At 37.4% G+C, this 57,671-nt stretch carries 57 protein-coding genes, 1 tRNA gene and 1 riboswitch (2 of these 59 only partly in view); of the genes, 33 read left to right on the top strand and 25 right to left on the bottom strand.

The features are described 5' to 3' along the window. The 4 genes from V8G61_RS04390 to V8G61_RS04375 all read left to right on the top strand — a co-directional run. A protein-coding gene (locus tag V8G61_RS04390) for a DUF6691 family protein (RefSeq protein WP_394874231.1) crosses the window boundary here: on the top strand, positions 1 to 376 show its 3' portion. The gene continues 38 nt to the left of window position 1, outside the view; the window shows 376 of its 414 coding nt (coding positions 39-414); the start codon falls outside the window, past its left edge; it ends in the stop codon at positions 374 to 376. Beyond that, positions 377 to 1,168 (top strand): sulfite exporter TauE/SafE family protein, encoded by a 792-nt coding sequence (locus V8G61_RS04385; protein WP_394874230.1) that lies wholly within the window; start codon positions 377 to 379, stop codon positions 1,166 to 1,168. A gap of 67 nt (positions 1,169 to 1,235) precedes the next feature. Continuing rightward, entirely contained in the window at positions 1,236 to 2,648 is a 1,413-nt protein-coding gene (locus V8G61_RS04380; RefSeq protein ID WP_394874229.1) for a rhodanese-like domain-containing protein, read from the top strand. A 22-nt stretch (positions 2,649 to 2,670) separates the two neighbouring features. Beyond that, the gene (locus V8G61_RS04375) at positions 2,671 to 2,880 is read left to right on the top strand and encodes a DUF2892 domain-containing protein (RefSeq protein WP_394874228.1); all 210 of its coding nucleotides are present in this window, start codon (positions 2,671 to 2,673) and stop codon (positions 2,878 to 2,880) included. A gap of 49 nt (positions 2,881 to 2,929) precedes the next feature. Here the strand turns inward: V8G61_RS04375 and V8G61_RS04370 are convergent, their stop codons facing one another. From V8G61_RS04370 to V8G61_RS04340, 7 genes are all read right to left on the bottom strand, one after another. Further along, positions 2,930 to 3,205 (bottom strand): ATP-dependent Clp protease adaptor ClpS, encoded by a 276-nt coding sequence (locus V8G61_RS04370; protein WP_394874227.1) that lies wholly within the window; start codon positions 3,203 to 3,205, stop codon positions 2,930 to 2,932. Between the two features lie 35 nt (positions 3,206 to 3,240). Then, positions 3,241 to 4,077 (bottom strand): 50S ribosomal protein L11 methyltransferase, encoded by an 837-nt coding sequence (gene prmA, locus V8G61_RS04365; protein WP_394874226.1) that lies wholly within the window; start codon positions 4,075 to 4,077, stop codon positions 3,241 to 3,243. 122 nt (positions 4,078 to 4,199) lie between these two features. Then, a complete protein-coding gene (gene tpiA / locus V8G61_RS04360) occupies positions 4,200 to 4,949 on the bottom strand; it encodes a triose-phosphate isomerase (protein ID WP_394874225.1) in 750 nt (249 codons plus the stop codon). Positions 4,950 to 4,982: 33 nt separating this feature from the next. Next, on the bottom strand, positions 4,983 to 5,471 hold the full coding sequence (locus V8G61_RS04355; RefSeq protein ID WP_394874223.1) for a TlpA family protein disulfide reductase: 489 nt from the start codon (positions 5,469 to 5,471) through the stop codon (positions 4,983 to 4,985). 8 nt (positions 5,472 to 5,479) lie between these two features. Then, the gene (locus V8G61_RS04350; RefSeq protein WP_394874482.1) at positions 5,480 to 6,556 is read right to left on the bottom strand and encodes an ABC transporter permease; all 1,077 of its coding nucleotides are present in this window, start codon (positions 6,554 to 6,556) and stop codon (positions 5,480 to 5,482) included. A gap of 30 nt (positions 6,557 to 6,586) precedes the next feature. After that, positions 6,587 to 7,681 (bottom strand): BT_3928 family protein, encoded by a 1,095-nt coding sequence (locus V8G61_RS04345; protein WP_394874222.1) that lies wholly within the window; start codon positions 7,679 to 7,681, stop codon positions 6,587 to 6,589. A gap of 32 nt (positions 7,682 to 7,713) precedes the next feature. Next, positions 7,714 to 8,256 carry a DUF1599 domain-containing protein gene (locus V8G61_RS04340; RefSeq protein ID WP_394874221.1) on the bottom strand — a complete coding sequence of 181 codons (543 nt, stop codon included), beginning with the start codon at positions 8,254 to 8,256 and terminating at the stop codon, positions 7,714 to 7,716. A 104-nt stretch (positions 8,257 to 8,360) separates the two neighbouring features. Here V8G61_RS04340 and folP point away from each other — a divergent pair, with 104 nt between their 5' ends. Genes folP through V8G61_RS04325 form a run of 3 tightly spaced genes read left to right on the top strand, consistent with a single transcriptional unit; the run spans position 8,361 to position 10,676 of the window. Continuing rightward, entirely contained in the window at positions 8,361 to 9,185 is an 825-nt protein-coding gene (gene folP, locus V8G61_RS04335) for a dihydropteroate synthase (protein WP_394874220.1), read from the top strand. 1 nt (position 9,186) lies between these two features. Next, on the top strand, positions 9,187 to 9,855 hold the full coding sequence (locus tag V8G61_RS04330) for a hypothetical protein (RefSeq protein WP_394874219.1): 669 nt from the start codon (positions 9,187 to 9,189) through the stop codon (positions 9,853 to 9,855). Positions 9,856 to 9,890: 35 nt separating this feature from the next. After that, the gene (locus tag V8G61_RS04325) at positions 9,891 to 10,676 is read left to right on the top strand and encodes a diadenylate cyclase (RefSeq protein ID WP_394874218.1); all 786 of its coding nucleotides are present in this window, start codon (positions 9,891 to 9,893) and stop codon (positions 10,674 to 10,676) included. Here the strand turns inward: V8G61_RS04325 and V8G61_RS04320 are convergent. Then, entirely contained in the window at positions 10,673 to 12,439 is a 1,767-nt protein-coding gene (locus tag V8G61_RS04320) for an ABC transporter ATP-binding protein (RefSeq protein ID WP_394874217.1), read from the bottom strand. The two genes, V8G61_RS04325 and V8G61_RS04320, sit on opposite strands and share 4 nt — an antisense overlap. Further along, positions 12,440 to 13,183: a tRNA pseudouridine(38-40) synthase TruA gene (gene truA, locus V8G61_RS04315; RefSeq protein ID WP_394874216.1), complete on the bottom strand. Its 744-nt coding sequence runs from the start codon at positions 13,181 to 13,183 to the stop codon at positions 12,440 to 12,442. Positions 13,184 to 13,283: 100 nt separating this feature from the next. On the opposite strand from truA, the gene V8G61_RS04310 reads away from it, so the two are divergent. Beyond that, positions 13,284 to 13,778, top strand: coding sequence for a metallophosphoesterase family protein (locus V8G61_RS04310; protein WP_394874215.1), 495 nt, complete (start codon positions 13,284 to 13,286; stop codon positions 13,776 to 13,778). A 174-nt stretch (positions 13,779 to 13,952) separates the two neighbouring features. Here V8G61_RS04310 and V8G61_RS04305 read toward each other — a convergent pair whose 3' ends face one another. Next, complete coding sequence (locus V8G61_RS04305) at positions 13,953 to 14,363, bottom strand: DUF4293 domain-containing protein (protein WP_394874214.1); 411 nt, start codon at positions 14,361 to 14,363, stop codon at positions 13,953 to 13,955. 196 nt (positions 14,364 to 14,559) lie between these two features. Between V8G61_RS04305 and rho the strand changes: the two genes are divergently transcribed. After that, on the top strand, positions 14,560 to 16,233 hold the full coding sequence (gene rho, locus V8G61_RS04300) for a transcription termination factor Rho (RefSeq protein ID WP_394874213.1): 1,674 nt from the start codon (positions 14,560 to 14,562) through the stop codon (positions 16,231 to 16,233). Between the two features lie 185 nt (positions 16,234 to 16,418). Here the strand turns inward: rho and rpsT are convergent, their stop codons facing one another. From rpsT to proS, 3 genes are all read right to left on the bottom strand, one after another. Beyond that, positions 16,419 to 16,670 carry a 30S ribosomal protein S20 gene (rpsT, locus tag V8G61_RS04295; protein ID WP_394874212.1) on the bottom strand — a complete coding sequence of 84 codons (252 nt, stop codon included), beginning with the start codon at positions 16,668 to 16,670 and terminating at the stop codon, positions 16,419 to 16,421. 22 nt (positions 16,671 to 16,692) lie between these two features. Then, positions 16,693 to 16,764, bottom strand: a tRNA-Glu gene (locus V8G61_RS04290). A 167-nt stretch (positions 16,765 to 16,931) separates the two neighbouring features. Then, complete coding sequence (gene proS, locus V8G61_RS04285; RefSeq protein WP_394874211.1) at positions 16,932 to 18,410, bottom strand: proline--tRNA ligase; 1,479 nt, start codon at positions 18,408 to 18,410, stop codon at positions 16,932 to 16,934. A 99-nt stretch (positions 18,411 to 18,509) separates the two neighbouring features. Between proS and V8G61_RS04280 the strand changes: the two genes are divergently transcribed. From V8G61_RS04280 to yidD, 5 genes are all read left to right on the top strand, one after another. Then, complete coding sequence (locus tag V8G61_RS04280) at positions 18,510 to 19,721, top strand: hypothetical protein (RefSeq protein WP_394874209.1); 1,212 nt, start codon at positions 18,510 to 18,512, stop codon at positions 19,719 to 19,721. Positions 19,722 to 19,786: 65 nt separating this feature from the next. After that, positions 19,787 to 21,313: an outer membrane protein transport protein gene (locus V8G61_RS04275; protein WP_394874207.1), complete on the top strand. Its 1,527-nt coding sequence runs from the start codon at positions 19,787 to 19,789 to the stop codon at positions 21,311 to 21,313. A gap of 264 nt (positions 21,314 to 21,577) precedes the next feature. Continuing rightward, complete coding sequence (gene folE / locus V8G61_RS04270) at positions 21,578 to 22,255, top strand: GTP cyclohydrolase I FolE (RefSeq protein WP_394874205.1); 678 nt, start codon at positions 21,578 to 21,580, stop codon at positions 22,253 to 22,255. A gap of 69 nt (positions 22,256 to 22,324) precedes the next feature. Beyond that, positions 22,325 to 23,809, top strand: coding sequence for a cysteine--tRNA ligase (gene cysS / locus V8G61_RS04265; RefSeq protein ID WP_394874204.1), 1,485 nt, complete (start codon positions 22,325 to 22,327; stop codon positions 23,807 to 23,809). 44 nt (positions 23,810 to 23,853) lie between these two features. Next, positions 23,854 to 24,078: a membrane protein insertion efficiency factor YidD gene (gene yidD / locus V8G61_RS04260; protein ID WP_394874203.1), complete on the top strand. Its 225-nt coding sequence runs from the start codon at positions 23,854 to 23,856 to the stop codon at positions 24,076 to 24,078. A gap of 7 nt (positions 24,079 to 24,085) precedes the next feature. On the opposite strand, the gene V8G61_RS04255 is transcribed toward yidD, so the two are convergent. Beyond that, positions 24,086 to 25,546 carry an aminoacyl-histidine dipeptidase gene (locus tag V8G61_RS04255; protein WP_394874201.1) on the bottom strand — a complete coding sequence of 487 codons (1,461 nt, stop codon included), beginning with the start codon at positions 25,544 to 25,546 and terminating at the stop codon, positions 24,086 to 24,088. Between the two features lie 72 nt (positions 25,547 to 25,618). Here V8G61_RS04255 and V8G61_RS04250 point away from each other — a divergent pair, with 72 nt between their 5' ends. The 7 genes from V8G61_RS04250 to V8G61_RS04220 all read left to right on the top strand — a co-directional run bounded on the left by V8G61_RS04250 (position 25,619) and on the right by V8G61_RS04220 (position 36,087). Beyond that, positions 25,619 to 26,704 (top strand): DUF3810 domain-containing protein, encoded by a 1,086-nt coding sequence (locus tag V8G61_RS04250; protein ID WP_394874200.1) that lies wholly within the window; start codon positions 25,619 to 25,621, stop codon positions 26,702 to 26,704. Between the two features lie 57 nt (positions 26,705 to 26,761). Further along, the gene (locus V8G61_RS04245) at positions 26,762 to 29,740 is read left to right on the top strand and encodes an amidohydrolase family protein (protein WP_394874199.1); all 2,979 of its coding nucleotides are present in this window, start codon (positions 26,762 to 26,764) and stop codon (positions 29,738 to 29,740) included. A 12-nt stretch (positions 29,741 to 29,752) separates the two neighbouring features. Beyond that, positions 29,753 to 31,045 (top strand): amidohydrolase family protein, encoded by a 1,293-nt coding sequence (locus tag V8G61_RS04240; protein ID WP_394874197.1) that lies wholly within the window; start codon positions 29,753 to 29,755, stop codon positions 31,043 to 31,045. 75 nt (positions 31,046 to 31,120) lie between these two features. Continuing rightward, positions 31,121 to 31,915 carry a TrmH family RNA methyltransferase gene (locus V8G61_RS04235; protein ID WP_394874195.1) on the top strand — a complete coding sequence of 265 codons (795 nt, stop codon included), beginning with the start codon at positions 31,121 to 31,123 and terminating at the stop codon, positions 31,913 to 31,915. Between the two features lie 32 nt (positions 31,916 to 31,947). Continuing rightward, positions 31,948 to 33,180, top strand: coding sequence for a M48 family metallopeptidase (locus tag V8G61_RS04230; RefSeq protein WP_394874194.1), 1,233 nt, complete (start codon positions 31,948 to 31,950; stop codon positions 33,178 to 33,180). A gap of 253 nt (positions 33,181 to 33,433) precedes the next feature. Continuing rightward, complete coding sequence (locus V8G61_RS04225; RefSeq protein ID WP_394874193.1) at positions 33,434 to 35,212, top strand: DEAD/DEAH box helicase; 1,779 nt, start codon at positions 33,434 to 33,436, stop codon at positions 35,210 to 35,212. A 98-nt stretch (positions 35,213 to 35,310) separates the two neighbouring features. After that, complete coding sequence (locus V8G61_RS04220) at positions 35,311 to 36,087, top strand: carboxypeptidase-like regulatory domain-containing protein (RefSeq protein ID WP_394874191.1); 777 nt, start codon at positions 35,311 to 35,313, stop codon at positions 36,085 to 36,087. A gap of 1 nt (position 36,088) precedes the next feature. Here V8G61_RS04220 and V8G61_RS04215 read toward each other — a convergent pair whose 3' ends face one another. Beyond that, complete coding sequence (locus V8G61_RS04215; RefSeq protein WP_394874190.1) at positions 36,089 to 36,754, bottom strand: TrmH family RNA methyltransferase; 666 nt, start codon at positions 36,752 to 36,754, stop codon at positions 36,089 to 36,091. A gap of 286 nt (positions 36,755 to 37,040) precedes the next feature. Then, positions 37,041 to 37,532: a hypothetical protein gene (locus V8G61_RS04210; protein WP_394874189.1), complete on the bottom strand. Its 492-nt coding sequence runs from the start codon at positions 37,530 to 37,532 to the stop codon at positions 37,041 to 37,043. Positions 37,533 to 37,870: 338 nt separating this feature from the next. Between V8G61_RS04210 and V8G61_RS04205 the strand changes: the two genes are divergently transcribed. Next, positions 37,871 to 38,164, top strand: coding sequence for a Sir2 family NAD-dependent protein deacetylase (locus tag V8G61_RS04205; protein ID WP_394874188.1), 294 nt, complete (start codon positions 37,871 to 37,873; stop codon positions 38,162 to 38,164). 4 nt (positions 38,165 to 38,168) lie between these two features. Here the strand turns inward: V8G61_RS04205 and V8G61_RS04200 are convergent, their stop codons facing one another. The 3 genes from V8G61_RS04200 to V8G61_RS04190 all read right to left on the bottom strand — a co-directional run bounded on the left by V8G61_RS04200 (position 38,169) and on the right by V8G61_RS04190 (position 41,685). Continuing rightward, positions 38,169 to 39,779 (bottom strand): hypothetical protein, encoded by a 1,611-nt coding sequence (locus V8G61_RS04200; RefSeq protein ID WP_394874187.1) that lies wholly within the window; start codon positions 39,777 to 39,779, stop codon positions 38,169 to 38,171. Positions 39,780 to 39,925: 146 nt separating this feature from the next. Further along, the gene (locus V8G61_RS04195) at positions 39,926 to 41,164 is read right to left on the bottom strand and encodes a glycosyltransferase (protein WP_394874186.1); all 1,239 of its coding nucleotides are present in this window, start codon (positions 41,162 to 41,164) and stop codon (positions 39,926 to 39,928) included. Between the two features lie 47 nt (positions 41,165 to 41,211). Next, the gene (locus V8G61_RS04190) at positions 41,212 to 41,685 is read right to left on the bottom strand and encodes a heme-binding domain-containing protein (RefSeq protein ID WP_394874185.1); all 474 of its coding nucleotides are present in this window, start codon (positions 41,683 to 41,685) and stop codon (positions 41,212 to 41,214) included. Positions 41,686 to 41,831: 146 nt separating this feature from the next. On the opposite strand from V8G61_RS04190, the gene purB reads away from it, so the two are divergent. Next, on the top strand, positions 41,832 to 43,175 hold the full coding sequence (gene purB / locus V8G61_RS04185) for an adenylosuccinate lyase (protein WP_394874184.1): 1,344 nt from the start codon (positions 41,832 to 41,834) through the stop codon (positions 43,173 to 43,175). A 241-nt stretch (positions 43,176 to 43,416) separates the two neighbouring features. Here the strand turns inward: purB and V8G61_RS04180 are convergent, their stop codons facing one another. From V8G61_RS04180 to V8G61_RS04165, 4 genes are all read right to left on the bottom strand, one after another. Beyond that, a complete protein-coding gene (locus V8G61_RS04180) occupies positions 43,417 to 43,959 on the bottom strand; it encodes a DUF4252 domain-containing protein (protein ID WP_394874183.1) in 543 nt (180 codons plus the stop codon). Positions 43,960 to 44,081: 122 nt separating this feature from the next. Continuing rightward, complete coding sequence (locus V8G61_RS04175; RefSeq protein ID WP_394874182.1) at positions 44,082 to 44,642, bottom strand: DUF4252 domain-containing protein; 561 nt, start codon at positions 44,640 to 44,642, stop codon at positions 44,082 to 44,084. A gap of 49 nt (positions 44,643 to 44,691) precedes the next feature. After that, positions 44,692 to 45,165 carry a hypothetical protein gene (locus V8G61_RS04170; RefSeq protein WP_394874181.1) on the bottom strand — a complete coding sequence of 158 codons (474 nt, stop codon included), beginning with the start codon at positions 45,163 to 45,165 and terminating at the stop codon, positions 44,692 to 44,694. Further along, on the bottom strand, positions 45,152 to 45,661 hold the full coding sequence (locus V8G61_RS04165; RefSeq protein WP_394874180.1) for an RNA polymerase sigma factor: 510 nt from the start codon (positions 45,659 to 45,661) through the stop codon (positions 45,152 to 45,154). The genes V8G61_RS04170 and V8G61_RS04165 overlap by 14 nt, the downstream gene beginning before the upstream one ends. Before the next feature lie 141 nt (positions 45,662 to 45,802). Between V8G61_RS04165 and V8G61_RS04160 the strand changes: the two genes are divergently transcribed. Further along, positions 45,803 to 47,269, top strand: a complete 1,467-nt coding sequence (locus V8G61_RS04160; protein ID WP_394874179.1) for a S41 family peptidase — start codon at positions 45,803 to 45,805, stop codon at positions 47,267 to 47,269. Between the two features lie 52 nt (positions 47,270 to 47,321). Here the strand turns inward: V8G61_RS04160 and V8G61_RS04155 are convergent, their stop codons facing one another. Beyond that, the gene (locus V8G61_RS04155; protein WP_394874178.1) at positions 47,322 to 49,190 is read right to left on the bottom strand and encodes a TonB-dependent receptor plug domain-containing protein; all 1,869 of its coding nucleotides are present in this window, start codon (positions 49,188 to 49,190) and stop codon (positions 47,322 to 47,324) included. A 65-nt stretch (positions 49,191 to 49,255) separates the two neighbouring features. Next, a riboswitch (cobalamin riboswitch) is annotated at positions 49,256 to 49,451 on the bottom strand. 45 nt (positions 49,452 to 49,496) lie between these two features. Here V8G61_RS04155 and V8G61_RS04150 point away from each other — a divergent pair. From V8G61_RS04150 to V8G61_RS04110, 9 genes are all read left to right on the top strand, one after another. Next, positions 49,497 to 50,012: a DUF6580 family putative transport protein gene (locus tag V8G61_RS04150; protein WP_394874177.1), complete on the top strand. Its 516-nt coding sequence runs from the start codon at positions 49,497 to 49,499 to the stop codon at positions 50,010 to 50,012. A 112-nt stretch (positions 50,013 to 50,124) separates the two neighbouring features. After that, the gene (gene rmuC, locus V8G61_RS04145; protein ID WP_394874175.1) at positions 50,125 to 51,444 is read left to right on the top strand and encodes a DNA recombination protein RmuC; all 1,320 of its coding nucleotides are present in this window, start codon (positions 50,125 to 50,127) and stop codon (positions 51,442 to 51,444) included. Positions 51,445 to 51,458: 14 nt separating this feature from the next. After that, on the top strand, positions 51,459 to 52,004 hold the full coding sequence (locus V8G61_RS04140) for an acyl-CoA thioesterase (RefSeq protein WP_394874173.1): 546 nt from the start codon (positions 51,459 to 51,461) through the stop codon (positions 52,002 to 52,004). Positions 52,005 to 52,196: 192 nt separating this feature from the next. After that, entirely contained in the window at positions 52,197 to 53,015 is an 819-nt protein-coding gene (locus V8G61_RS04135) for a DUF4382 domain-containing protein (RefSeq protein ID WP_394874172.1), read from the top strand. Positions 53,016 to 53,137: 122 nt separating this feature from the next. Further along, complete coding sequence (locus V8G61_RS04130) at positions 53,138 to 53,527, top strand: hypothetical protein (RefSeq protein ID WP_394874171.1); 390 nt, start codon at positions 53,138 to 53,140, stop codon at positions 53,525 to 53,527. An 82-nt stretch (positions 53,528 to 53,609) separates the two neighbouring features. Next, positions 53,610 to 54,458 carry a DUF5777 family beta-barrel protein gene (locus tag V8G61_RS04125; protein ID WP_394874170.1) on the top strand — a complete coding sequence of 283 codons (849 nt, stop codon included), beginning with the start codon at positions 53,610 to 53,612 and terminating at the stop codon, positions 54,456 to 54,458. A gap of 12 nt (positions 54,459 to 54,470) precedes the next feature. Next, positions 54,471 to 54,827 carry a hypothetical protein gene (locus V8G61_RS04120; protein WP_394874169.1) on the top strand — a complete coding sequence of 119 codons (357 nt, stop codon included), beginning with the start codon at positions 54,471 to 54,473 and terminating at the stop codon, positions 54,825 to 54,827. A gap of 47 nt (positions 54,828 to 54,874) precedes the next feature. Then, positions 54,875 to 55,219, top strand: a complete 345-nt coding sequence (locus V8G61_RS04115) for a hypothetical protein (RefSeq protein ID WP_394874168.1) — start codon at positions 54,875 to 54,877, stop codon at positions 55,217 to 55,219. Between the two features lie 56 nt (positions 55,220 to 55,275). After that, on the top strand, positions 55,276 to 55,824 hold the full coding sequence (locus V8G61_RS04110; RefSeq protein WP_394874167.1) for a YceI family protein: 549 nt from the start codon (positions 55,276 to 55,278) through the stop codon (positions 55,822 to 55,824). 23 nt (positions 55,825 to 55,847) lie between these two features. On the opposite strand, the gene V8G61_RS04105 is transcribed toward V8G61_RS04110, so the two are convergent. After that, positions 55,848 to 57,671 carry the 3' portion of a T9SS type A sorting domain-containing protein gene (locus V8G61_RS04105; RefSeq protein WP_394874166.1) on the bottom strand. It continues 363 nt past the right edge of the window, so the window shows 1,824 of its 2,187 coding nt (coding positions 364-2,187); its start codon lies beyond the right edge, outside the window — the gene reads right to left on this strand; it ends in the stop codon at positions 55,848 to 55,850.

Here is a 57,671-nt window from a genome sequence, read left to right as displayed (position 1 = left end):
CGGAATTGTCCTTGTAAAATCTGAAGCGGTTTCATGGTACCGTATCTATGAAATGTTCCGCTTTCAGTCTTTTCATATGTATGGTATAATCGGATCGGCCGTTTTTCTTGGAATCCTCTTTATACAACTTTCGAAACGATCGTTTTTTAAAAGTATAGATGGTGCCAGTATTTTCGTGCCGCTAAAAGAACGTGGCTTTACCCGCTACATCGTTGGTGGTAGTCTGTTTGGCTTGGGTTGGGCAATGATTGGAGCTTGCCCGGGGCCATTGTACGTCCTTTTAGGAACCGGCCTATATACTATTATAATTGTTATTGTGGCGGCGATAATAGGCACTTTTATTTATGGACTTATAAAAGATAAACTACCTCATTAAATGGATACAACGGAACTATTAGGTTATGGCGGTGCGCTTCTGGTTGGTCTGGTATTAGGCCTTATTGGTGGTGGCGGCTCCATACTTACAGTTCCATTACTTGTATATTTATTAGGATACAACCCTGTGGTGGCAACAGCTTATTCTTTATTTGTTGTTGGTTCCACTTCCGTAGTGGGCACCTTTCAAAAATTCAAAAAAGGCATGGTGGATTTTAAAACGGGATTCATGTTTTCCTTTCCTTCGTTTATATCCGTTTACCTCACAAGGCGTTATTTGATATCCCATTTGCCGCAAAATCTTTTTAGCATCGGAAGCTTTGAAATTACTAAGGACATGCTGATCATGGTTCTTTTCGCCATTATTATGCTGCTCGCCGCTTTCTTTATGATAAAAAAAGGCCCTCCAATAGATGAAAACTCCAAGAAACAGGCCTATTATAAAACATTTTTTCAAGGTATTGTTATCGGGGGTCTAACCGGAATTATTGGAGCCGGTGGCGGATTTTTATATGTGCCTGCTTTAGTACTCTGGGCGAAATTACCTATGAAAAAAGCGGTGGGAACCTCACTGATTATCGTAGCAATCAATTCGCTTATTGGTTTTTTTGGTGATGTACAAAACCTAGCCATCAACTGGACTTTTCTACTCATATTTACGAGTATTTCTATCATTGGTATCTTGATTGGCGTATCGCTTACAAAATTTGTAAGCGGTGAAAGATTGAAAAAAAGTTTTGGTTATTTTATTCTTGTTATGGCGGTTTATATTATGTACATGGAATTTAGCTAAATCCTTATGTGACAAAAGTCACAAACCAAACCATTAAGATTTTGTAATTTTGTTCCAAATTGAAGTTATGAATATTGAACAATTATATACAGGATGTTTAGCGCAGGGTGCCTATTACATAGAATCTGATGGCGAAATTGCCATCGTAGACCCATTACGCGAAACCCAGCAATATATAGACAAAGCCGAAAAAGAAAACGGCACTATAAAATATATTTTTGAAACTCACTTCCATGCGGATTTTGTTTCCGGTCATGTGGATCTTGCAAAAAAAACCGGAGCCACGATAGTGTATGGTCCAGGTGCAAAAACGGATTACGACATTCACGAAGCGAAAGATGGAGAGGTTTTCAAATTAGGTAAAATCACCATTACGGTACTACATACACCGGGTCACACCCTAGAATCATCAACTTATTTAGTGAAAGATGAGCAAGGGAAACCACATGCTATTTTCTCCGGAGACACTCTATTTCTGGGTGATGTTGGTCGTCCTGATTTAGCCATCAAGAACAATTTGACAAAAGAAGATCTGGCAGGTATGTTATTCGATTCTTTACGAGAAAAGATCATGACATTGCCTGATGATGTTATTGTTTACCCTGCACATGGTGCCGGATCAGCTTGTGGTAAAAATTTAAGTAAAGAAACTATCGGTGTTTTAGGTGATCAGAAAAAAAATAATTATGCGCTTCGCGAGGATATGTCTAAAGAAGAGTTCGTTAAAGAAGTCTTGGAAGGCATGCCTCCGCCACCTCAGTATTTTGAAAAGAATGCCATGATGAACAAAATGGGTTATACGGATTTTGACACTGTTTTAAAGCACGGTGATAATCCACTAAGCCCTGAAGAATTTGAAGCCCTTGCGAATCAGGAAGGGGCTTTGGTTTTGGATGTTCGTACTGAAAGTGATTTTGTAAAAGCGCATATACCAAATTCTATTTTTATTGGCTTGAACGGTAGCTTTGCACCTTGGGTTGGTGCCTTAATCACCGATTTAAAGCAGCCTATATTATTAATTACTCCTGAAGGAAAAGAGAAAGAAGCCGTGACACGTTTATCACGTGTTGGTTACGATAACACACTTGGCTATTTAAAAGGCGGTTTAGAAGCCTGGAAAGCGGCAGGAAAAGACGTTGAACATGTTGATTCCATTGATGCCAAAACATTTAAAGAACGTTTCAATGAAGACGATCTACATGTCTTGGATGTTCGTAAAGATGGTGAATATGACTCTGAACATTTAAAAGGAGATCATGTACAACATTTTGCCTTAGATTACATAAATGACCAAATGAATACCATCGATAAGGATGAAAATTACTATATTCATTGTGCTGGAGGTTATCGCTCAGTCATAGCGGCCTCTATTTTAAAAGCCCGTGGATTTGATAATTTAACGAATATTGAAGGTGGTTTCGGCGCCATGAAAAACAGTGGCCTACCAGTTACGGATTACGTATGCCCTACCACTTTATAATAATTAACTAAAATCCTTTATTATGAAAAAAAACATGGGAGTAGCAGATAAAGCCATTCGGGTTCTTATCGCTATCGTAATTGCAGCACTTTATTATTTTAATGTGATCGAAGGAACATTAGCCTATGTTCTCATGGCCTTGGCGCTTATTTTCTTAATTACCAGTTTTATAAGTTTTTGCCCATTATACAAGCCTTTTGGGATAAGCACCAATAAGTCTGAAGAGAAATAAGGCTGCACTGTTCTGCTTATCAGCTTATTGTGAAGCTGTAAGTTTCTACTTAAATAATTTCGGCGCTTAATCCAGCCTCTAATAGCTTAGAGCAACGTGGTTTTAGGTCGTCGTACTCACCTGTTTTTACCGTACATTTTCCTTTGTAATGCACAATCAGAGAACATTGTTCGGCTTGCTGAGACGTATGATCACAGGCGTAAATAAGGGTTTCGATCACATGATCGAAGGTGTTCACATCATCATTGTATAGTACAATTTCATTTTGAGTGGAAACTGTTTCTTCTACCAATAATTCCTCTGATGTTTTTTCTTTTGCACTCATAAAATTTTCTTTTAAAATCATCAGTTCGAGCTGTACTAATTTAAAAATTTTAGTGAAACCCATTGGTTTCTTTCCAACTTTTCTTGAAATTTTAACAAATGTGCTTCACATGCGGCCTGAATTTTAGGAATATCATCATTATAGAAGCCACTTAATATCAAAATGCCATTTTTTGACAGAGACTTTACATAGGTCTCAATATCCTGAAGTAGAATATTTCGGTTGATATTCGCCAAAATAATGTTGTAACTTCTACCTTTCAAGAGTGACGCATCGCCCTCGTAAACAGAAATGTTTTTGCAATTATTCCGCTCTACATTTTCCAGACTATTCTCATAACACCAATTATCAATATCAATAGCATCTAAAGCTTTAGCGCCTTTAATCTCAGCCAGAATCGCCAGAACGGCTGTACCGCAGCCCATATCTAACACGGTTTTGTCTGTAAAATCATTTTTTAGGATATGCTGGATCATCATATGGGTGGTTTCGTGATGCCCTGTACCAAAACTCATTTTGGGTTCGATTACGATATCGTATTTAGTATTGAACTTCTCATGAAAGGGCGCCCGAACCGCGCAAATATCATCTACAACAATAGGTTTGAAATTCTTTTCCCAGGTTTCATTCCAATTCACCTGTTCGATGTCTTCGAAGGTATAACGAATATCAAAAGTTCCTGCTTTGAGGATTTGAATATCTCTTAGAATATCTTCCTGCCAATCGGATTTTTGAATGTATGCTGAGAGGCCGTCTTCCTCCTCAACAAAACTTTCAAAGCCAACCTCAGCGAGTTCGGCAATTAGAATATCTACAGCCGGTTGCAATGGACTGACCTTAAAGTGATACCCTATGTATTTTTGATCTGCCATAGTTGTTTTGTATTACTGAATTTGCGTTAGCGATTGCAGCGATATCCTTTTTGAAAAAAAGATTTAGCGGAAAGCGCGCCGTTCACGCCTTAAAGCGTGAACGGAACGCCCAAAAAAATATTTTAAAACGCGTTTACGATAGCGAAAAAGTCCTCAGCATTAAGCGAAGCACCGCCAATAAGCCCACCATCAACATCAGGTTTTGAGAAGATTTCCACGGCATTCGCTGGTTTTACACTACCACCATATAGAATGGAAACACTGTTGGCAATTTCGTAACCATAATGATCGGCTAACGTTTTCCGGATAAAGGCATGCATATCCTGGGCCTGCTCGGGTGAAGCGGTTTCGCCAGTACCAATAGCCCAAACGGGTTCGTAGGCTAAAACGATATTTTTATAGTCCCAGGCTTGAAGTTGGAACAGGGCGTTTTTGATCTGGCTACCCACAACCTCTTCTTCTTTCCCTGCTTTTCTATCGGCAAGTTCTTCTCCGAAACAAAAAATAACACGCATTTTGTGAGCTAAGGCGGCCTTAACCTTTTTTGCTAATAAGTCATCGGTTTCGTTAAAATACTCACGACGTTCACTATGCCCAAGAATAACGGTATTTACGCCGACACTTTTAAGCATAGCGGCACTAATTTCACCAGTGTAAGCTCCGTTTTCGGCGAAGTGCATATTCTGAGCAACCACCTCTATATTGGATTCACGAAGCGTTTCGTAAGCACGATGCAGATTGGTAAAGGTTGGTGCTATCATAACCTCGGCGTTGGAGGTTTTTTTCTGCGCCTTTAAATCGGTTATCAAGGCCTCGGTTTGGGCGAGGTCATTATTCATTTTCCAGTTTCCGGCTACGATATTTTTTCTCATGATTTTATACCCGTTTATGGGATTTTTATTGAATTATAAATTTTGTTTAATGCGTTCATCGGTGGCTTTTTCAGCGTTGTACAGTTTTATATGACCTGTTTTATCCACCACAAGATATCGTGGAATCCAGTCTAGGTCAAGAAAGTTTCCAAAAGGCCCCTTCCAGCCCGACTGCATAAAATAATGCTCGCCATTAACCTGATGTTTTTTTATTCCCTTCTTCCAAGCGTCCTGACCACGATCGAGCGATAAAAAAACGTAAGTGACATCGGGATATTCCTCTTGAATTTCTTTCACAGCTGGCATTCCTTTTAAACAATCCCCACACCAGGAGGCCCAAACCTCAATAAATAAAGTTTCACCCTCATGTTTCGCCAGAATGTCCTCAAAAGAAACTGAAGCTCCTTCTAAAGTAATAAAGGTATCATTTAATGCTGCTTCTGAAAATTCCGTAGGATCCGGAGCGGATTTACAGCTTAAAAGACTTATTAAAGAAAGTAATAAGAAGGTGTATGTTTTCATTTTTTATTTTATTCAAGTTTTACTTTAGGATCCAGCCACACATAAATTACATCTACAAAAATATTGATAATTATAAACATGAGGGCAATAATTAAGACCGATCCCATAATAACTGGTAAATCTAAGGTATTTAAAGCATAAACGATTTCTTTTCCTAAACCATTCCAACCAAAAATATACTCCACAAAAACAGCACCCGCCAACATGGAAGCAAACCAACCAGATACCGCTGTAACTACCGGATTCAAAGCATTCTTGATGGCATGCCTTTTTATGATTTGCCAGGGTGCCAGACCTTTGGCCTGTGCCGTTCGAATGTAATCCTGATTAAATACCTCTAGCAACGAATTTCTCATTAATTGAATAACCACTGCCAATGGGCGAATTCCGAGCACGATAGCAGGGAGAATCAGGTTCTTCCATTGGATATGCATACCTTCTCCAAAATCATCAAGCTCATAAAGGCTACCCGTCATTTCCAAGTGGGTGTATTTATGTAATATAAAACCAAAGAACCAGGCAAATAGAATAGCACTAAAAAAAGAAGGAACACTCATACCCAGAGTACTTAAAACCTGTATGCCCTTATCGAGCCAGCGGTCTTTATAAAGGGCTGAAATAATGCCTAAGGCCACACCTAATAGGATAGCGATAATAATCGCTGAAACTGCTAACACAAAAGTATTAGGAAGTGTTTCCTTTAATACGGCGCTTACATTTTTACCCGATTTTGTAAACGAGGTTCTCAGATAAGGCCATTTTAAAACCATGGTGGTGTTACTGATGCTCAACAATTTAGTTGCGCTGTATTTACCCCTACTTAAATAAGTGTAATCTTTTGGGTCGTTCGAGTGAAATGAAAGTGACGATAGATCGTTTAGATAATACAAATATTGCGTAGTAACCGGTTTGTCAAAGCCATACTTCTTCTTGATAAGTGCTAATTGTTCACTATCTTCTTTTTGCCCCATCATCATTTGAGCGGGATCGCCGGGAAGAACATTAAATAAAAAAAAAATAACAGTAACTACTCCAAACAAGGTTAGAACAGCATACATCAGTTTATTTAGGAAATAGCTTATCAGCGGTTACAGTATTTTAAATGGATTGTTTCGTTATAATTTTAAATCATCAAGATCGTGCCAATTCAGTTTTTGCTTCACCACACCTTTACTGAGTTCCAATATTCCGGGATTCGCACGGATGACGGTTTTGAGTGCTTTTTCATCACAGAGGTACCAATCAAAATCCAGATCGTATTTTAAATTGAATTGTTTTTTCTTGGCTTCGCCGGAAGAGGTTAAACCTATTATGGTGTAGCCTTCTGACCTCACGCTCTCTTGAAGTGCTTTTAACTTAGCAGCGCCACCCGACTCTATTTTTTCCAAACTGTAAGATACCACAACAATGAGCTTATCCTGACTTAAAAAATGATCCGTAAGGTCTTCGCCATCGGCTTCTATTGAAAAATCATAAATAGGTGGTTCGTAGCCTGCATCGATAACTTTAGTTTCTGCTCCAACAAACTTACCGTCAACGTCGGGGTATTCTCCAAAATTAGTGATCTCTTTTTCTTCACCGTTAACATCAAATTTCCAAGTGTATTCCACGACCGGCTTGGGAGCATCGTCAGGAACAGACATACCCTCTTTAATATCCGCCCCTATTTTATAGGCTCTGAAATCAACTACCGGCAAATGTATGAGCACATGGTAACCTAACCAAAAACAGAATACAAAACTTAGTAAGGCTAAGATCGTGGTTGGTAGCGGCCGGAATACAGGCGTGATATATTGTTTTCCTAAGAAGATAACTACGATCAAAACCAATAAGATCAAATCTTTCGTGAAACTTTCCCAGGGTGTTAGCTTAAGAGCATCACCAAAACATCCACAATCTCTTACCATATCAAAATAAGCCGAGTAAAAAGTTAAGAATGTAAAGAATATAATAAGACCTAATAAACTCCATATCGTAAATTTAGGTTTATAACCTATCAATAGAAAAACACCCAGAATAACCTCTAAGGTTACAACCAGAACGGAGATCATTAAGGCGTAAGGAATAAGTCCCGGTATATTTAATACCTCGGGGCTAAAATACTCCTGAAGTTTATATGAAAATCCAAGGGGATCATTGAGTTTTATTAATCCGGAGATAATGAATAAAACACCAACAAAGATCCGACTAAGCGCTACTAAATATTTCATAATTATGATATCAATTGTAAAAATAAAAACCGTTAATTCAAGGCGTCAAGGTGAATTAAAGCGAATACCGCATAATTGATCATATCCTGATAATTAGCATCTATCCCTTCGCTTACCAGGGTTTTACCTTTATTATTCTCTATGGTTTTTACACGTAATAATTTTTGCAAGATCAAATCGGTAAGACTACTTACCCGCATATCCCGCCAGGCTTCACCGTAATCATGGTTTTTGTCTTCCATTAATTTCTTGGTGATCGCGACTTGCTCCTCATATAAGCTTATGGCTTCCTCCGTTAAGAGGTCAGGTTGATCAGCGATCCCTTTTTTAATTTGGATCAAAGCCATGATACAATAATTGATGATGCCAATAAACTCGCTCACCTCATCCTCATCTACCTTTCTCGTAGCATTTTCCTGTAAACCACGAATGCGCTGTGCTTTTATAAAAATCTGATCTGTTAAAGATGGCAATCGCAATATTCTCCAGGCACTACCATAATCATTCATTTTTTTTATGAACAAACTTTTGCAGGTATCAATTATGGCATCGTATTGTTTTGAAGTATCTTGCATCTATCAATTGAATTTTGCGTAAATTTCGCATAAATTATTAAAACCTTCAAAGTTTCTGGTTTAAAACTTTAAGCCAAAATATCCAACTTAAGCTATTTGCGCATATGACTATAAATTGCAAAGGCAAACTTGTCGATCTGTCCACCCCAAAAGTCATGGGGATTTTAAACCTTACCCCTGATTCTTTTTATGATGGCGGAAAATATCGGGATCATACCGATTGTTTAAAACAGGTTGAACAAATGTTGAACCATGGCGCCACCTTTATCGATGTGGGTGCTTACAGTTCACGACCAAACGCCGAACATGTTAGTGAAGAAGAAGAATTACAACGCTTGCTTCCCGTATTAAGTCTTATTTTAAAAGAATTTCCTGAAGTTTTGATCTCAGTAGATACCTTTCGTTCACAAGTAGCCAAAGCGGTCATTGAAGCCGGGGCTGCTCTTATTAATGATATTTCAGCAGGTCAATTGGATGCTAAAATGATGGCTACTGTAGGTGATTTCAAAGTTCCATACATCATGATGCATATGCGCGGCACGCCACAAACCATGCAAAAACAAACTCGTTATGATGATCTTTTAAAAGAGGTGTTATTTTATTTTTCGGAACGATTGGTCGAAGCCAGGTCAAACGGAATCACAAATATTATTGTGGATCCTGGTTTTGGTTTTGCAAAAACACGGGAACAAAACTTCAAATTACTGAATCAACTTGAATTATTTCAAAGTATTGAACACCCATTGCTTGTTGGTATTTCACGAAAATCCATGATCTATAAAACCTTGGGGATTTCGGTTGAAAACGCTTTAAATGGCACCAGTATTCTTAATACCATCGCTCTTGAAAAAGGCGCTGCTATCCTGCGGGTTCATGATGTGAAAGAAGCCATGGAGTGTGTACAACTCATGAATGCCCTAAAAGCCTAAAATGAAAGGATTCCATTACTTAATAGTTATTTTATTCGTTGTTTCCTGTAGCTCCAAAAAAACGGTAGAATTACCGGAGGTTGATCGTTCTGAAATTTCTAAAGTATCGGACCTGTCTCAGGCCTATTTATTTTACAATACTTCCAAAACGGACAGTATGGAACTTAACAGAAGAAACCTGATAAGTACAACGAACTGGATTCTTCATGTTGATAAAAGATTAACTTTAGCGCAAGCGATCCCAAAGATCATGTTCTTACAGGATAAAAAGCGAAAGGCGGCTCATAAGAATGTCGAGGCTAAAAATTATTATACTTGTAATGACAGGCATCATAAGACATTAGGGTTTATTGATTTCACGGAGGTCACCTACCATTTCAAAGATTTTAAACCTACTTTGGATAGTTCTTATGTATTTTTTCGTTTTGAAAAACCTGATCATTTTAATTTCAAAACAGCAAAAGGAAATACCTTAACCACATTAAATTCCAATATTTCCCGATGGCCTGAAATTTTGGACAGCTTGATTACAAAGCGCCCTGAAGCAAAAATTATGCTTGGTTTTAAAAGTACGTTACGCTTTCAGGATTATATTTGGTTGAAGTCGAAACTTTCTGAGTTGGATTCTAGAAATAAAATGATCTCAACGGATGAATTTATTTTTAATTGACCATATTTTATTAATTTTACCGAAACCCGCTGCCATTGGAAATTTTTAATGATGTTTTAAAACTCTCTGTCGTAGACATTATCGATGTGATACTTGTCGCCTTGCTGCTGTATTACATATACAAACTCATCAAGGGTACGGTAGCCATAAATATTTTCATTGGAATTATTATTATTTATCTGGTTTGGAAGCTTACTGATTTTCTGGACATGGAACTGCTTTCAAGTATTTTCGGTGGTTTTATGAAAGTGGGGATCATCGCTTTGATTGTTGTCTTTCAGCCTGAAATAAGAAAGTTCTTGTTAATGGTAGGATCTACCAATTTTAATCGCAGGCGTAAGTTTTTAAGACCATTTAGTTTCCTGAAAACGGATGCTGTAGTTTCCACTGATGTGGAAGCCATAATTTCAGCTTGTAATAAAATGTCGATGTCGAAAACAGGTGCTCTTATTGTTTTTGAAAATAATAACAATCTTGATTTTTTAACCTCTTCGGGTGATGAAATGAATATTAAGGTCACACAACCTATTATCGAAAGTATTTTCTTTAAGAATAGCCCATTGCATGATGGGGCCATCATAATTAGTAATAATATCGTTAAAGCCACGCGGGTTATTCTACCGGTAAATAACGACAAGAATATCCCAAATCGTTTTGGTTTACGTCACCGTGCTGCCATAGGTATTACAGAGAAAACAGATGCTTTAGCTCTCGTGGTAAGTGAAGAAACCGGGCACATATCGTACTTTAAGGATGGGGAATTTGTTGTTTTTGACGATACTACCGAACTAACAAATATGATTAAAGAGGATCTTGCCTAAGCTACTTCTTCTTTTTGAAACTGTACTTCGTACAAATTTCTGTAGAATCCATTTTCGTTTTTAAGCAATTCTTGGTGAGTTCCCTGTTCCACAATTTCGCCGGCATCCATGACGATGATCTTATCTGCTTTTTTAATGGTGGCTAAACGGTGGGCGATCACAATAGAGGTTCTCCCCTTGGTAATTTTATCAGTGGCATTTTGGATGAGCTGCTCAGAATATGAATCTACTGAAGACGTGGCTTCATCCAGTATTAAAATACTCGGATTGGTCACATATGCCCTTAAAAATGATATGAGTTGCCGCTGCCCAGATGACAACATAACGCCACGTTCTTTAACATTGTAATGATACCCCTTAGGTAAGGTTTCAATAAAGTCGTTCACGCCAATAGCTTCCGCAGCTTTGCGAACTTCATCTTCCGTGATATTAGGATTTCCCAGGGTAATATTGTTCAAAATTGTATCGGCAAACAAAAAGACATCCTGAAGAACAACCGCAATTTGGGTTCGTAAAGAATTTAAGGTAACCTCCCGAATGTCAATATCATCAACAGCGATCATACCGGATTTTATTTCATAAAAACGATTCAACAGGTTTATGATCGTAGATTTTCCGGCACCTGTAGCACCAACAATGGCTACAGTTTCACCTGCTTTCACTTCAAAAGAAACCCCTTTTAGCACATCTTCATCCTCCACATAATTAAAATACACATCTTTAAACTTGATATTTCCTTTGAAATGGGTTGTAACAATAGTACCTGTGTCATCAATTTGCGACGTGGTATCCAGAATTTTAAAGACACGGTTGGCTGCCACCATACCCATTTGCAGGGTATTAAATTTATCAGCTATTTGGCGCAATGGGCGAAACAGCATAGGAACGAACATAATGAAAGATACCAATGTACCTTGTGTTACCGTCCCCTGAAGCACCACATTCAAGCCGCCATACCAGGCTACCAATCCAATGGTAATTGAGGAAGCCAGATCAGCGATAGGAAAAAATATGGAGTTGTACCATACCGTTTTCAACCAGGCTTTTTTATGGCGTTCATTGATGGTTTTGAACTTGCTTAATTCCGTATTCTCACGAGTAAATAACTGCAGTATTTTCATGCCGGTGATACGCTCCTGAACGAACGAGTTCAGGTTTGAAACTTCGGTACGTACTTCTTCAAAGGCACGTTTCATATACTTTTGAAAGAGTCTTGTAGCGTAAAGCAAAATTGGCAACATGATAAATACGATCAGTGTTAACTTTACATTGGTATACAACATAACGCCGAAAACGACCAGCATGGTGAGTAAATCTCTCACGATCATAAATAATCCCTGTCCAAAAATATCGGCAATACGTTCCATATCGGTTACTGAACGGGTGATAAGGACACCAACAGAGGAGGTATCGTAATATTTCATTTTAAAACGCAGGATATGTTTAAAGAGCTTCACCCGGATATCCATGACTAAATTCTGACCTAGCCAGGCGGCATAATAAATAAAGGTAAGTTGCGAACCAGTTTGAAGTATCAAAACCACCAGCATTAATACGATATACATTAAAAAGTCCTCAGGATTTTTAACAGCAACACTGTTATCTATAGCATATTTCGTAATGTAAGGTGTCGCTGCACTTAATAGTGCTAAAATCACCACCAAAACGGTTAAGCCTATAAATACGTGCTTATAAGGTTTCAGATACTGAAAAAGTCGTATGAACAACTTTAGATCAAAGGGTTTTTCTTTTTGCTTTGCCATTTATATTTTTATCGATTCCGGATAATCTATCTGTGTTAAATATAAGCCTTGAGCCGGCACAGAATAGCCTGCCTCTCCCCTGTCTTTCGAAGCAATTATGCGATGCACATCTTCCGCTTCTATTTTATGTAATCCAACATTAACAAGGGTGCCTACAATAGCTCGTACCATATTACGTAAAAACCGATCTGCCTGAATTACAAAATGCAATTCATGACCAACTCGTGTCCATTCGGCTTTCATAATGTCACAAATATACGTCTTCACATCGGTATGTGTTTTCGAGAAACATTGAAAATCTTTATACTCAAATAAAATTTTTGTAGCCTTATTCATTTCATCAACATCCAAGTCCTGCTTTATCAAATAAGCTGCATCAAAATTAAAAACATCTTTTTTGAGGGCAATCCTATACAAATAGGTTCTACTCAACGCATCAAAACGGGCATGTGCCTCAGGCTTCACTTCAAAAATATTATGAACAGCGATATCTTTTGGTAAAAAACTATTGAGCTTATACACCAAATCCTGATTATCAATGGCGTGATCCACATCAAAATGCGCATACATTTGTTGCGCATGAACCCCGGTATCTGTGCGCCCGGCACCCACTAGGGCAATTTTTGTTTTTAACAAGGTTGACATGGCATTTTCTAACACTTCCTGGACTGAAATGGCATCGGGTTGTATTTGCCACCCGTGATAGTCTTTTCCATTATATGAAAGTTCTAAGAAATACCTCAAACTGTTTTAATACTTTTGTTGGAAGGCAAAGATAGGCAGTTTTAAAATGATTTTTGAAGTTGAAACTATTAATTAAATATTAAAATCGATACCCCAAAGCATGACAAAAATACTTTTACTTTCTGACACTCACGGCTATATGGATGATGCCATTTTAAAACATGTTGAAAAAGTGGATGAAGTATGGCATGCCGGCGATATTGGTGATCTGAAGGTAACCGATGCCATTAAAAATTTAAAGCCTTTACGGGCCGTTTATGGTAATATTGACGACGCTCAAATACGTACTGAATTCCCGGAGCATCAGCGCTTTTTGTGTGAAGACGTTGCCGTATGGATGACCCATATTGGTGGTTATCCTCCAAAATATAGTTCGAGGATTTTACCGGAACTGAATCAAAATCCACCACGGCTATTTATTTGCGGACACTCTCATATTTTAAAGGTTATTCCGGATAAGAAGCGTCATCTTATTCATATGAATCCTGGAGCTGTGGGAAGACATGGTTTTCATAAAATAAGAACCATGCTGCGCTTTACGATTGATGGTAATAAAATAGATAACCTGGAAGTTATAGAGTTTGATAGCCGTTGAGAGGCCCACGTTAGGGATAGCAGTGGAAAGCCCACAGCGAGGCACGAGCGCGGACTTGTAACGGATAGCCCGACCCGTAGCTTTGCGGAGGGTAACGCCCAAAAAGTTTAAAACTAAAAAACCCAAAGCAAAAGCCCTGGGTTTTAACGCACTAATACTACTAAGATGATAGGTTTATCGCAATCGATCTACAGATTTTACAAGGTCTTCATCCTTTTTAATGGCTTTATTGGCCAGGGCCAAGAAAACGATAGAAATGATGGGAAGAAAAACCCCAACACCTTTCTCAGAAATTTGACTTTCTCCAGGTGCCATTAGTATCCGATACACAAAAAATCCTAGTAAAATAAAGTTTAATATGATGTTAAGTCGCCCCAACATAAATTGAGACTTCCTATTTTTGTATCTAAAAATTGATATCAAAGATAATAATGCTGAGGCTAAAAATAAACCTAAAAACAAAAAATTATCTTGAGCAAATACAACGCTTTCATTTTCAACCGTCCATAAAGGAAAAACAAAAATGAGCCCTGCAGATATTCCTGCTGCGATTAAAAGATAAATGGTTTGAATACGTTGTATCATGATGATTTTAAAAATCTGAGAGCAAAAATAACAGTTTCTTTTCGAAAATTAACGTTAAAAATTAAAATAAAGTTGTATTATTGCATAAGATATTCTCATCGACTGCAGTTGTTGTGGTCTTTTCTTCAGAATAACAAATCAAAACATTTTCAAAGTAATTATACTCTTAAAAATTATTTTTTTCAAATAAACTTCAATGCTTGAAATTTCAGAATTAAAAGAAAAGAAATTAGCAGATTTACAAGAAATTGCTAAACAGCTAAGTATTCCTAAATACAGATCTTTAAAAAAATTAGATCTTGTTTATCAGATTTTAGATAAGCAGGCGGCCAATCCGAAGGTGGTTTCAACTGTAGTTGAATCTGCCATTGACACTAAGTCTAAGCAAGATCAGGATAAAAAACCTAGAAAACGCGTTGAGCGATCAAATAATAAAGGACCTCAAAATCAGCCTAAGAAATCTGATGAGAATTCTAAAAAACCCGATGATCATTCTAACAAAAAGGATTCCTCTAAAAAGGACACTCCTGTGAAGGATAATTCAAAGCAGAATACCCAACAGAAACCTGATACGCGCTCAAAGGCGGATTCGAATTCTAGCAAAAACGATAAAAACACTCCTGATAACAAACAAAAAACTCATCAGAAGAAAGATCATAACCAAAATAAAAATCAACATAAAGGTCCGAAGAGCCCTAATGTTGATAAAGGCAACAAAGATAACCGCAATCGTTACCGCGAGCCGGATTTTGAATTTGATGCTATTATTGAAAGTGAAGGCGTCTTAGATGTCATGCAGGATGGCTACGGCTTTTTACGTTCATCTGATTACAACTATTTATCGTCGCCTGATGATATTTATGTGTCGCAGTCTCAAATTCGTTTATTTGGTTTAAAGAAAGGTGATACTGTTTTAGGAAACGTTCGCCCTCCCAAAGAAGGTGAAAAATACTTTCCTTTAATTAAAGTTACCAGAATTAATGGTCAGAAACCGGAAGTGGTGCGAGACCGAGTATCTTTTGAACACCTTACACCACTATTCCCAAAAGAAAAATTCAATATTGCCGAAAAACAAAGCACCATATCGACTCGTATTATGGACCTGTTCTCGCCTATTGGAAAAGGACAGCGTGGTATGATCGTATCGCAGCCAAAAACCGGTAAAACCATGTTATTAAAAGACGTGGCTAATGCTATTGCTGCAAATCATCCTGAGGTTTATTTAATGATTTTGTTGATCGATGAACGCCCTGAGGAAGTAACTGATATGCAGCGTAACGTGCGTGGTGAAGTAATCTCTTCAACCTTTGATAAAGAAGCTCACGAACATGTGAAAATTGCAGATATTGTTTTGGAAAAAGCAAAACGTTTGGTAGAATGTGGACATGATGTCGTTATTCTTTTAGACTCCATTACCCGTTTGGCCAGAGCTTACAACACCGTACAACCGGCTTCTGGTAAAATATTAAGTGGTGGTGTGGATGCCAACGCGCTTCATAAACCAAAACGTTTCTTTGGTGCTGCAAGAAATATTGAAAATGGTGGATCCTTAACCATTATAGCGACTGCACTTACTGAAACAGGTTCAAAAATGGACGAGGTTATCTTTGAAGAATTTAAAGGAACCGGTAACATGGAGCTACAATTGGATAGAAAAATATCGAATCGTCGTATTTTCCCTGCTATCGATCTTACGTCCTCAAGTACGCGTCGTGATGATCTGTTATTAGATGAAAATACGATTCAACGTATGTGGGTAATGCGCAAATATTTAGCGGATATGAACCCGGTTGAGGCTATGGAATTCATTAACGAGCGTTTTAAGCAAACGCGAAACAACGAAGAATTTTTAATATCCATGAACGGATAATTACACGAGTTTAACTAGACTAACTCAAATATAAAAAGCCTTAGCAATACCAAATATTGTTAGGGCTTTTTTGTATTTAAACGAAACGCTATTTGTGCGCAATAAATAAGGATGATTGGAAAAAACAGGCACAAAAAAAAAGCTTCTCCAGAAAGAGAAGCTTTTTAATATTGTAATGTTTTTACTTATAGCGTTTCGATATGCTTTGCTAAACCTGACTTTAAATTAGCGGCCTTATTGTCGTGAATGATATTTTTCTTTGACAATTTATCGATCATCGACACAACTGTTGGAAACATTTTCTCAGCTTCTTTCTTATCAGTTAGCTCACGTAACTTCTTAATAGCATTACGCGTTGTTTTGTGCTGGTATTTGTTTACCACACGCTTTGCTTCGTTACTTCTAATTCTTTTTAATGCTGACTTATGATTTGCCATGTTTTGTTTTTTATTAAAATTGTAGCCCGTAGGGGAATCGAACCCCTCTTACCAGGATGAAAACCTGGCGTCCTAGCCGATAGACGAACGGGCCATTTATTCTTGTGACACCGTTAATCAATATTGATTAACTTCAAACTGTTTCAATTAACTACACAACGTTTCCATTGCGGATGCAAAAATACAACTATTTTTAAATGTTGCAAGACCAATATAATTTTTTTTCTAAAAATTTTTAAAAGCCTTTTTTAAGTCTAAATTTTAGTATGCTTTTGCGAACAAAACCCGACCTTTTGAGGGTTTTCCGGAATAGATACACACCCCATCCTCAGCGGGCTGATCCAATGGAATACAACGAATCGTCGCTTTAGTTAGTTCCTTGATTTTATCTTCTGTCTCATTCGTGCCATCCCAATGTGCGGATATAAATCCTGTTTTGGTTTCTAAAACCGATTTAAATTCCTCAAAAGTTTCTACCTCTGTGATGTGCGAATCCCTAAATTCAAGTGCTTTTTTGAAAATCGATTCTTGGATCTCCTTTAATAAATCCTGAATATGATCTTCTATACCTTCAAGTGCTATAATATTCTTGGTTAAGGTATCCCGACGTGCTAATTCCACCGTTTTATTTTCCAGATCTTTAGGTCCAATAGCAATACGTAATGGTACACCTTGTAATTCATGTTGTGCAAATTTAGCTCCGGGTCTCTGGGTGTCTCTATTATCATACTTAACAGAAATACCTTTAGCTCTTAACCTTGAAACGATATTATTAGCAACTTCCGAAACAGCTTCAAATTGCTCTTCATTTTTATAAATGGGCACAATAACCACCTGATTAGGCGCTAAATTTGGAGGTAAAACTAGGCCCTGATCATCGCTATGCGTCATAATTAAAGCCCCCATTAAACGCGTTGACACCCCCCATGAGGTAGCCCAAACATAATCTTGTTGGCCTTCTTTATTGGCAAACTTAACATCAAAGGCTTTGGCAAAATTTTGGCCCAAAAAGTGAGATGTTCCTGCTTGAAGTGCTTTCCCGTCCTGCATCAAGGCTTCAATACAATAAGTCTCTTCGGCGCCGGCAAAACGTTCACTTTCCGTTTTAACACCTTGTATTACCGGAATAGCCATAAAGTTTTCAGCAAAGGTGGCGTACACATTATTCATGAGTTTAGTTTCTTCCAAGGCCTCTTGTTTGGTAGCGTGCGCCGTGTGTCCTTCTTGCCATAAAAATTCAGCTGTTCTTAAAAATAAGCGGGTGCGCATTTCCCAACGCACCACATTGGCCCACTGATTAATAAGTAAAGGCAAATCGCGATAGCTCTGGATCCAGTTTCTGTAGGTATTCCAAATAATAGCTTCGCTTGTTGGGCGAACCACCAACTCTTCTTCCAGTTTCGCCTCAGGATCCACACGAAGTTTTCCAGGGTTTTCAGGGTCGTTTTGAAGTCTGTAATGGGTAACAACAGCACATTCCTTTGCGAACCCTTCAGCATTTTTTTCTTCGGCCTCAAACAAACTTTTTGGCACAAATAGCGGAAAATAAGCATTTTGATGTCCTGTTTCTTTAAACATTCGATCAAGTTCAGCCTGCATTTTTTCCCAAATAGCATAGCCATAGGGTTTAATTACCATACAGCCTCTAACCGCCGAATTCTCCGCGAGATCAGCCTTGACAACCAATTCGTTGTACCACTTGGAATAATCTTCCGCTCTACTTGTAAGTTTTTTACTCATATTAGCTTTTTGGCACAAATATTGTGCATATGTTAAATAAAAAAATAGTTCAGCAAAACTAACTATTTTTGTAATGTTCAACAATAAAATCTTTTAGATATGCGACTTTATAACGACCTAAATAAGAAATTGCAATTTGCCCCCCTACTTGGCTTATTGCTTATTATGGCCTCCTGTGGGTCATATCAATATGTTGGCGTGGAATCCGATGGTATTTACGGTGAGCCTGAAATGCGTGTTAATCCACAACAACGTGAAGATGTTATTGTTGAAATCCCAAATCAAAACAATAGTGATTATTACGAGAATTATTTTAAGAACAAAGCCATGGAGTATGACGTCATGATTGAAAATAGTGATATTTTCACTGATGTAGATAGTTATACCAGTGATACTTATGTTGAAAACGATTCTTTAGTAGATAATACCCAAAACTATGTTGGTTGGGGACAAAACAGTAATAGTGTTACCATTAATTACATCGATAACGGTTGGAACAACTGGGGCTGGAACAACTGGGGTTGGAATAGCTGGGGTTGGAACAACTGGGGATGGAATCGCTGGGGCTGGAACAACTGGGGTTGGAACAACTGGGGATGGAATAGTTGGGGTTGGAACAACTGGGGCTGGAATAGCTGGGGTTGGAATGATCCATTTTGGAACCCGTATTTCGGAAACTATTATGCGGGATGGGGTTATTACGGAAATGCGCCTTACTATAATTCTCGAAGCGGCTATTATGGTAGAAGATCTTCATTCAGTGCCAGCCGAAGAGGTAGCTATGCGACCACATCTTATCGTGGTGAAAGTAATTTAAATAACAGAACCCAAGGGCGTCGTAGCTCTGCGTTACGAAATAGCACTTCCGTGACCTCAAAATATAATAGTTCGCGAAGAAACAGTAGTAATATAATCAATAACTCTTATCGTAATAATACATCTAATATGAGACGGAGTTCAGGAACTGCCAGTAACTCAAGAACAGCTACGAGAAATTACACATCTCGATACAGTGCTCCCGGTAATTCTGGAGTAAGACGTAGTTCATCAGTTATCAGAACGCCTTCCGGGAATTCTACATCCAGAGGATCTTCAACCATAAGAGGAAACTCGAGCTACAGAACCCCATCAACTATGCCTAGCAGAAGCTCACGATCGCTATATACACCATCAAGTAGTAGCAGATCCAGTTCAGGCTACACCCCGAGCAGAAGTTCTTCTTCATCAGGATCTTCAGTGAGATCATCAGGCGGAGGAAGTTCTCGTGGATCATCATCAGGTGGAAGTCGTGGAGGCCGAAGAGGAGGTTAATCCGATTGTTTTTACTTAATTCAGAATTTGTCAATTTAAGCCTTTAAGGGCTAATAAAATCGCTTATGAAAAAATTAACTTTATTATGTCTTGGGATACTCTCTATTTCTCTAATGCAGGCCCAGGATATTTCAGATGCTTTAAGATATTCTCAAAATACCATTGAGGGAACGGCACGTTATCGTGCCCTAAGCGGTGCTTTTGGAGCCCTTGGTGGCGACCTTAGTGCTATGAGTAGTAACCCTGCAGGGGGCGCCGTATTTATTCAAAGTAATGCTTCTTTTTCACTTTCCATTAACAACGAAACTGATGACACCAATTACTTTAATGGATTTGGATCAATTTCAACACGCAAAACAGATCTTAGTCAAGGTGGCGCTGTGTTTGTATTCAGAAATAATTCGGTTTCACCCTGGCGGAAATTTTCAATTGGTGTCACCTACGATCGCACCAATAACTTCAACAACACCTGGTTCGCCGTAGGCACAAATACCAACGATGACGGCCAGTTTAGTAACTCTATTACAAGCTATTTTTACGATTATGCCGATGGTTTGCGCTTAGATGAGATTTCGGCATTACCAGACGAAACACTAGGTGAAGCTTACCAAGCAATTGGAGAAATATACGGATTTGCAAATCAGCAGGGCTTTTTAGGTTTTGAATCTTTCTTGCTAGAACCGGAGGATATTAACAACGATGCTAACTCGGTATACTTCGGGAATGTAGCACCCGGTAATTTTACACATGATTATACATATGCAGCAACAGGATATAATGGTAAGGCTAGTTTTAACCTAGCTACTCAATATAAGGAGAACCTGTATTTAGGTCTAAATTTAAATACCCATTTTATTAACTATAATCGAAGTACTGTTTTACTGGAAGACAACAATAATGCCGGATCTGTGGTAAATTTTGTAGATTTTGAAAATACCTTATCAACTACCGGGAATGGGTTTTCATTCCAATTGGGTGGTATACTTAAATTAGGGGATTCATGGCGATTAGGTGCTGTATACGATTCTCCGATTTGGTACAATATCAACGATGAAACAACCCAGTATATTGCGACTGATGGGGACAACGGTTTTATTGAAGTGAATCCTCAAGTGGTAAATATTTATCCAACTTATAGGCTTCAAACACCATCTCAAATCACAGGTAGTGTCGCTTATGTATTTGGTCAGCAAGGACTCATAAGTTTTGATTATGCCGTTAAGGATTACAGTAAAACGAAATTTAAACCGGAATCCGATTCTTTCTTTAATGACCAGAATAATGCCATGGCTAATATTTTTGATGTCTCACAAACCTATCGACTAGGTGGTGAGTATAAATTAGAGCAATGGAGTTTGCGTGCTGGCTATAGATTTGAGGAAAGTCCTTATAAGAACGGTTTTACAATAGGAGATCTAACAGGCTACTCTTTTGGAGTTGGTTATAATTTCGGGAATACCAGATTAGATCTGACTTATGACACCTGGGAGCGCACGGATAATCCTTCATTATATAATGTGGGCTTATTGGATACAGCTACAGTGATACGATCGAATTCAAATATCATCCTATCCCTGAGCCTAAACATATAAGTGAATAAGAAATTAAATTAAAACCCAGACAACTTGTTGTTTGGGTTTTTTCTTTTTTAAAAATGTAATGAATAATTACAATTACAGACTATATCAGCCCTGTATAATTGTTTGTTAAGATAAAACATAACAAAACTGTTTTGTTTATCTTTGCAGACTGAAAAGCAGATTTTTCATATTGTGATAAACCAATCAAAAATGGCTCTATCACAGATACTTGGAGTTTTTAAAGTAATAACTCCATTAAAATTAAAGCACAGACAGATGAAATTTGGAAAAAATTTGGAAGAATTTGAATCTTTAGGAGATGATCACATCAGTACTTCGGCAAACACACCAATGCGTAACGATGCGTTTAAATTATCAAATGAAGAAAAAATAGATATCATTAAAGACGATGTACGTCATATCATGGAAACTCTTGGACTCGACCTTTCTGATGACAGTCTCAATGGTACGCCAAACAGAGTTGCTAAAATGTTCGTGAACGAAATTTTTGGCGGACTTAATCCTGATAAAAAACCCAAACCTTCAACTTTTGAAAATAAGTACAAATACGGTGAAATGTTAGTGGAGAAAAACATTACCCTATACTCTACCTGCGAGCATCACTTGTTACCAATTGTTGGAAAAGCACACGTTGCTTACATATCAAATGGTACCGTAGTAGGCCTGTCTAAAATGAATCGTATTGTAGACTATTTCGCTAAAAGACCCCAGGTCCAGGAACGTTTAACCATCCAGATTGTTAAGGAATTACAGGAGGTATTGAATACTCAGGATGTCGCCTGCGTTATTGATGCCAAACATTTATGTGTCAATTCCAGAGGTATTCGCGATATAGAAAGTAGTACCGTAACTTCGGAATTTGGAGGAAAATTTAAAGATAAGGCCGTAAGACGAGAGTTTTTAGATTATATAAATCTCGACACCTCGTTTTAACCAGATTATTTAAAACCTTCCATTGATCGAAAACTCAGTTACCAGGACCTTAACAAGCGCAACCGAACCATGACGCCACTTTACAAAAGCCAAAATATTCAAATATACAATTCATTAAGCGGAGAAAAAGAAGCATTTAAACCATTAGATGAAGGTTATGTAGGGATGTATGTATGCGGACCAACCGTTTATAGCAATGTCCATTTAGGAAACGTAAGAACCTTTATGTCCTTTGATGTGATCTTCCGTTATTTGAAGCATTTAGGTTATAAAGTGCGTTATGTACGCAATATTACAGATGCAGGTCACTTGGAAAATGATGCTGATGTTGGTGAAGACCGCATTGCGAAAAAAGCGCGTTTAGAACAGCTGGAACCTATGGAAGTAGTACAACGTTACACTGTAGATTTTCACAACATCCTGGATAAATTTAATTTCCTTCCGCCAAGTATTGAACCTACGGCCACAGGACATATTATTGAACAAATTGAGCTCATAAAAACCATTATTGAAAATGGTTTTGCTTATGAAGTTAATGGTTCTGTGTATTTTGATGTGCATAAGTTTAATGAAACACATGATTACGGAAAACTGAGTAAAAGAAAACTAGAAGACCTCATTCATAATACGCGTGCTTTAGACGGTCAGAGCGATAAAAAGAATCCGCAGGATTTTGCGCTTTGGAAACGTGCTGAGCCCCAGCATATCATGCGTTGGCCGTCACCTTGGAGTGATGGTTTTCCAGGCTGGCATCTGGAATGTACAGCCATGAGCACAAAATATCTTGGGGAGCAATTTGATATTCACGGTGGTGGCATGGATCTGAAATTTCCACACCATGAGTGTGAGATCGCACAAAATGAAGCTGCAAAAGGTCAAACCCCTGTAAATTATTGGATGCATGCCAACATGCTTATCATGAATGGTAAAAAAATGGCAAAATCTACTGGGAACTATATTCTACCGGGTGAGATTTTCACCGGTAATAATTCAAATATCACGAAAGCCTTCGAACCGGGTGTAGCACGATTTTTTATGCTACAGGCCCATTATCGCAGTATTTTAGATTTCACAAACGACGGACTTCTAGCAAGCGAAAAAGGGTTTTATCGTTTGATGGATGCTATCCAGGTTATGAATGATTTGAATGCTTCTCCATCATCAAGTATTGATATTACAAGCTGGAAACAATCGTGCTATGATGCTATGAATGATGATTTCAATTCACCTATACTCATAGCCCATTTATTTGAAGCGGTAAAATACATCAACCAGTTAAAAGAAGGTTCTGAAACACTAAGTGAAGTAGATTTAAAAAATTTCAAGGAAACGATTCATGCTTTCGTTTTTGATATTCTTGGTCTTGAAACCACATCAAATAAAACCGCCGGAACAGATAAATTATCCGGGGCTGTTGAGCTATTAATTAAAATGCGCCAGGAAGCACGTATCAATAAGGATTTTGCGCTTTCTGATAAGATCCGCGATGAATTGGCCGCTTTAGGAATTCAGCTTAAAGATGGTAAAGAAGGCACTACTTTTTCTTTAAACTAAGCTTAAAGTACTATAAAAACTTTCCTCAAACAAGGAAAACCGGTATGCTAAAAAAAATACTTATAGCACCCTTTTTATTCTTGATAAAAGTCTATCAGGTTCTTATTTCACCTCTAACACCACCAACTTGTAGATACAGTCCTACCTGCTCAAATTACGCCAAAGAAGCTCTACAAAAGCACGGGATTTTGAAAGGCGGTTGGCTTGCTTTGAAACGGATTTTGAGTTGTCATCCTTGGGGTGGTTCCGGGTATGATCCCGTGCCTTGAAGGGCTCTTATTTTTTTGGAATTTGTTTTAGAATTTCCTGTACAAAAATCCAAAATTTTTGAACCGAAGAGATTTGTACACGCTCATCAGGGGAATGCGCTCCTCTTATATTTGGTCCAAAACTGATCATATCCATATCAGGATAATTTTGTCCTAAAATACCACACTCTAAGCCTGCATGGCAAGCCGCTACATGTGGTTTTTCCTGGTTCAACGATTCATAAAGATCTTCCATAACCTTTAAAATAGGGGAATCCATATTCGGTGCCCAACCGGGATAATCACCTGAAAATTCAACCTCGCAACCGGTCAATTCGAAGGTAGCTCTCAAGGCATTGGCCAGATCCCATTTCGAACTCTCAACCGAAGATCGAGTTAAACAACCAATATGGATCTTTCCATCTTTCACAACCACTTTGGCTATATTATTTGAGGTCTCAACCAGATCAGGAATGTCTGGACTCATACGATAAACACCATTTAGAGCCGCGTAAATTGCTTTGGTAAGGCCTTCCTGAACCCCGAGATCCATAATGTTCTTCGGCGTATTTGATTTAGATATGATAATATCCAACTGCGGTTCCAAAACTTTAAACTCCTTTTTTATCATATTCGATAATTCGGCAATATGTGCCACGAAAGCTTTTTCTTTCTCTGTATCGATCGCCACCGTTGCTGAACTCTCGCGGGGAATTGCATTGCGTAACCCACCGCCATTTATTTCTGATATTCGTAAACCAAAATATTCAAAACCATCGAATAGTAAACGGTTCATTATTTTATTCGCATTCCCCAGACCTTCATGGATCTGCATACCGGAATGACCTCCCTGCAAACCTTTTACTTTTATAGTATATCCTATTTTAAATTCAGGTGTTTCCTCCTCATCATATTGTCTTGTCGCCGTTACATCAATGCCTCCAGCACAACCAACACCAATTTCATCATCTTCTTCCGTATCCAAATTCAATAATATAGTCCCACTTAAAATGTCACTATTTAAACCCATCGCACCCGTCATTCCGGTTTCTTCATCAATTGTAAAAAGTGCCTCGATCGCGGGATGTGCAATATCTTTACTTTCTAAAATAGCCATAATAGTTGCAACGCCTAAACCATTATCAGCACCAAGAGTTGTGCCTTTAGCACGAACCCAATCACCATCAACATACATCATGACACCCTGAGTATCAAAATCGAAGACCGTATCGTTGTTTTTTTGATGAACCATATCCAAATGTGATTGCATTACCACGGTTTGCCGATCTTCCATTCCCTTGGTAGCCGGTTTTCTTATGATCACATTGCCAACAGCATCCTCAAGAGTTTCTAAACCCAAATTTTTACCAAAATCTTTCATAAATGCAATGACACGTTCTTCTTTTTTTGAAGGTCTTGGCACCGCGTTCAAATCGGCAAATTTATTCCAAATGGCTTGTGGTTCTAGCTGGCGTATTTCTTCGTTCATTATTTTTAATTTTAGATTTACAAAGATACGTATAAGGATGCGGAATTATAAATTGTTTACTATTTTTGAGACATGCCGAAAAACAAAAAAAAGTACATTGCGTTATTACTCATTCCACAGGTTTTTCTGGTAAAACTTTTATCGCTTTTTCCTGATTTTATTGAACACTATTACAGCCTCGGTCTGTATCCGTACATATCAAATATATTACGATTCATGTTGGGCTGGCTTCCGTTCTCATTTGGTGACATCGTTTACGCGCTAAGCACAATTTATATCATCCGGTGGTTCATCATCAATAGAAGACGTTTTAGGAAAGACACAAAGGGTTGGCTAACTGATGTTTTTGCAGCCTTATCGGTAATCTATTTTGCATTTCACTTTTTTTGGGGACTTAATTATCATCGATTACCGCTTCATAAAAATCTTCAATTAAATTCAGACTATACCCAAGAACAATTGGTTTCCGTGACGAATAATCTTATTGAGAAAACCAACGCCATTCACTTAAAAATTACAAAAAACGATACTATTAAAGTAACGATTCCATATAAAGAATTAGAGATCTTTAAAATGGTTCCTACCGGGTATCATAATTTAAGAACAAGTTTTCCTCATTTAGACTACACCACGAAAAGCATTAAAAAATCCCTTTACAGTTTCCCATTAACTTATATGGGTTTTAGTGGCTATTTAAATCCGCTGACCAATGAGGCTCAGGTTGATGGGATGATTCCGATTTTCAAATATCCAACCACAGCATCACACGAAGTTGCCCATCAACTAGGTTACGCTGCAGAAAATGAGGCAAATTTTATAGGTTGTTTAGCTGCCATTAACCACGATGACATCTTTTTTAACTATGCCGGTTACACCTTCGCACTGCGGTTTTGCCTAAACGAAATTTATTTCCGGGATCCGTGTTTATATGAAGACATGGTTGCGGATGTTAACGAAGGTATTCTTAAAAATTACCAGGAAGTTCGTGAATTCTGGGAAGCGCATGAAAATCCTGCGGAACCTTACTTCAAATTATTTTATGGTAACTTCCTGAAAGTGAACAAACAAAGTAAAGGCATGGAAAGCTACAGTTACGTTGTCGCCCTGATAACCAACTACTTCGATGAAAATTCCTCATCAAAAGTTAAAAAAATCTAAATATAATTCAATCCATAGTTAATTTTTTTACTTTTAGAGCAAAATTGATTAATAGCTATGAATAGAAAATTTTTTCTGTATATCACCATGTTCTTTTGCATGATGATAGACGCACAAGACTATTTCCCTAAAAACAATGGTGTAAAAACTGTAAACACAAACTACAAAGCCCTAACGAATGCCAAAATTTATGTAACACCTACTGAGATTATTAACAATGGGACCTTACTTATTAAAGATGGTAAGGTAGTGGGAGCAGGTAGCAACATGTCGATTCCTGAAAATACGGTTATTTTCGATTTAAAAGGCAAGTTTATCTATCCTTCCTTTATCGATCTATATTCTGATTTTGGTATTGACCAACCTCAAAGATCTTCCGGCTGGTCGCGATCAACGCAATACGAGGCTACAAGAACAGGTTACTACTGGAATGATCACGTGATGCCTGAACAAAAAGCAATTGAAGCTTTTAAATACGATACTAAAAAGGCCTCAGAACTCCTCGAGGCTGGTTTTGGCGTGGTGAACACCCACATTCATGACGGTATTGTGCGTGGCACCGGACTTTTAATTTCGTTGAATAATAACAACGGGAACCAATATCGTGTTCTGGATGATAACTCCGGACAGTATTTTTCATTTTCTAAAAGTGTTAAATCACAGCAATCCTATCCTTCATCTATAATGGGTAGTATGGCCCTAATTCGTCAGTTATATATTGATGCAGATTGGTATAGCAAAGGTCAGATCAAAACCAAAGATTTGTCTTTAGAAGCTTTCAATAGAAATAAACCGTTGGTTCAATTCTTTGAAGCTGGTAGTCGTCAAAACATTATGCGTGCTGATAAAGTTGGCGATGAATATGGTGTGCAATACGTGATTTTGGGTGGCGGCGACGAATATGAACGCATTGAAGACCTTAAAAACACAAACGCCACTGTAATTCTTCCATTAAATTTCCCTGATGCTTTTAATGTGGAAGATCCTTTTGCAACAGAGAATTTAAGTTTGGCAGACCTCAGAGCCTGGAACCAAAGTCCTTACAATCCAAAATTACTGGCAGACAACAATATTACTTTCGCATTTACTACGGCGAAACTTAAATCTATAAAGGAATTTAAAACCAATTTATTAAAGGCGATAGCCGCCGGATTAAGCGAAGAAAAAGCTTTGAAAGCCTTAACTACTGTACCCGCGAGCATATTGGGCAAAACATCAGAAATTGGCTCACTGAGAAATGGTAGTTTGGCAAATTTTATTATTACCTCCGGAGATATTTTTGATAAGAACACCATGTTCTACGAACACTGGATCCAAGGTGATAAAACCGTTTTTGAACCTGTAAACACTAAAGATATCCGTGGCGATTATGAATTTGCAATAAATAAAACACCTTACAAACTCAATGTTTCAGGCTCCTCCATGAGCAAGTTGAAATCAAAAATAAGTTCTAAAACGCAAACTTTCGGTTCTAAAATAACCTATGACAACAACTGGGCAAAACTGAGTATGACTACAGCTGATAGCACAGCAAATACGTTTATTCGCATCGTAGGAAAAGTAGATGAACAAGGCGGGATCTCTGGAAAATTAATTCATCCAGACGGCAAGGAATCTGCGTTCTATGCAAAGCGCACAGCCTCAAAATCTGAGGATGAAGATAAAAAAGAAGCAGAAAATAGTACTTCGGTATATGCCATGACCCCTGTAACCTATCCTAATAAAGCTTATGGTTTTGAATCGTTACCAGAATCAGAAACCATTTTATTTAAAAATGCCACTGTTTGGACCAATGAAGATGCAGGTATTTTACGAAATACCGATGTTCTGGTAAAGGATGGTAAAATTGCAAAAATCGGTAAGAACCTTTCTAATTCCCGGGCTCAAGTCATTGACGCTACCGGAAAACATTTAACCGCCGGCATTATTGATGAGCATTCACATATTGCGACCTCTTCGGTGAATGAGGGGGGTCAAAACTCATCGGCCGAGGTGAGTATTGAAGACGTTGTTGATGAAAAAAGTATTGGTATTTATCGTGATCTAGCAGGCGGTGTAACCTCTATTCAAATATTACATGGTTCGGCGAATCCAATTGGTGGGCGTTCCGCTATCATTAAATTAAAGTGGGGCGAATCAGCTCAAAATTTAATTTATAATAACAGTCCGAAATTTATCAAATTCGCCTTGGGCGAAAATGTAAAACAGTCGAACTGGAGTAGTGGCTCGCGTTTCCCGCAGTCACGTATGGGTGTGGAACAGGTATTCACAGATTATTTTGCACGAGCTCAAGCTTATGATTCTTTGAAGAAAAGTGGCAAGCCCTACAAACGTGATATTGAACTCGATGTATTAGCCGAAATTTTAAACAAGGAACGATTTATTTCCTGCCATTCATATGTACAAAGTGAGATCAATATGCTCATGAAAGTAGCTGAGAAATTCAACTTCAGAGTGAACACTTTTACTCACATTCTTGAAGGTTACAAGGTAGCTGATAAAATGGCTGAACATGGCGTTGGAGGTTCTACGTTTAGCGACTGGTGGGCCTATAAATATGAGGTTAAGGATGCCATTCCGTATAATGCTGCCATCATGCACAATGCGGGTGTTACCGTGGCCATAAACAGTGATGATGCTGAAATGTCCAGACGCTTAAATCAGGAAGCTGCCAAATCTGTAAAATATGGTGGTATGACTGAAGAAGAGGCCTGGAAAATGGTTACTCTCAACCCAGCTAAATTATTACATATCGATGATCGCGTGGGTAGTGTAAAAGAAGGTAAGGATGCCGATCTGGTATTATGGTCTGACAATCCACTTTCTATCTACGCTAAAGCGGAAAAAACCCTCATTGAAGGAGCAACATATTTTGATATTGCTAAAGACAAGGAAATGCGTGAAGCTATCAAAAAAGAACGAAGCGCACTGATCAATGATATGATGCTAGACAAAAACAAAGGTTTAAAAACCAAGCCTATTTCCACGAAGGAAGACGTGCATTTACACTGTGATTCAATGGATAGCGGAATTTAAAAAACAATGATTATGAAAACTTTATTCACTTATATATTTACACTGTTTACCATTCTTGTGATGGCACAGCAAACCCCTGCTCCCAAACAAACAAAAACCATTGCTATTGTAGGTGCCACGACACATGTGGGAAATGGTTCTGTGGTTAATAATAGTATCATTATACTTAAAGATGGTAAAATTGATGAGATTATGGATGCCACACAAAGCACAATAGATTTTAGCGGTTTTGAGGTCATCGAGGCCAAAGGCCATGATGTGTATCCGGGATTCATTGTTCCAAACTCCACGCTTGGCCTCATTGAAATTGATGCTGTTCGAGCTTCAGACGACGATGAAGAACTCGGCCAATGGGTTCCAAACGTTCGTAGTTTGATCGCCTATAATGCTGAATCAAAAATTGTGGAATCCATGCGTCCTAATGGGGTTTTAATCGGGCAGATCACACCTCAAGGTGGACGGATTTCCGGAACCTCATCCGTAGTGCAGTTCGACGCCTGGAACTGGGAAGATGCAGCCATAAAAACAGACGATGCCATACATATGAATTGGCCGAGATCCGTAAGCTCCAGACGCGGGGTGGTTACTATAAATGAAAAATATAGTGAAGAGATTGAGGCTATTAAGAGTTATTTTGATAATGCTAAAGCTTACAACCAGGGAAATAAGCCCACCACGAATTTACCTTTTGAAGCTTTAGAAGGTGTTTTTAAAGGCACTAAAAAGTTATTTATTCATGTAGAAGATGAAAAAGGGATTCGTGATGCCGTTGGATTTTCTAAATCCCAAGGCATAGACAAACTTGTAATCGTTGATGCTCAGGAAGCATACAAAACCTTAGAGCTACTAAAAAAGAATGATATTCCTGTAGTTTTAAGTCGTGTTCACAGTTTACCGGAGCATGAGGACGATGATTACGACAGACCTTTCAAAAATGCCAAGATTCTTACCGACTACGGTATTACTGTTGCTTTGGAAGTGGCAGGAGCTGGAAGAATGGAACGTATGCAATCTAGAAATCTTCCATTTTATGCCGGCACCACGGTATCGCGTGGTTTAACAAAAGAGCAAGCTTTACAGCTTATCACCTTAAACCCTGCGAAAATTTTGGGTATCGATGATCAATACGGAACCCTGGAGGCTGGAAAAAGTGCCACACTATTTATTTCTAAAGGAGATGCCCTAGATATGAGAACCAATCAGATAACCCATGCCTTTATTGATGGCAGACTTATTAGTTTAGAAACGCATCAAACGGAACTTTGGAAACGATATTCCAAAAAGTACAAGAAACAATCCTTATAAGAAAAAGCGAGCCTCAGAGCTCGCTTTTTTTAATTAAAAGGCCATATTAAATATGTATTTTTGTAGCGTATGGAAATGAAACTCATCAGCAGCACACAAAACAGCTACATCAAACAACTAGTGCAGCTTCGCGATAAATCAAGGGAGCGCGAAAAAAAGGGGCTTTTTTTAATAGAAGGCCAGCGAGAGCTAGGTTTGGCCTTAAAAGGAGGCTACTCTTTAGAGAAGGTGTTATTTTGCCCTGATATTGTCTCTCTGGAGACCTTGACCACCTTTATACCTGTAATGGTAGAGATCATCGAGATTTCCTCCGAAGTCTACCGAAAACTAGCCTATCGGGATTCTACTGAAGGTCTGATCGCTGTAGCGAACTCTAAAGAACTCGAGATCGAGGATCTTGAATTAATTACTGAAAACCCATTGATTTTAGTAGCTGAAGCTACTGAAAAGCCGGGAAATATCGGCGCGCTTTTGAGAACAGCTGATGCCGCGGGTGTTGATGCGGTGATCATTGCTAATCCGAAGACCGATATGTATAATCCCAACATCATAAGATCTAGTGTGGGCGGTTTGTTTACAAACAACATTGCCACAGGAAGTACAGAGAATATTATTAGTTTTTTAAAAGCGCAGAATATCTCTATTTACTGTGCGGCGCTTCAAGCCTCAAAGTCTTATGATTCGCAAAACTTTTTAAACCCCAGTGCTATTGTAGTGGGTACCGAAGCGACCGGTTTAAGTGAAGCCTGGTTAAAAGCATCATCCCAAAATATTATTATTCCCATGCAGGGCGAAATAGACTCAATGAACGTGTCTGTTGCCGCAGGAATTCTTATTTTTGAAGCCAGAAGACAACGTGGATTTCAATGATTTAAATCCAGAACTAAATAAGACCTCACTCTATGACAGCAGAAATACTTTTTTACTTCATTATCGGTTTTATACTCATCAATTTTACATTAGATAAAATTCTTGATGCCCTAAATGCCAAACATTTTAATGATGCCTTGCCGGAACCGATTCAAGATGTTTATGAAGAAGAAGATTATAAAAAATCGCAGCAATACAAGGCGGTCCGTTACCGCTTTGGACTTATCAGTTCTACTTTTTCATTGGTCGTAACTATAGCTTTCTTACTTCTTGATGGCTTTGAATTTGTCGATAATATAGCCCGAAGTTTCACCGATAACCCGATTGGGATTGCTCTCGTATTTTTTGGAATTATTGTTATTGGCAGTGACCTGCTAAGTTTACCGTTTTCATATTACAGCACCTTTGTGATCGAGGAAAAATTTGGTTTCAATAAAACCACCTTAAAAGTTTTTATTCTGGATAAGATAAAAGGTTTGTTCTTGATGGCTGTTGTAGGTGGAGGTGTTCTCGCTTTAGTGGTTTGGTTCTATCATGCCTCAGGCGAATACTTTTGGTTGTATGCATGGGGGCTCATGGCAGTTTTCACCTTGTTTATGAATATGTTCTACTCGAAACTTATTGTGCCTTTATTCAATAAACAAACGCCGCTGAATCAGGGTGATTTACGGAATAAAATTTCAGAATACGCCCAAACGGTAGGTTTTAAACTGGATAAAATTTTTGTGATCGATGGCTCAAAACGAAGTACTAAGGCCAATGCATATTTTTCGGGTTTTGGAAAAGAAAAACGAGTAACCCTTTATGACACCTTGATTAACGATCTGGAGGAAGAGGAAATTGTTGCCGTATTGGCACATGAAGTTGGGCATTACAAAAAGAAGCATATTATTTTTAATTTGGTAGCCTCCATCCTACTCACCGGTTTGACGCTTTTTGTTTTATCGCTGTGTATTTCCAATCCTATTTTATCGGAAGCGTTGGGCGTCGCTATTCCAAGCTTTCATATTGGATTGATCGCTTTTGTATTGCTTTACACACCAATCTCTGCTTTCACCGGATTGATTATGAACTTATTTTCGAGAGCCTTTGAATACCAGGCGGATAATTTTGCTAAAAACACCTATAAACCGGAACCGTTAATTAAAGCTTTAAAAACTTTATCGAAAAAAAGTTTGAGTAATTTAACGCCGCATCCGGCGTATGTCTTTGTGCATTACTCGCATCCTACATTATTACAACGCATCAAGAATTTACGATCCTAAATTTGCGTTAACGATTGAGCGCTTGTTGGATATCTTTGTTTATAAAACAAAAACGACGCGTGAAAGCGTGTTAAAACGCCCAAAAAATGAAGAAAAACCTTTTTCGATTAATCTGCTTTAATCTGAAATAATAGTGTATCTTTGCCGCTTTAAATTCCTCAGGGTGAGGATGTGTTGCGGGAAGTTTTAGGTTTAAGTATGTCGATTCGCTTCTTTGGTAACACCAATAACATAATCGATTACTTAATTACGAATGAACACATTCCAAGATTTAGGTCTCAATGATGACCTATTACAGGCTATTACTGATTTAGGGTTTACAGAACCCAGTGAAGTACAACAAAAAGCCATCCCTATTTTACTTAAAACAGAAACTGACCTTGTGGCTCTGGCCCAAACCGGAACAGGTAAAACGGCAGCCTTTGGATTTCCTATGCTGCAAAAAATAGCTATTGAAAGTCGCACGACACAAGGCCTTATTTTATCTCCAACACGTGAACTTTGTCTACAAATTACGAACGAAATAAACCTTTACGGCAAGTACTGCAAAGGTCTGAATGTTGTTGCTATTTATGGTGGTGCGAGCATTACCGATCAAGCGAAAGACGTGAAACGTGGCGCTCAGATTATTGTGGCTACACCCGGGCGTATGAAGGATATGATCAGTCGTCGTTTGGTAGATATTTCAAAAATTGAATATGCTGTTTTAGATGAAGCCGACGAGATGTTGAATATGGGCTTCAAGGAAGATATTACAGAAATTCTTTCACACACGCCAAAGGATAAAAATACCTGGTTATTTAGTGCCACGATGCCGAAAGAAGTGGCCTCGATCGCCAAGAATTTTATGCGCAAGCCGCAAGAAATTACCGTTGGTAATAAAAATGAAAGTACAAATACGGTTTCGCATGAGTATTATATGGTTAATGCTCGCGACCGTTATCAGGCTTTGAAACGATTAGCAGATGCTAATCCGGAAATTTTCTCTGTGATTTTTTGTCGCACGAAACGTGACACTCAAAAGGTTGCCGAACGTTTGATTGAAGACGGTTATAGCGCCGGTGCATTGCATGGCGACCTGAGTCAAAATCAGCGGGATCTGGTAATGAATTCTTTTAGAAAAAAGCAAATTCAAATGCTGGTAGCTACCGATGTAGCAGCCCGAGGTATTGATGTAGATGATATCACGCACGTTATTAATTACCAGTTACCAGATGAAATTGAAACCTATACGCATCGTTCGGGACGTACTGGACGTGCAGGTAAAACCGGAGTTTCAATGGTGATCGTTTCCAAAAGTGAAGTGCGTAAAATAAAAAGTATTGAGCGTATTATTAAAAAGGAATTCGAGAGAAAAGATATTCCAGACGGTATGGAAATTTGTGAGGTACAGTTAATGTCTTTGGCCAATAAGGTTCACAAAACAGATATCAACCATGGTATCGATCAGTATTTGGAACAATTGAATAGCTTATTCGATGATACCACGAAAGAAGAATTGATCAAAAAATTCTTTTCGGTTGAATTTACCCGCTTTTTCAACTATTATAATAAATCACATGATCTGAATGTTTCTGAGAGTTCTTTTGACCCAAATGAAAGTAAAGATTTTGGTGGCCCTTCAGATTCTGTACGTTACTTTATAAATGTTGGAAAAAAAGATGGTTACGACTGGATGAAGTTGAAAGACTTTTTACGTGACGTACTTGAACTGGGACAAGATGATATATTTAAAGCGGAGGTTAAAGACAGTTTTTCCTTTTTTAATACGGAGCCGCAATTTAAAGATAAAGTATTGTCGTTTTTTACCGATTTTAAACATGACGGACGATTTGTAAATGTTGAAGTATCTGAAAATCGCGGTGGCGGAAAGCGCCGTGGGGACAAGAAACGTTCCGGAAAACGCCGTAGTGGTGGTGATTTTCAAGGCAAAGACCGAGGGGATCGCCGTAGTTCAGGAGGTAAATCGAAATCTCGAAGATCTTCAGGTAGCAGCGTAGCAGCGTCCAGACCACGACGTTCACGCCGATGAACCAGATAAATCTGTTAATTTTAAGTCAAAATAAAATCATTACACTAGCGTTTTGTCTTTAGTTTAGTACTTTTATAAAAAAATTCAGATTACCCTCTATGTTAAAACAGTTCCTACTTTTCCTTTTTATAACCAGTGCTTTTGTGCTTCATGCTCAGGAGCCCACTTATGTAAAAGGAAAAGTTTTAGATGCCTCAAATGATAAGCCTCTCGAGTCTGTAAATATTGTGAATCTGAATCAGGTGGTAGGAACTTCGACCGATAGTTCTGGTGCCTTCGAAATTAAGGCTCAGGTGAATGATACCCTTCATTTTTCTTATTTAGGCTTTAAATCCATTAGGGTTCGCGTAACAAACGACTGGATAAAATTCGGAAATGCAGATATTAAATTAACTGAATTGGCCCTCGCATTAGAACAAGTTGTGGTTAATCAGTTGAACCTGACAGGGTATCTGGAAGTCGATATAAATCAGGTGCCTGAACCGAATGTGAATTACCGTTATAGTATTTCCGGATTATCAAGTACGGGTTACGAAGCAGACAAACCCGGAACCATTTCTAAAATTGTTGGTGCTATTTTTAACCCTGCAGATTTTTTACATCGCATGTTTGGTAAAAAATCAAACGAATTGCGAAAATTGAGAAAGATGAAGGAGGATGATGAAATAAGAAACCTACTTGCTTCCCGTTTTGATCGGGAGACCTTGATGGCGCTATTGAACATAAGTCGTGTAGATCTGGACGAAATTGTAGCCCAATGTAACTACTCTAAAGGGTTTATCGAATCTGCTAATGACCTTCAAATACTTGACGCTATTAGTGAATGCTACGAAGAATATAAATTATTGAGCCGTGGCCGTAGCGGAAAGTTATAGTTTAAGTACCTCCATTTTTTTTCTGATAGTTTTCCACGATTGTATCAAATTTTTTAATCGTTTTTTTAATCCAAGTAAATCGAAGCGCATCCTGCTCCTCTGGACTAAGTTGCCAGGATATATTGGATTGTTTCAGTTTTGAGGTTACATGCTGTAAAATTATAGCTGCCGAGACAGAGATGTTCAGGCTTTCGGTAAATCCGGCCATAGGAATTTTGAGAAAAGTATCTGCCTGATCTAAAACCTCTTGAGATAAACCTTCAGTTTCTCTTCCAAAGAAAAAACATGATTTTTTAGACACGTCAAAATCCTGCAAAACGGTGTCATTAGTGTGTGGTGTGGTAGCAATTATTTGATAACCTTCAGTTTTTAATTGACTTATACAGTCCTTCACCGAATGATAACGCTTGATGTCTACCCATTTTTGAGCACCCATAGCAATTTCCCGATCAATTCGCTTTGAGTTTATCTCCTCAACTATATGAACTTCCTGAATTCCAAAAACATCACAGCTTCGAATCACGGCACTCGTATTATGAAGTTGATATACATCTTCCGTCGCCACTGTGAAATGTTTGGTACGTTCCACTAAAACCTTATCGAACCTGTCTTTACGACGTGTGGTTAGAAATGACTCGAGATATCGAAGCAGGTCTTGGTCTGTCATAAATATTAATTTATAGCATTTAAGTCTTGACACAAAGCAAAGGGCAGTATAATTTCGTAACTCACTTCATCAAAATGCATTTCCTCTTTGAAAAAGTATTTTCATTATAATTATGTTTATTACCAACTTTATGAATTATAAATTTTGAAATGCTTGCGCTTTTACGTTTAATCATCTTGTAAAATATATTGCATTTTGAAATGCAATAGTAGTCATTTCAGTAGAAAAACGAAATAAAAAAACCGAAGAGTTTAATCTTCGGTTTTTAAAAATATATTAAATAGAGTTAATACTCTAGTCCAAAATAATCCATGGCCTCCTTGTAAGACATGTGACTCAGGCCCTCACTTGCCATACCAGCTGGTGTACCTGCAACTAAAACAAAACGAATCCTAAGATTACTTTGTGTGAAAGTAGCTTTTAAAGTGGCTTGACCCACTTCAATTCTGTCAATTTCTAAAATAGTATTGCCGCCACTGCTTAAAGGAAGCACTTCCCAGTAGGCATTACTTCCTACGGTAGCATAAGCATAGACTATACCATTATCGTAAATATCTTGTGTAAGCTCTGGAATGTTAAATACATTATTACCTACACTAATCGTTTGGTTTTCAAAAAGTACCGAGATAACATTGGCATTACCATCCTTACCATCAACTCCAGGAATGCCCTGCTCTCCTTGGGGTCCTCGTTCTCCATCTTCTGTTGAACAGGAAAAGCTAAAAGCGATTAATAATGCCAATACTAAATACTTCATTTTAAATAATAAATTGTTCATTGTTTTCATTTTAAGATATTAATAAGTTTACTTACTGTTTAATGTTCTTTAATACGAAAGGTTAACAAACAACTTAATAAAAAAGGATCATCCTCTGTTGTCTATATTGCAATATATCTTTATATCTCAGTTAATTAATGCTTCATTTCGTTATTCTCGAAGTTTTTAAAGACAGGACGTATCCTTAAACTATATAACAACCAACCCATGGTTGACAATTAGGAGCTACTCTATTTGTTATTACTTTAATCATTAGAGAATACCATAAATGGATAAATAAAACATTAGCAGCATTTTTCAATCCAAATGACATAAAAGAATGGCGAAAAGATCTGAAATTGGGAGATTACTGCGACAAGGGACATCAATTGCACCCTCATGTCGTATGGTTTGGAGAAGAAGTTCCCATGATACGAAAAGCCATGAGCATTTGCCAGATGGCAGATATTTTAATGATTGTTGGAACATCGATGCAGGTATACCCGGCTGCCAGCCTGATCCATTATATTAAGGAACAGGCACCAGTATATTTTATAGACCCCAACCCTAATATTAGTGGTCACTCGCGGGTGACCGTTATCCCTGAACCGGCAACTAGCGGTATAGAAAAGGTGATATCGCGATTTCTATAAGGCTTTATTCATAGCAACCGGGTGGATTCGTATCAGAATACATTAATGTCCAGGCAGTCTTGTAGCCAATTTTATGGGCCTGCCAGTTCTTCCAATCCAAACTATTCTGATCTGACGGTTCCGGCCCAACGGCGCAATCATTAGTTAATAGTGTATATAAATAACCACCTATAGCCTTGTTAAGCACCTCATTCAAATGCCAGGAGTCACTATAAGCAGATAAGGTTGGTATAGCTTCTTTTATTTCCGCCCACAAAGTTCTGATAGGGATTGCTCGACCAAGAGGTAACTCACCGTTGCGAACCATGTACAAAGCGGTTCCTAGGTCCGTTCCGTTTTCATTCTGAAACCCTCTAAAATCTATTCCATACAACATGGAAGTTTCTCCATGGTTCGAATGGTCCTGCATGGGAAATCCAACTGAAAAATCAAATTTTGACGGATCTAATTTGTAGCGCTTATCCGCTTCAAAATTGGTATTAGCTCGGCCATAATTAAAATTAATTGGTGGATCACCATTCAACACAAGCTGTTTTCCCGCTTTTCCCACAACCCAAGTTAAACCTCTTAGAATACCGCGTTCTGTGCTTGTTCCAGTATGGTTATAATTTAAAACGGCGTCCGTAATGTCACAGTTTTTAAAAGGCGATGAAAGAGAAGGCTTACCCGTAAAATGATCATTTGAAGCCGCTGTTATCACAGTATTCATTGCGACATTGGCAATCTCATCATCATACATGTAATCCGATTGGGTAGCACTTTTGTTCGTTATTTGAGAATAAATGGCAGATGCGGTTACATAGGCCCCATTGGGAGAAGGATAACCAGAACCTGAATTGTCTTTTTTGCCTGATGGCAGGGCTTCCCAGGCTAAACCTGCCGGAACAACCTGAACAGGAACATGAGCTCCAGCCGCAGCCCTATAGGTAAATTCTTCAAAATGAGTTATGGTACTGGCGCTAGAATTAGGCCACATCATCACTAAAAGTGTTTTAGCAGTGCCTGCGTTAATTTTCGAAGCTAGTTTATTAACTCCAAGTGAAAAATAACCTGGAATATTTTGTACAATATAGGGGTCTGCAGTAATAATGACATAATCCCAGTCCGTATCACCTTGACCTGATAAATTATTAAGTCGGGCCGTTTTACCCTCCGGCCAGTGGTAAAATTGAGTCAAAGAATGACGGAAATGAGTATAGGTGTATTCCGTTCCTTGGCCACCAAGACCAACAACAATATCTTTGGAAGTGTAAATATCCTGAGTTGCAATTTTGATATTCAAGGAAACTGAAGGGTCAGCGGTAAAAATTTTATTCAATTCGTTACTTAGTTCTGATATTCTATAGGGATCGGTACTACTATTGATGGATTTGCTGGAGCCGAGAATTAAGATATTCAATACTCCATCGTTGTTCACGTCAATATTTGCAGCGTTCTGATCTGGCGAATTAGGTGATGGCTCGGTGGGGGCTTCCTGTTCTTGATTTTCTGTATTACTATCGGCTGTCACAGCTTCCTTACTGCATCCTTGTAGCATAAAAAAGTAAAAGATTAAAAACAAAATAACATAAATAGAGAGATAAACGTCTGAGGGAGTTCGATGGATTTTTTTCATGGTTAAGTTAATAGTGGTTAAAGGATAAAACAGCTAGCTGAATTATCGAATTAATTGATTTGGGTTGAATCAAATATGGTAATAAAAATTAACTTTTTAAAATTTAAAAGCTATAAAGCACTATAATATAACCCTTTATCGATGTTTTAAGATGGCCTATTTTTTTCTTCGATCCATTTACTAAGGTATTTTGTGCTTTGTAGTTGATGATGCTGCAGCATTTGTCCCGTAAAATTTTGTTCTCGGTTTTGCCCTAAATTTTGACAAATGTCCTCGAGTTTCGTGGAAAATAAATCATAGAATTTCACCTTATTAAACCGTTCATTCAAAATTTCAAATCCAAATCGGTGCTTTTCCTCCCAAACTGAAGCATCTGAATACAATTGAATAGCTTTTTTCGCAAATTGTTCAGGATTATCTACAACACATCCATTTGGTTCTAAAGGCCCAAAAATACCTTCGGCAGCAATAGAATTCATAATGCAGGGTGTCCCTGCCTGCAAAGCATCGACTATTTTTCCTTTTAATCCTGCTCCAAAAGGTAATGGAGCTAGGCATATCCTGGCCTGTTTCATAACATCCAGGGCATCATTAGCAAAGCCTTTAATTAAAAACCCTTGCTTTTCATTGTGAAGTTGACTTACCTTTTGTGAACTATACGCTCCATATATGTGCAGCTGGGCTTCCGGTAAAGCTGCATTAATTATGGGCCATATTTTTTTCTTTAGAAAAAGGACACCCTGATAATTTGGTTCGTGCAAAAAATTACCAATAGTTATAAAATGTTCTCTTTGATTGAACTTGGGCAAGGCTTTTATTTGCACTTCGGTAATCGCCTCCAACATGAAAGGTAAATAAAATAGCAGGTTCTGATCTACTTTAAAGTAAGTTTGCAGAAGTTCCATTTCGGACTCAGAAATTATTAAACTAAGATCACTTCTGTAAATACTCGCTATTTCACGTTTTGCAACTTCATTGAGTAAAAATGAAGAATTCCAGGAGTTTCCAGATCTAAAAGCTAATTCCCGGGCTTTCCGTAAACCGTGTAAGTCTTCCGTATCCAATATCCGTATTGCATCAGGACAGTTTTCTGCTACCCGCCAACCGAATTGCTCCTCAGTCATAAACCTATCAAATAATACAACGTCCGGTTGTAAAGTCTTTATAAATTCATCGAAAGATGGTTTATTTAATTCAATAGTCTTAGGGACAACATCGAGTTTTTCCAGTTGAAAAGACCTATCTGTTCTAGTACTGCTTGAAGCGAAGGTAATTTGATAGCCCTCTTCCTTAAAAAAATGAATCAACTGCATCATACGACTCCCCGCTGCAGAGCTTTTCGGCTCCGGCCATACAAAGCCAATGATAAGTAGCGTTCTATTCATAAGGAACCTTCCCGGATAGCCATTGAGGATTTAAAAACAGCTCTGAATTATTGTGGGTTTTCGTCCATGTTATATTTCACTTGCATAAATTTCACCCAGTCTGTAACAGCAACCACCTGATCAGATGTAAGTTTCGCATGTGGATGTAGCCAAAGATAGGAGTTAAGAGGCATCCAGCCTTCTTCAACAGACTCCCCTATTTCCTCCATTTTTCTCTTTTTTCTCTTATCAGAATAACTATCCCATTCCGAAAAATTTAAATGTTCCTTAGCCTCATCAATATGATGTGCCAGATAGTAGTTTACCGGAGTAATATTATTATATACTGGATATTTGGTGTAATTGGAATGGCAATCAAAGCAAGATTCTTTTAAAACCAATTTTACAGTTTCAGAAGGATTTGTTTCTTCAAAAAAGGCATTTACTTTTGTTTGATCGCCTTGATTCTTTTTCGGGCCAAAAAATTGAGCCACGATTACTAGTGCTAAAATAGTGTATAAAATTTTTTTTGTTCTAGACATGTGTATTTTAATATTAGAGATTCATAGTAAAAAATTAAATCTAAGATAACTATTTTAAGCTATAAGCCCAGTAATAAAAATTCATATTTTGATATTCGGTATTCGCTTTACAAATACCTATCTTTGCCTTTTCAAAATTTAAAAGCATGTCACTGTCAGCATTAAATGCTATTTCGCCAATCGATGGAAGATATCGCTCAAAAGTGAGCGAATTAGCAGGATTTTTCTCGGAAGAAGCCCTGATTAAATACCGAGTATTGGTTGAGATCGAATATTTTATCGCTTTATGTAAAATCCCACTGCCACAACTTCAAGGGATTGATAAAAGTAGTTTTGGTCCCCTTAGAGAAATCTATCAAAATTTTTCTTCTGAGGATGCTGAAAAAATCAAATCGATTGAAAAAATTACCAATCATGACGTTAAAGCCGTTGAATATTTTATTAAAGAAAAATTTGATGCATTGAACCTCAATGATTTTAAAGAATTTATTCACTTCGGTTTAACCTCACAGGACATTAACAATACGGCTATTCCGTTAAGCCTTAAAGAGGCCATTGAAAAAGTATATTTACCTGAATTTCAAATTCTTTTAGATAGATTAAAACAATTAGTTGAGGATTGGTCAGAAATTCCTATGTTGGCCCGAACTCATGGTCAACCGGCCTCACCTACCCGCTTAGGTAAAGAATTAAATGTATTTGTGGTGCGCCTAGAAGCCCAGTTGCAACAATTGAAAGCCGTACCAAATGCGGCAAAATTTGGTGGTGCTACCGGAAATTACAATGCGCACCATGTGGCTTTTCCCGGTATGGACTGGAAAACCTTTGGAAAGGCTTTCGTGGAAAAATCACTGGGGCTACACCATTCGTTCCCTACTACACAGATTGAGCATTACGATCATATGGCCGCCTTATTTGACGCCATGAAACGGATCAATACAATTTTGATAGATCTGGACCGAGACATCTGGACTTACGTTTCGATGGATTACTTCAAACAAAAAATTAAAAAAGGAGAAGTTGGAAGTAGCGCAATGCCTCATAAAGTAAACCCCATCGATTTTGAAAATAGTGAAGGAAATTTGGGTATTGCAAATGCCTTATTTGAGCACCTATCAGCCAAATTACCGATATCCCGTTTACAACGTGATCTAACAGATAGCACCGTATTAAGAAATATAGGAGTTCCTTTTGGGCATACTTTAATCGCATTTAAATCTACCTTAAAAGGATTGAATAAATTACTTTTAAATGAAGATAAGTTTGCGCAAGATCTGGAGAATAATTGGGCGGTTGTTGCCGAAGCCATTCAAACCATATTACGACGTGAAGGATATCCAAATCCATATGAAGCGCTTAAAGGTTTAACGCGAACCAACGAAAAAATTAATCAGGTCTCTATTTCGAATTTTATCGACACGCTTGATGTTTCTGAGGATTTAAAAACTGAATTAAAAAACATTACCCCGAGCAATTATACTGGAATTTAAGTATGCTGAGTAATAAATTTACATTAGGGCTCTGTGGTTTCCTTGCAACCGGTATATTTGTTACTGGTATTCTAGGTATACTTAATAATTTTATAGTTCTCACCTGCATTTCAGTTGTTTTCATAACCATAGTGATCCAGGTGTTTTTCAATAAGAACGAATCCTCTCACAAAAAAGAGAATCAAAAAAAAAGCACCTAAAACAGGTGCTCTTTTTTTGCTATTTATAATTACTTCAATTCCTAGTTAAAGAAATTCATTATGTCTTTAATCTGACTGCCGTCCATATCTGAGTTTTGCATGGCATGCATTAGCGTCACCATTTTATCTGGATTCATGTCATTTCCAAGTAAACGAACAACAGCAAAACCCATGGCTTTCGAACTTCCAAATAACACAACCTCATCGGCGTCTTCATCAGAGCCAATATATTTCACGACCACTTTAGTCCCTTTATCGTTAAACTCCACAAGGTCCTTGTATTTGGACTGATCTAAAATAGCTTTAACCGTTTCCACTTCAGCATGATAACTATCCATATTTGATTCATCTGCCTTATAGCCCAAAAAGTTTAAGCGACTTACAGAGTTGTAGGCCTCTTTTTGTTCTTCATTAAAATTAGATTGATCGACCTTGATCATGGACAGTGGAATATCCTGAGAGATAAAATTTTTTGTTTCCTGTTTGTCTACAAAATAGGTTTGTAAACTAGCGCCTGAACTACAGCTAACTAAAGTTAAACTGAAGATGAACAGGATAATAAATGTATTGCGAATTGAACTCATGTTTGATTGGATTTTAATCAGAAACAATTTGCTAATAAGACTTGTTTATGGTTTATTAGCAAATTGAAACTGTTCATTTTTTAGTTGATGGATTTATATTTTGATTGATGAAAATTTAATATTTAGCTCTTTTTATTTAATTTTTCGCCACCTGGAATATTCATCTGGTTCGTTAATTTTGAGATTTCATTAAGATCGATGTCTCCGGTAAGCGATACCACTACGGTTTCAATTTTACGTTCTTTACCGTTAATCTCTATTTTGTCATCCATTACTTTGTCAATACCATTAACAAAGATCAATAGTTCTTTTACGTGATCAGAATCTCTTCCTTCTTTAACATAAAATTTAACTTCAGTGCCCTCGTCTTTAACTTCCATAAGTTCTTCTAAAGAGCTTGCACGACCTTTTACCCATTTAGAGATATCAGCTGAAATTGATTTGTTATCGGTTACAATCGTTTTAAAACTGGTAATACTCTTTACCATATCCATGTAAGCTTTAGCTTCAGGATCATCAACATCGATACCCATTTTGGCTATCATTTGGAACATTTTTGGTTTAATGGATACAAAGGTAACATCTGGGTTATCGTTGTATTTATCAAAAATGTCACTTTGAGCTATTCCCGTTAAAGGCATTAACATGATGGCCATTACAAATACTATTAATCTATTTTTCATTGTTCTTGTTTTTAAGTTGTTGTACGATTTCATTTTTTTGATTGATTTATTACTTTTTAAAGATAATCTGGGTGGATTTTTCAAGCTCATTTAAATACCCAAGTGTTTCGGTCCCTTTGTTAACCTCTTCGAGGTATCCTACTGTTGAAGCCCCTTTATTAAAATTCTTCGATACCATGCTCATGGACTTCGAAAATGCATTGAAGGCTAACTGCGGATCTTCATAGGTGCCTAATTCCTGGCGATTTCCTGAGGTGTTGAAATAAACCCCGAGTAAAAGAACGACCACGGCTGCGACAGAAATCCACTGGTACAAATATGATTTAGTAGTTTTTAATGGAACGTCTTTAGTGAACTGCTCTTTCTTGCTTACTAAAAAATAGTCGAACATCGGTTTGTACATTTCCAAATGCGGTGCAACTGTATCACTTTGAAAATAGTTTTTTAATACTTGCTCTTCTTTGAGAGATGTCTCACCGTTCTCGTATTTTTCGAGTAACTTTTCTATATTATTTAATACCATAATTATGCGTATTAGTTAATTTTTCTCTAATTGTTTTTCGCGCTCTTGATAAGTTTACACGTACCGCTGTATTATTCATGTCCAGCATTTTTGCAATCTCATCGTAATCATATTCTTCTATGTCACGTAGTTGAATAATCATGCGCTGTTGTTCGGGCAGATCTTCTATTATGCGTGCTACCCAGTTTATACTATCCTCTAACTCAATTTGCTTTTGTAACGAGGTATTGTTGTCTTCATAATTACTGTGAACCAGTTTCAGGTTTTGAGCCTGTTTCGACTTCAACTTATCATAACAAAAGTTTTTCGTCATCGTCATCGAAAATGCTTCAACATTTTTGTAATCCTGCATTTTCGTTTTATTATTCCACAATTTCAAGAGTATTTCCTGCGTTGCATCTTCAGCTTCTTCGGTTGAGATCAATAAGCGCTTTGCTAATCGAAATACTTTATCCTTGAAAGGCATTACAATATTTAAAAACTCTGTTTGAGTCATTGCTTGGTTTGGTTTGTTCAAAAAGCCTTAATAAGGCCGTTTAATATCACGACGATTAAATATCAAAATTGTTACAAATATTTTTTAAAATGATATTTTGTAAGTATTTTTAGCTCTGGTAAATATCCCTAATAATATATAATGAAACAATTTAAAGCCCTAATTCTAATAGCATTCGTGTCGTTTTTAGCCGTAGGCTGTTTTAAAGATAACGATGATTCTCTAATCGAGATCAATTCCCTAAACGATTTTGTCTGGCAAGGTATGAATTCCTGGTATTACTGGCAGCCTAATGTTCCAGAACTGGATGACTCAAAAGATGATGACCCTAATCAGTACCGGGCCTTTTTAGATCAATTTAGTGATCCAAATTCATTATTTGAAAGTCTGCTATACCAATATGGCACTTTAGATCGATTTTCGTGGTTTGTAGAAAATTACGTGGAACAAGAGCAATCATTTCAGGGAATATCGGAATCCTTCGGTATTCGTTATCAAGCCGTACAAATAAATAATAATGGTGATGTTATACTATATTTGAATTACGTCACACCGGATTCACCGGCTGGAGACGCAGGATTTCTCCGTGGAGATATTATCAATGCTATTGATGGCACCGTATTAACTACTAATAATTTTATTAACACCATTAATAATTTAAACAATAGTACAGTAACCTTTTCATTTGTAACAGCAAGTGATGGCCAATTAAGCGCCGCGGGTGATAAAACCATCACCAAACGCCTGATATTTGATAACCCAATTTATTTGGCCAAGGTTTTTGATAATATTGAAGGAAAAAAAGTAGGCTATTTAGTTTATAATGGGTTTAGAACAGCATATAATGATGAATTGAATGCTGCCTTCGCAACCTTTAAAAATGCAGGTATTGATGAATTGATTCTTGATCTAAGGTTAAATGGTGGAGGATCGGTAGAAACATCGGCGTATTTAGCCAGCATGGTCAATGCCAGTGCCGGTGAAGGGGTATTTGCAGCACTTAAATTCAACACCAAGCATACAAACGAAGATGGTGCCTATTATTTAAGTAATACCTTAAACGTGTATGATTCTAACTTTAATAAAACCGGAACTGAGACAATCAACCGTTTAACGACTTTGAATCAGCTTTATATATTAACCTCCGGCGGCACTGCCTCGGCAAGTGAGATGGTAATTAATGGACTTAAAGCTTATATGCCGGTGAAACTTATTGGTACAACAACATTCGGTAAAAATGTGGGTTCTATCACCCTTTATGATTCACCGGGTTCAGATTATCTCGACAGAAATACTGCTAATTCATCGCATTTAAACGCTATGCAACCCATAGTATTTACAATTTTTAATAAGAATGGACAAAGCGATTATACAATGGGCTTTAATCCAGATATTGAAATTAAAGAATTTCAGTATTGGGATACTATTTTGCCTTTTGGAGATATAAATGAAATTGTTTTGAAAACAGCTCTTGACGATATTCGGGGTTATGTCACTAAAGGAGCTCCCAGTAAGCTGGGCACAGAAGCAGAATCTATGGAAGTTGTTCCTGATAAATTTCAAAATGAAATGTATATCAGTCCAGAGTTTCTGAAACAATATCAATAAAACTTAAAAAAAGGCACTAGTAATTAGCGCCTTTTTTAATTGGATTATATTATTACAGATAAATATTAAGTCCTAAATTAAAATTTCTTCCTCTGGTTGTAAACCCTAAAATTTCGATATAATCTTCATTTAATAGATTGGTAACCGATACGAAAGCCTTTAATTTATTGTTTAAAAACCTATGGCTGAAGTACACATCGAATAAAGTGAACGACTTCAGGTCGATATTCTGAAAGGTTGAAAAATCAAGATCTGATCTGGATCCAACGTATTGAAAGCTTGCAGAAGCATAGGTGTTTTTTGAAAAGTCATATCCTAAATTCAGATTTGCTTTATGCTTTGGTACTCTTAATCGCACGGCATCTTTCACTTCCGTAAATGTATAGTTAGCGTTAATACTTAGGTCTTTAATGATATCAACTTCAAACTCAAATTCTAAACCTTGGACAGTAGCTTCACCGGAGGCATTTTCATATTGTGACGTATAAATAATGGTGTTTTTTTCATTTCTATTGAAGAATAACCCGCTCATCTTTAATCCTTGTTTGGAGTTATATTCTAAACCGCCTTCCAAAGTGATATTTTCCTCAGGCTGAAGATCTGGGTTAGGTCCAAAAAAGCCATAAAGCTGTGATAAGTTAGGAGCAATGAATGAGGTTGCGTAAGACCCGAAAACCTTCGCATAACCCTTATTTAAATCTATTTTGTAAGATGGATTTACACTGTAAACCAAGTGACTACCATAGGCACTATGATTGTTAAGTCGTGTTCCGGCATTGATGTTAAGTCCAAAATCCGAAACGTATACCAAATTCAAATACGGATCCGTTGTGGTGTAGTTTTCCTCTTTATTGTATTCTGCCTTATAATCGCCATAGTTTAATCCTACGATCGTATAAAACGTGTCATCAATTATATATTTATTAAAAACATCAACTACAAAACTGTTCGCATCATTAATGGTTGAAAAACTGGATATAGTTTCCCGGTGTATTTTTGTAAAAGCCGCATTGATCTGCAGCACCCCATTTTGGTACTCAAATTTTGGTGCAAGTGCAACACGTCCTTGTTCCGAGCTGTATTTGTCGTCTGTATCGGCCAGGCTAAAACTTGGTGGTGGGTAACCATCAATATCCGTTTTAAACTTATCATAACTACCAAATACGGTTAACGATAAAGCTTTATTGAAAGCATATCCTAATTTTAAATTCGTATTGAATCTGGAAAATGGATCACTCTCCGCATTTTGACCATCGGCAGCCGAGAGTCCACCTGCATAATGGTTACCGAAACCAGCCAGATACTTTAATTTATCAGCTGTACCACTAATCGCCACATTATTTCTAAAGCTGTTAATGCTATTACCCGAATCATCTTGAGATTGGTTGGTTCCTATGACCGACAGAAAATTGCCGGATAAGGTTTCTTCTGACGGTTTTTTGGTAGTAATATTGATTACAGCCGTTGCTGCAGCATTCCCGTAAAGGGTACTAGCAGCCCCCTTAATAATTTCAATGGATTCAATGGTATTTAGATCTAATAAGCGCAGATCAAAATCGTTGCTTACCAACGAAGGATCATTCACCTGAATACCATCTATAAGGATTAATACCTGCCGGTTATTTCCACCACGAACAAAATAGCCCAGGTTTTGACCTTGGACACTACGACTACCATTGATCTCTATACCGCTTTTGGTATTAATGAGCTCGGAGACGGTTTTACCCTGATTTCTTTGAATGTCATCAGAGGTAATTTTAATAACAGTTTTTCCTGAATTTTCACGTTTTAAAGCAAATCGTGAATCGGTAATGACAACTTCATCAAGTTGTTGAACATTGGTTGAGTCGATCTGTTGTGAGAAACCATGTAAGGTTACCCCAAACAAAACCGCACCAAAAATCTTTGTTTTTTTGGTCATTTTAATTTTAATTGCTCGAGAATCGCATGGATTAGCATACGCAAACTTTTATCCCGAAAGTTTAACTTCATTGTTTTGAATATGGCAGGTCTCCTGACTTGCGTCTTCATGTTGGTCTTCCCAAAGAAAAATCTTCAGTGACTTTGAAGTGTAACATGAAGCGTTATAACTTACAGTTGCGGGAACAGTTCCGGAATTTCACCAGATTCCCTTTTAATTCTTCCGCGGAAAGCGGAAAAAACCAAAATTCGCTGTAAAATTAAAAATCTATTTTATATTTCATAGTTAAATCAAATAATATTACTTTTGAAGTATCAAAAAATAACCGAAAAGGCTATGCTTAATAAAAAACAAATCGTTTTACTTTTATTTATTTTGGTGGCAGCTATCATCCGCCTTTTTCCTCATTTACCTAATGTTACACCCATAACAGCTATGGCGTTATTCTCAGGTGTTTATTTTTCAAATAAAAAGTTAGCGTTTGCAGCACCATTATTAGCCATGGCGATTTCTGATATATTTTTAGGGTTCCACACTATTTCTATTTTTGTTTATGCAGCATTTGTGTTGGTTGGTATTATTGGCATGACCTCTAAAAAAATGAGTTTTACAAGTATATTACTTTCCAGTATAAGCTTTTTTATTATTACCAATTTTGGAGTTTGGCTCATTGGTTACCCCAAGACTTTAGATGGTCTTATTGAATGTTACACCCTGGCTATTCCTTTTTTCAGAAATTCATTGATTGGCGATTTCTTTTATGCTGCTGTCATGTATTTTAGTTTTGAATTTGTTTCAAAAAAATATTTGCAAACAGCATAACCAATTATACTTTAGCGTCTTTTCTGGATTAATATTTGTTGAAAATTAGCCCGTTATTTTCATAAGCTGCTTCGTTTAAAAATTTTATCTTTGGATAAACTTCAAATTTTAAATGAACGACAGTATTATTCTTATTCTGGCCATTCTAATATCCGGAGGTATCGGTGCCTTCGTTGGCTTCACGATAAGCAAACTAAAAAGTAAAAGCAATCAGAGTGCTTTACAAGAGCGTCTTACCCAGCTACAGATCAGTTACGAGGAATTAAAGAACACATTGGATAAGCTTTCACTTGAGCGTGATGCAATCCGTCAGGAAAAGGAAACATTGAGTGCTGAGCTGGTAAGAAAACATGCCGACTTCGATCATTTAAAACAAAAGAACGAAGAACAAAAAGCCGAAGTTGAAAAGCTGCAGGAAAAATTTACCAAGGAGTTTGAGAATTTAGCGAATAAGATCCTTGATGAAAAATCCACGAAGTTCACCAATCAGAATAAAGAAAATCTAGATGCAATATTAAAGCCGTTGCAGGAGAAAATTCAGCATTTTGAAAAACGGGTTGAGGAAACCAATAAAGAAGATATTAATCGAAGTGCTGATCTACGTCGTCAAATTCTTGGTTTGAAAGAGCTCAATGAACAAATGAGCAAAGAAACCGTGAATCTGACCAAGGCCTTAAAAGGCGATACCAAAATGCAGGGAAATTGGGGAGAATTGGTTTTGGAGCGCGTTTTAGAGCGTAGTGGTCTGCAAAAAGATAGTGAATATTTTATTCAGAGAAGTTTTACCACAGATGATGGCAAACGTGTGATGCCCGATGTGATCATTCACCTGCCGGGTGACAAAAAACTTATTGTAGATTCTAAGGTATCGCTGGTGGCTTATGAAAGATACATCAATGAAGTTGAAGAGGTCGATAGATCTTCATACCTAAAAAATCATGTGATCTCCGTTAAAAAACGCGTAAGTGAATTGGCTGAAAAAAATTATCACCAGCTTTACGAAATGGAGAGCCCTGATTTTGTTTTGCTTTTTATCCCCATTGAATCAGCCTTTGCCATTGCATCCATGGAATATCCTAATTTATATGGTGATGCTTTCGATAAGAATATAATCATTGTAACCCCAACAACCTTATTGGCCGTATTAAAAACGATCGACAGCATGTGGCAAAATGAAAAACAAAAGGCCAATGCCATTGAAATTGCTACTCAGGCAGGACGTTTGTACGATTCATTTGTGAACCTTACGGATGAACTCATAAAAGTGGGAAACCAAATAGGAACGGTAAAAAAATCCTATGATAGTGCCATGGTGAAACTTACCGGGAAAGGCAACCTTATAACACGGGTTGAAAAACTTAAAACCCTAGGCGCCAAAGCGAGTAAACAACAAAATGAAAAGCTTTTAAAACGCGCCGAAGACAATGATTAATCAAATATCAATCCATGTACAAGCACAGTTCTGAATCTCAAATTACCATTACCCAACTCATGCTCCCCTCCCACTCAAATTTTAGCGGTAAAATTCATGGTGGTTTTGTCCTCAACTTGATGGACCAAATTGCTTTCGCCTGCGCCTCTAAACATTCACAACATTATTGTGTTACCGCCTCTGTAAATCGTGTTGATTTTTTAAATCCAATTGATGTCGGTGAATTGGTGACACTGAAAGCTTCTGTAAATTTTACCGGAAGAACGTCCATGGTGATTGGTGTTCGGGTAGAATCTGAAAACATCCAGACAGGAAAGAAAAAACATTGCAACTCATCTTACTTTACTATGGTGGCCAAAGATGATACGGGTAAAAATGTTCCCGTTCCAGGATTAATTTTGAGAACGAAACAAGACGTTCGTCGGTATACCCGAAGTATTGCGCGCCAGGAACATGCTAAAAATCGGAGTAATGCCTTTGACGCTTCTGAATTTAAGGTAGAGCAGCATTTGAAATCATTAGAACAACACAATGTCAAGTTAGATTTGGCGACTAAATAAAATTAAGGTTTCAAGAGTAAACAATTGCTATCCAAAAATTTAACACGCCATCGATTTAATAAATTTGTTAAATGATGTTAAAATTTTAAATTTTTCAGTACTTGTGCTAGGAGTTTACGCTTTTAAACTGTTTTATAATAAAACAGCCTAAGTGTTGTTATTATATTAAATCACTAAAAAAACCCAAAACAAATGAATTTAAAAAAATTAAAATCCTACGGCCTCATATGTTTGGCCCTAAGCGTTTTTGCAATTAATCAAAGTTGTAGTAACAGTAATGACTCCGCATCGCGAATACAGATCAAAATGGTAGACGCCCCTGGAGATTATGAGCAGGTTAATGTTGAAATTATTGATGTGCAATACAATCTTACCGACAATGAAGCGGGTTGGCAAAGTTTTACACCTTCAGAAGGGTATCCTATTAATGTTGATTTAACTCAGCTAGTAGCTGGAAACAGTTTGATTCTCGCAGATCAGATCGTTCCGGCGGGAATGATGCACCAAATCCGTTTGGTTTTAGGAGAAAACAACACCCTTAAACTTGAAGGTGATGATAATTTGATCTCGCTGGATACCCCTAGTGCTATGCAATCCGGATTAAAACTAAACTTAAATACGACATTGGAGGGCGGATTTACCTATACCTTTATCCTAGACTGGGTAGTTAGCGAATCGATAGTAGCGGCTGGTTCTACTGGTATGTACAACTTAAAACCCGTTATCAAAGTGAATGCAGAGGTTAGCTCTGGATCTATAAGTGGTCTCGTTGTTGATGAAACAGAAACCGCCATTGGCGAAATCACGGTAAAACTTTATGACTCCAATAACGAATTAGTAACAGATACCATGACGGATATGGAAGGTAATTTCCTTTTTCAAGGTATTGCCGGAGGTTCCTACATTATAAAAATAGTCGCGGATGGTTATGACGAATTCAATGCTGAAACTGAAGTTACAGTAGGAGAAATTACAGATGCAGGAATCCTTAGTTTGACACCGGCACCATAACATTAATAATAGACAAAAGGAATAAACCTGGGCTTTAAGGCTGGATTTTTAACCATATCCTACCTTAAAGCCCCATTTTTTATTTTTTTTGACTTATTTTTATGAGAACAACACCAAGTCGAATGAAAACCATAAAAAACAAATTACTCATATTAATAGTTATAATCTTACTTTGTTTTGTAGGTTATAAATATGTTTATCAAGATCATAGAAATATTGAGACGGAAAAAGCTGCATTCATTTTAAGTACGAAAGAGTTGTTTACCGATTTTTCTGTAGATGAAGGAAAAGCCGAAAGAAAATATCTCAACCAAACCATATTAGTTACAGGAAAGGTGATCTCAAGTGACGAGATCAGCATTTCTTTAGATGGAAACGTTTTTTGTCAGTTTTCAGACAGTCTCGAGTTACAACCCGAACCTGGTAAAACAATAAAAATTAAAGGGCGATTTATTGGTTATGACGATCTTCTGGAGGAAATAAAACTGGATCAGTCAAATATAATCGATTAATTTACAGTAGCCTAGATAACAAAAAGATTCAGAGCACCAACGATTTGCCGATATTTTATTATTTTTAAATAAACTTACACCTATGAGACTCCTTTTAATTATAACATTTCTAATTCCTACCTTCCTTTTCGCCCAAGATGATCTTTTGGATGAAATTGATACAGACTCTATTGGTACGCAATATGCCACGGCGGCTTTTAAAGGTTTGAAAATTGTAAATTTTGAATCCACCAAACTAGTAGCCAAAGGAGATTTTACGTTTATTGTCGCTCACCGTTTTGGAAGTCTTAAGGATGGATTTGACACCTTTTTTGGTTTGGATGCAGCCGTGACCCGATTGAATTTTATTTTTGGAGTTTCGGACGGTTTGAATTTTGGAGTTTCGAGAAGTTCTTATCAAAAAATCTATGAGTTTTCAACTAAATACAGACTCTTACGACAAGCAAAAAATGGTTTCCCTGTTACCGTTGTAGGTTTTAATGAAGTACTAATAAACACAGGTCTGAGTAAGGATAATTTACCCGGTCTAGAATTTAAAAACCGATTAACCTACGCCGCGCAATTATTGATATCCAGAAAAGTGAATGATAAATTCACTGTTGAAATAGCACCAACTTTTTATCATGAAAATTATGTAGCCTTTGACGACCAGGAGAACTCTCAATATGCTTTAGGCCTTGGTGCCCGGTATAAATTAGGAAAACGTTGGTCTCTTAATGCAGACTATGGCTGGCATCTTAATAGAGCGGAGTCATCCCCATATAAAAACCCATTATCCATAGGCGTCGATTTGGAAACAGGAGGACATGTTTTCCAAATGCATTTTACAACAGCACAGGGGATGAATACAAATACATTTCTTGGTCAAGCTTCCGGCGACTGGGGCAATGGTGATATATTTTTTGGATTCAACCTAAGTCGAACATTTTAACCTGCAATCATTATGAAAAAGATTTTATTACTTTTAATAACCCTAATATTTTTAAATTGTGCTAACGACAGCATAAGCGATCTAACAGATACAAGTCCATTACCTACAGTTGTTACCTATGTAAATGATGTAAAACCGATAATTGATTCGAATTGCATCAGTTGCCATGGTAACACACCCGTTAATGGTGCCAGTATTTCTTTATTAACCTATAGCCAGGTAAGAAGTGCGGTTGAAAACAACGACCTCATTGGTAGGATAAGTACAACACAACCAAGTTATTTAATGCCCAAAGGTGGTCCCCAATTACCACAAAATCTAATCGATACTGTTATAAAATGGCAAACCGACGGATTTCAAGATAATTAAAAAAAAACCAAACGTAAAAAGTTATGAAAAATTTAAAACTCCTTTCGATGATTACAATGGCAGTAATCCTGTTTAGTTGTTCGGGTGATAGCGCCCCTTCTGACAATAGCAATCCCGATCCTACACCTGATCCGGATCCAACAGTCAAAGTTACTTACAATGATGATATTCAATCTGTAGTATCTGCAAATTGTACGTCTTGTCATGGTAATCCCACTACCAATAGTGCACCAATGTCTTTAGTTACTTACGATCAGGTTAAAAATAATATTGATATCATAATCTCTCGTGTTAACAGTTCTGCCAACCCAATGCCTCCAACAGGACAATTGCCGACAGCAACCCGGAGTTTATTTCAGCAGTGGAAGGATGGTGGTTTATTAGAAAATTAAGGGGATTGAATTCCTTAAAATAACTTTGGTCCATTTATTGATCAGCTTTAAATATTATGAAAGCAATAGTCATTTTTTACCTTCTATTTATTTGTTTTTTCGCGAACTCACAAAATAAGTTCCTTACCAAAACAGGTGAGGTTATCTTTGAAGCATCTGTGCCTAGTTTTGAGGAAGTAAAAGCAGATAACAAAGCTGTTACCGCCATAATAAATACTGAAAATGGAGAATTTGCCAGTCTTATTCTGGTCAAAGGATTTCGGTTCAAAAATGCTTTGATGGAAGAGCACTTTAATGAGAACTATGCTGAATCAAATAAGTATCCAAAAGCTACTTTTAAAGGTGTAATTGACGATTTTGATGTTTCTGAATTATCGAATGATGTCATCCATAAAACGATCCATGGCACCATGACCTTTCATGGACAAAGTAAGAAGCTTGACGACGTTAAATTAAGCCTTTCAAAAAAAGGAAATAGCATTTTTATGACTGGGAATTTTATGATGAAAGCTTCAGATTATAACATTGAAATCCCAAAGATAGTTAGCAACAAAGTTACCAACGAGGTCCAGGTCGATTTTGAGTTTCAATTGATTAAAAATTAGGATTCAAAATCTTTAGTTACGTTTTAATTTTTTAGAAATTTCCCTGTAAAAACGCTATCATTAGTCTGCACTTGGATAATGTATAAGCCACTTGTTAAAGGAGAAACATCTAATTGCTTTACAGAGGTTTTTAAACGTAAAACGCTTTGACCACGAATGTCAAAAATATTATAGGTTATTTCTGATGATGATGTCTTCATAGAAATATTTAGAATATCATTTGTGGGATTCGGAAAAAGCTTAACGTTATTATTTACTTGAAATTCTTGATCAGAAAGGCTCGAAGTCACAATAACACTATAGTCATCTGCACGTTGTCCTCTAGTATTTCCGCATTTATTAACAGGATCTAGGTATGAAGAAACAACACGCATTCTCAACGCTTCATTGGTAACGGCATCAGCAGGAGTATCTACCAAAGCCACTGCCTGATGTGCCCCTGGATTAGTTTCTAAAGCGCTATCCGATAAAACCAATTCATTGATATTATTACTATTCAATTCATCGAAAGTTCCACTGTTATCCCAATCGATCCATACTTCCAAATACTGTCCGGCTCCATCAAGTGATTCATAGGACACCTCCAAATTATTTGAAGAATTTTGAGAAATAGTTGTAAAATGACTACATGTATAATCTTCAAGAGCATTTGAAGGAATATAACCCGATGTTTGATTATTTAAGGTATTGTATGTGATGCTTCTTACACCAAAATCATAGTTATTGTTTTTTCTATTACTGGATAAATTACATGCCGTAATAGGACTTTCATTAACAGACATTCCATTTTCCAGAGTATATGATGAAGTTCCTTTGGAGTTGGTAATTTCTAAAGTAATGTCGTAAACTCCCATATTATTAAAAGTTACGGTTGGATTTTGTAGCGTTGAAGTGTAAGGAGAATCTACCCCATTATCGAAGGTCCAATTAAATGAAACGTTGTTGAATCCTTCATTAGTAAAAGATTTTGGTACATTTCCCGATTCATCTGTGAATTTTATGGTATTACCAATACAAGTGCTTGTAGCAGGTGCTGAAAATGCAACTATCGGTGAAGCAGTAGCCTCCAAAGCAGGACTCGTTAAAAAAGAGGAACGAGTATTTAGCAAAGCATTTTGGGCAACAGCGCGCTGCCCTCCTGTAAACTCAGAAGCACATCGCGTATAATCCATATAATTATGAATATGATCCTGATGTGTTCCGGAATTTCGGATAAATCCAGTATCAGGGTTTATAACCTGATTGAAAGAGGGATCGCAGGAATTGACCTCTGTATTACCACATTTACCATAAACTGAAGAACCAAGTGACAAAGAATTTTGGTGTGCAGGGGTATCATCAATACCATCATTGTCACCGGTAGGGCAACTGTAAGTATCCGTGTCAGAATCGTAATCTTTATCAAAGGTATGTGGTAAATTAAACCCATGACCTAATTCATGAGCTGATATGTAAGAATTAGAATTCGCAAAAGCACAAGATTGCATTACAGCACCGTCTCGAGGGTTTCCATGCGCATTGGCAGTATAGGCATATCCAATCGTTTTAATGCCGTTGCTACTACAATTTTTTCCGTCAATTTTATTAACGAGCCAGATATTATAAAATTTCGAGGTATCCCAACCAGCATATTCCTTAAGTGAGTTGATTGCTGGATCTGCATTATATTCAACCAGACCCTGCGTTCCAAGAAATACACCATTGGCGACGTAGTCACTTTCAAAACTCATATCCACACGATTGATACCATTAGTAGATTGTCCACTTTCATCCTGAATGGCGAGTACAAATTCGATCCGCATATCAACACCTTCACCAAACCCATTGGTTCCTTCCAGTTTTCGAAA

The organism is Gaetbulibacter sp. M240, from assembly GCF_043876815.1.
Taxonomy (GTDB): domain Bacteria; phylum Bacteroidota; class Bacteroidia; order Flavobacteriales; family Flavobacteriaceae; genus Gaetbulibacter_A.
Note: the sequence above shows the minus strand (reverse complement) of the source record. Positions and strands in the feature narration are given on the sequence as shown.

Coding starts and splice junctions, on each gene's coding strand:
- V8G61_RS04385 (WP_394874230.1), top strand. CDS start 377: ATGGATACAACGGAACTATTAGGTTATGGCGGTGCGCTTCTGGTTGGT.
- V8G61_RS04380 (WP_394874229.1), top strand. CDS start 1,236: ATGAATATTGAACAATTATATACAGGATGTTTAGCGCAGGGTGCCTAT.
- V8G61_RS04375 (WP_394874228.1), top strand. CDS start 2,671: ATGAAAAAAAACATGGGAGTAGCAGATAAAGCCATTCGGGTTCTTATC.
- V8G61_RS04370 (WP_394874227.1), bottom strand. CDS start 3,205: ATGAGTGCAAAAGAAAAAACATCAGAGGAATTATTGGTAGAAGAAACA.
- prmA (WP_394874226.1), bottom strand. CDS start 4,077: ATGGCAGATCAAAAATACATAGGGTATCACTTTAAGGTCAGTCCATTG.
- tpiA (WP_394874225.1), bottom strand. CDS start 4,949: ATGAGAAAAAATATCGTAGCCGGAAACTGGAAAATGAATAATGACCTC.
- V8G61_RS04355 (WP_394874223.1), bottom strand. CDS start 5,471: ATGAAAACATACACCTTCTTATTACTTTCTTTAATAAGTCTTTTAAGC.
- V8G61_RS04345 (WP_394874222.1), bottom strand. CDS start 7,681: ATGAAATATTTAGTAGCGCTTAGTCGGATCTTTGTTGGTGTTTTATTC.
- V8G61_RS04340 (WP_394874221.1), bottom strand. CDS start 8,256: ATGCAAGATACTTCAAAACAATACGATGCCATAATTGATACCTGCAAA.
- folP (WP_394874220.1), top strand. CDS start 8,361: ATGACTATAAATTGCAAAGGCAAACTTGTCGATCTGTCCACCCCAAAA.
- V8G61_RS04330 (WP_394874219.1), top strand. CDS start 9,187: ATGAAAGGATTCCATTACTTAATAGTTATTTTATTCGTTGTTTCCTGT.
- V8G61_RS04320 (WP_394874217.1), bottom strand. CDS start 12,439: ATGGCAAAGCAAAAAGAAAAACCCTTTGATCTAAAGTTGTTCATACGA.
- V8G61_RS04310 (WP_394874215.1), top strand. CDS start 13,284: ATGACAAAAATACTTTTACTTTCTGACACTCACGGCTATATGGATGAT.
- V8G61_RS04305 (WP_394874214.1), bottom strand. CDS start 14,363: ATGATACAACGTATTCAAACCATTTATCTTTTAATCGCAGCAGGAATA.
- rho (WP_394874213.1), top strand. CDS start 14,560: ATGCTTGAAATTTCAGAATTAAAAGAAAAGAAATTAGCAGATTTACAA.
- rpsT (WP_394874212.1), bottom strand. CDS start 16,670: ATGGCAAATCATAAGTCAGCATTAAAAAGAATTAGAAGTAACGAAGCA.
- proS (WP_394874211.1), bottom strand. CDS start 18,410: ATGAGTAAAAAACTTACAAGTAGAGCGGAAGATTATTCCAAGTGGTAC.
- V8G61_RS04280 (WP_394874209.1), top strand. CDS start 18,510: ATGCGACTTTATAACGACCTAAATAAGAAATTGCAATTTGCCCCCCTA.
- V8G61_RS04275 (WP_394874207.1), top strand. CDS start 19,787: ATGAAAAAATTAACTTTATTATGTCTTGGGATACTCTCTATTTCTCTA.
- folE (WP_394874205.1), top strand. CDS start 21,578: ATGAAATTTGGAAAAAATTTGGAAGAATTTGAATCTTTAGGAGATGAT.
- cysS (WP_394874204.1), top strand. CDS start 22,325: ATGACGCCACTTTACAAAAGCCAAAATATTCAAATATACAATTCATTA.
- yidD (WP_394874203.1), top strand. CDS start 23,854: ATGCTAAAAAAAATACTTATAGCACCCTTTTTATTCTTGATAAAAGTC.
- V8G61_RS04255 (WP_394874201.1), bottom strand. CDS start 25,546: ATGAACGAAGAAATACGCCAGCTAGAACCACAAGCCATTTGGAATAAA.
- V8G61_RS04250 (WP_394874200.1), top strand. CDS start 25,619: ATGCCGAAAAACAAAAAAAAGTACATTGCGTTATTACTCATTCCACAG.
- V8G61_RS04245 (WP_394874199.1), top strand. CDS start 26,762: ATGAATAGAAAATTTTTTCTGTATATCACCATGTTCTTTTGCATGATG.
- V8G61_RS04240 (WP_394874197.1), top strand. CDS start 29,753: ATGAAAACTTTATTCACTTATATATTTACACTGTTTACCATTCTTGTG.
- V8G61_RS04235 (WP_394874195.1), top strand. CDS start 31,121: ATGAAACTCATCAGCAGCACACAAAACAGCTACATCAAACAACTAGTG.
- V8G61_RS04230 (WP_394874194.1), top strand. CDS start 31,948: ATGACAGCAGAAATACTTTTTTACTTCATTATCGGTTTTATACTCATC.
- V8G61_RS04225 (WP_394874193.1), top strand. CDS start 33,434: ATGAACACATTCCAAGATTTAGGTCTCAATGATGACCTATTACAGGCT.
- V8G61_RS04220 (WP_394874191.1), top strand. CDS start 35,311: ATGTTAAAACAGTTCCTACTTTTCCTTTTTATAACCAGTGCTTTTGTG.
- V8G61_RS04215 (WP_394874190.1), bottom strand. CDS start 36,754: ATGACAGACCAAGACCTGCTTCGATATCTCGAGTCATTTCTAACCACA.
- V8G61_RS04210 (WP_394874189.1), bottom strand. CDS start 37,532: ATGAACAATTTATTATTTAAAATGAAGTATTTAGTATTGGCATTATTA.
- V8G61_RS04200 (WP_394874187.1), bottom strand. CDS start 39,779: ATGAAAAAAATCCATCGAACTCCCTCAGACGTTTATCTCTCTATTTAT.
- V8G61_RS04195 (WP_394874186.1), bottom strand. CDS start 41,164: ATGAATAGAACGCTACTTATCATTGGCTTTGTATGGCCGGAGCCGAAA.
- V8G61_RS04190 (WP_394874185.1), bottom strand. CDS start 41,685: ATGTCTAGAACAAAAAAAATTTTATACACTATTTTAGCACTAGTAATC.
- purB (WP_394874184.1), top strand. CDS start 41,832: ATGTCACTGTCAGCATTAAATGCTATTTCGCCAATCGATGGAAGATAT.
- V8G61_RS04180 (WP_394874183.1), bottom strand. CDS start 43,959: ATGAGTTCAATTCGCAATACATTTATTATCCTGTTCATCTTCAGTTTA.
- V8G61_RS04175 (WP_394874182.1), bottom strand. CDS start 44,642: ATGAAAAATAGATTAATAGTATTTGTAATGGCCATCATGTTAATGCCT.
- V8G61_RS04170 (WP_394874181.1), bottom strand. CDS start 45,165: ATGGTATTAAATAATATAGAAAAGTTACTCGAAAAATACGAGAACGGT.
- V8G61_RS04165 (WP_394874180.1), bottom strand. CDS start 45,661: ATGACTCAAACAGAGTTTTTAAATATTGTAATGCCTTTCAAGGATAAA.
- V8G61_RS04160 (WP_394874179.1), top strand. CDS start 45,803: ATGAAACAATTTAAAGCCCTAATTCTAATAGCATTCGTGTCGTTTTTA.
- V8G61_RS04155 (WP_394874178.1), bottom strand. CDS start 49,190: ATGACCAAAAAAACAAAGATTTTTGGTGCGGTTTTGTTTGGGGTAACC.
- rmuC (WP_394874175.1), top strand. CDS start 50,125: ATGAACGACAGTATTATTCTTATTCTGGCCATTCTAATATCCGGAGGT.
- V8G61_RS04140 (WP_394874173.1), top strand. CDS start 51,459: ATGTACAAGCACAGTTCTGAATCTCAAATTACCATTACCCAACTCATG.
- V8G61_RS04135 (WP_394874172.1), top strand. CDS start 52,197: ATGAATTTAAAAAAATTAAAATCCTACGGCCTCATATGTTTGGCCCTA.
- V8G61_RS04130 (WP_394874171.1), top strand. CDS start 53,138: ATGAAAACCATAAAAAACAAATTACTCATATTAATAGTTATAATCTTA.
- V8G61_RS04125 (WP_394874170.1), top strand. CDS start 53,610: ATGAGACTCCTTTTAATTATAACATTTCTAATTCCTACCTTCCTTTTC.
- V8G61_RS04120 (WP_394874169.1), top strand. CDS start 54,471: ATGAAAAAGATTTTATTACTTTTAATAACCCTAATATTTTTAAATTGT.
- V8G61_RS04115 (WP_394874168.1), top strand. CDS start 54,875: ATGATTACAATGGCAGTAATCCTGTTTAGTTGTTCGGGTGATAGCGCC.
- V8G61_RS04110 (WP_394874167.1), top strand. CDS start 55,276: ATGAAAGCAATAGTCATTTTTTACCTTCTATTTATTTGTTTTTTCGCG.